The sequence below is a fragment of the Myxococcus sp. AM010 genome (assembly GCF_013372585.1).
In the GTDB taxonomy this organism is placed as follows: Bacteria; Myxococcota; Myxococcia; order Myxococcales; family Myxococcaceae; genus Myxococcus; species Myxococcus vastator.
Map to the genome: position 1 here is coordinate 1 of NZ_JABXEO010000062.1, position 54082 is coordinate 54082.

At 70.2% G+C, this 54082-nt stretch carries 50 protein-coding genes; 26 read left to right on the plus strand and 24 right to left on the minus strand.

All coding sequences use genetic code 11. The annotated features are described in order from the left end of the window. Positions 1 to 279 precede the first annotated feature (279 nt). From HV826_RS25100 to pdxA, 4 genes are all read left to right on the plus strand, one after another. Entirely contained in the window at positions 280 to 1299 is a 1020-nt protein-coding gene (locus HV826_RS25100) for an alpha/beta fold hydrolase (protein ID WP_176419550.1), read from the plus strand. Positions 1300 to 1405: 106 nt separating this feature from the next. Next, positions 1406 to 2404: a peptidyl-prolyl cis-trans isomerase gene (locus HV826_RS25105; protein WP_176419512.1), complete on the plus strand. Its 999-nt coding sequence runs from the start codon at positions 1406 to 1408 to the stop codon at positions 2402 to 2404. A gap of 64 nt (positions 2405 to 2468) precedes the next feature. Further along, complete coding sequence (locus HV826_RS25110) at positions 2469 to 3437, plus strand: peptidylprolyl isomerase (protein ID WP_176419513.1); 969 nt, start codon at positions 2469 to 2471, stop codon at positions 3435 to 3437. Positions 3438 to 3442: 5 nt separating this feature from the next. Beyond that, on the plus strand, positions 3443 to 4483 hold the full coding sequence (pdxA, locus tag HV826_RS25115) for a 4-hydroxythreonine-4-phosphate dehydrogenase PdxA (protein ID WP_176419514.1): 1041 nt from the start codon (positions 3443 to 3445) through the stop codon (positions 4481 to 4483). Here pdxA and HV826_RS25120 read toward each other — a convergent pair. Next, positions 4404 to 4721: a (2Fe-2S) ferredoxin domain-containing protein gene (locus HV826_RS25120; protein WP_176419515.1), complete on the minus strand. Its 318-nt coding sequence runs from the start codon at positions 4719 to 4721 to the stop codon at positions 4404 to 4406. The genes pdxA and HV826_RS25120 overlap by 80 nt on opposite strands. 39 nt (positions 4722 to 4760) lie before the next feature. Beyond that, positions 4761 to 6341 (minus strand): AgmX/PglI C-terminal domain-containing protein, encoded by a 1581-nt coding sequence (locus HV826_RS25125; protein WP_176419516.1) that lies wholly within the window; start codon positions 6339 to 6341, stop codon positions 4761 to 4763. Positions 6342 to 6663: 322 nt separating this feature from the next. Here HV826_RS25125 and HV826_RS25130 point away from each other — a divergent pair, with 322 nt between their 5' ends. Both HV826_RS25130 and HV826_RS25135 read left to right on the plus strand, forming a co-directional pair. Beyond that, positions 6664 to 7095 (plus strand): nuclear transport factor 2 family protein, encoded by a 432-nt coding sequence (locus HV826_RS25130; protein WP_176419517.1) that lies wholly within the window; start codon positions 6664 to 6666, stop codon positions 7093 to 7095. 138 nt (positions 7096 to 7233) lie between these two features. Continuing rightward, positions 7234 to 7815 (plus strand): carboxypeptidase-like regulatory domain-containing protein, encoded by a 582-nt coding sequence (locus HV826_RS25135; RefSeq protein WP_255217397.1) that lies wholly within the window; start codon positions 7234 to 7236, stop codon positions 7813 to 7815. On the opposite strand, the gene HV826_RS25140 is transcribed toward HV826_RS25135, so the two are convergent. The 9 genes from HV826_RS25140 to HV826_RS25180 form a co-directional block, all read right to left on the minus strand. Beyond that, positions 7778 to 9181 (minus strand): aminopeptidase P family protein, encoded by a 1404-nt coding sequence (locus HV826_RS25140; protein ID WP_176419518.1) that lies wholly within the window; start codon positions 9179 to 9181, stop codon positions 7778 to 7780. The genes HV826_RS25135 and HV826_RS25140 overlap by 38 nt on opposite strands. 15 nt (positions 9182 to 9196) lie before the next feature. Next, entirely contained in the window at positions 9197 to 9577 is a 381-nt protein-coding gene (locus HV826_RS25145; protein ID WP_013936365.1) for a response regulator, read from the minus strand. After that, positions 9577 to 10305 carry a sensor histidine kinase gene (locus tag HV826_RS25150; RefSeq protein WP_176419519.1) on the minus strand — a complete coding sequence of 243 codons (729 nt, stop codon included), beginning with the start codon at positions 10303 to 10305 and terminating at the stop codon, positions 9577 to 9579. The genes HV826_RS25145 and HV826_RS25150 overlap by 1 nt, the downstream gene beginning before the upstream one ends. 3 nt (positions 10306 to 10308) lie before the next feature. Further along, positions 10309 to 11076, minus strand: a complete 768-nt coding sequence (locus HV826_RS25155) for a response regulator (protein WP_163777161.1) — start codon at positions 11074 to 11076, stop codon at positions 10309 to 10311. Beyond that, positions 11073 to 12473: a sensor histidine kinase gene (locus tag HV826_RS25160; protein ID WP_176419520.1), complete on the minus strand. Its 1401-nt coding sequence runs from the start codon at positions 12471 to 12473 to the stop codon at positions 11073 to 11075. Before HV826_RS25160 ends, HV826_RS25155 begins: the two co-directional genes overlap by 4 nt. Continuing rightward, complete coding sequence (locus HV826_RS25165) at positions 12470 to 13084, minus strand: RedB protein (RefSeq protein ID WP_176419521.1); 615 nt, start codon at positions 13082 to 13084, stop codon at positions 12470 to 12472. Before HV826_RS25165 ends, HV826_RS25160 begins: the two co-directional genes overlap by 4 nt. A gap of 295 nt (positions 13085 to 13379) precedes the next feature. Then, entirely contained in the window at positions 13380 to 13715 is a 336-nt protein-coding gene (gene hpf, locus HV826_RS25170) for a ribosome hibernation-promoting factor, HPF/YfiA family (protein ID WP_140797039.1), read from the minus strand. A gap of 218 nt (positions 13716 to 13933) precedes the next feature. Continuing rightward, entirely contained in the window at positions 13934 to 14944 is a 1011-nt protein-coding gene (locus HV826_RS25175) for a zinc-dependent alcohol dehydrogenase family protein (protein ID WP_176419522.1), read from the minus strand. Positions 14945 to 15006: 62 nt separating this feature from the next. Continuing rightward, entirely contained in the window at positions 15007 to 16275 is a 1269-nt protein-coding gene (locus tag HV826_RS25180) for a hypothetical protein (RefSeq protein ID WP_176419523.1), read from the minus strand. 171 nt (positions 16276 to 16446) lie between these two features. Between HV826_RS25180 and HV826_RS25185 the strand changes: the two genes are divergently transcribed. Continuing rightward, a complete protein-coding gene (locus HV826_RS25185; protein ID WP_255217398.1) occupies positions 16447 to 16707 on the plus strand; it encodes a hypothetical protein in 261 nt (86 codons plus the stop codon). A 7-nt stretch (positions 16708 to 16714) separates the two neighbouring features. Here HV826_RS25185 and HV826_RS25190 read toward each other — a convergent pair whose 3' ends face one another. Further along, positions 16715 to 17209, minus strand: coding sequence for a hypothetical protein (locus tag HV826_RS25190; RefSeq protein ID WP_176419524.1), 495 nt, complete (start codon positions 17207 to 17209; stop codon positions 16715 to 16717). 124 nt (positions 17210 to 17333) lie between these two features. Between HV826_RS25190 and HV826_RS25195 the strand changes: the two genes are divergently transcribed. The 6 genes from HV826_RS25195 (at position 17334) to HV826_RS25220 (ending at position 23309) form a co-directional block, all read left to right on the plus strand. Further along, positions 17334 to 17861: a pyridoxamine 5'-phosphate oxidase family protein gene (locus tag HV826_RS25195; protein WP_176419525.1), complete on the plus strand. Its 528-nt coding sequence runs from the start codon at positions 17334 to 17336 to the stop codon at positions 17859 to 17861. A 400-nt stretch (positions 17862 to 18261) separates the two neighbouring features. Next, on the plus strand, positions 18262 to 19596 hold the full coding sequence (locus tag HV826_RS25200; protein ID WP_163777149.1) for an inositol-3-phosphate synthase: 1335 nt from the start codon (positions 18262 to 18264) through the stop codon (positions 19594 to 19596). Next, positions 19574 to 20500 carry a phosphatase PAP2 family protein gene (locus tag HV826_RS25205; RefSeq protein ID WP_176419526.1) on the plus strand — a complete coding sequence of 309 codons (927 nt, stop codon included), beginning with the start codon at positions 19574 to 19576 and terminating at the stop codon, positions 20498 to 20500. Before HV826_RS25200 ends, HV826_RS25205 begins: the two co-directional genes overlap by 23 nt. Continuing rightward, positions 20493 to 21743 carry a GtrA family protein gene (locus HV826_RS25210; RefSeq protein ID WP_176419527.1) on the plus strand — a complete coding sequence of 417 codons (1251 nt, stop codon included), beginning with the start codon at positions 20493 to 20495 and terminating at the stop codon, positions 21741 to 21743. Before HV826_RS25205 ends, HV826_RS25210 begins: the two co-directional genes overlap by 8 nt. Further along, the gene (locus HV826_RS25215) at positions 21733 to 22731 is read left to right on the plus strand and encodes a hypothetical protein (protein WP_176419528.1); all 999 of its coding nucleotides are present in this window, start codon (positions 21733 to 21735) and stop codon (positions 22729 to 22731) included. Before HV826_RS25210 ends, HV826_RS25215 begins: the two co-directional genes overlap by 11 nt. Further along, entirely contained in the window at positions 22728 to 23309 is a 582-nt protein-coding gene (locus HV826_RS25220; RefSeq protein WP_176419529.1) for a dual specificity protein phosphatase, read from the plus strand. The genes HV826_RS25215 and HV826_RS25220 overlap by 4 nt, the downstream gene beginning before the upstream one ends. Before the next feature lie 12 nt (positions 23310 to 23321). On the opposite strand, the gene HV826_RS25225 is transcribed toward HV826_RS25220, so the two are convergent. From HV826_RS25225 to HV826_RS25240, 4 genes are all read right to left on the minus strand, one after another. Continuing rightward, positions 23322 to 23726, minus strand: coding sequence for a hypothetical protein (locus tag HV826_RS25225; protein WP_176419530.1), 405 nt, complete (start codon positions 23724 to 23726; stop codon positions 23322 to 23324). A 163-nt stretch (positions 23727 to 23889) separates the two neighbouring features. Further along, positions 23890 to 25293, minus strand: a complete 1404-nt coding sequence (locus HV826_RS25230; RefSeq protein WP_176419531.1) for a DUF4340 domain-containing protein — start codon at positions 25291 to 25293, stop codon at positions 23890 to 23892. Positions 25294 to 25383: 90 nt separating this feature from the next. After that, positions 25384 to 26313, minus strand: coding sequence for an AraC family transcriptional regulator (locus HV826_RS25235; RefSeq protein ID WP_176419532.1), 930 nt, complete (start codon positions 26311 to 26313; stop codon positions 25384 to 25386). After that, positions 26294 to 27346, minus strand: coding sequence for an NAD(P)/FAD-dependent oxidoreductase (locus HV826_RS25240; RefSeq protein ID WP_176419533.1), 1053 nt, complete (start codon positions 27344 to 27346; stop codon positions 26294 to 26296). The genes HV826_RS25235 and HV826_RS25240 overlap by 20 nt, the downstream gene beginning before the upstream one ends. 202 nt (positions 27347 to 27548) lie before the next feature. Here HV826_RS25240 and HV826_RS25245 point away from each other — a divergent pair, with 202 nt between their 5' ends. Then, a complete protein-coding gene (locus HV826_RS25245) occupies positions 27549 to 28451 on the plus strand; it encodes a hypothetical protein (protein WP_176419534.1) in 903 nt (300 codons plus the stop codon). 4 nt (positions 28452 to 28455) lie between these two features. Here the strand turns inward: HV826_RS25245 and HV826_RS25250 are convergent, their stop codons facing one another. Further along, positions 28456 to 28728 (minus strand): hypothetical protein, encoded by a 273-nt coding sequence (locus HV826_RS25250; protein WP_163777127.1) that lies wholly within the window; start codon positions 28726 to 28728, stop codon positions 28456 to 28458. Between the two features lie 89 nt (positions 28729 to 28817). Beyond that, on the minus strand, positions 28818 to 31298 hold the full coding sequence (locus HV826_RS25255; protein ID WP_176419535.1) for an RND family transporter: 2481 nt from the start codon (positions 31296 to 31298) through the stop codon (positions 28818 to 28820). 399 nt (positions 31299 to 31697) lie between these two features. On the opposite strand from HV826_RS25255, the gene HV826_RS25260 reads away from it, so the two are divergent. From HV826_RS25260 to HV826_RS25275, 4 genes are all read left to right on the plus strand, one after another. Continuing rightward, a complete protein-coding gene (locus HV826_RS25260) occupies positions 31698 to 34229 on the plus strand; it encodes an RND family transporter (protein ID WP_255217402.1) in 2532 nt (843 codons plus the stop codon). A 30-nt stretch (positions 34230 to 34259) separates the two neighbouring features. Then, on the plus strand, positions 34260 to 34778 hold the full coding sequence (locus HV826_RS25265) for an Erp protein (RefSeq protein ID WP_176419536.1): 519 nt from the start codon (positions 34260 to 34262) through the stop codon (positions 34776 to 34778). A gap of 128 nt (positions 34779 to 34906) precedes the next feature. Beyond that, complete coding sequence (locus tag HV826_RS25270) at positions 34907 to 35608, plus strand: MOSC domain-containing protein (protein ID WP_368670982.1); 702 nt, start codon at positions 34907 to 34909, stop codon at positions 35606 to 35608. Positions 35609 to 35763: 155 nt separating this feature from the next. Beyond that, complete coding sequence (locus tag HV826_RS25275) at positions 35764 to 36288, plus strand: hypothetical protein (RefSeq protein ID WP_217918769.1); 525 nt, start codon at positions 35764 to 35766, stop codon at positions 36286 to 36288. Positions 36289 to 36437: 149 nt separating this feature from the next. Here the strand turns inward: HV826_RS25275 and HV826_RS25280 are convergent, their stop codons facing one another. After that, positions 36438 to 36656, minus strand: a complete 219-nt coding sequence (locus tag HV826_RS25280; RefSeq protein ID WP_255217399.1) for a hypothetical protein — start codon at positions 36654 to 36656, stop codon at positions 36438 to 36440. A gap of 258 nt (positions 36657 to 36914) precedes the next feature. Between HV826_RS25280 and HV826_RS25285 the strand changes: the two genes are divergently transcribed. Both HV826_RS25285 and glgX read left to right on the plus strand, forming a co-directional pair. Next, positions 36915 to 38186 (plus strand): hypothetical protein, encoded by a 1272-nt coding sequence (locus tag HV826_RS25285; protein ID WP_176419539.1) that lies wholly within the window; start codon positions 36915 to 36917, stop codon positions 38184 to 38186. A 66-nt stretch (positions 38187 to 38252) separates the two neighbouring features. Then, entirely contained in the window at positions 38253 to 40379 is a 2127-nt protein-coding gene (gene glgX, locus HV826_RS25290; protein WP_176419540.1) for a glycogen debranching protein GlgX, read from the plus strand. Between the two features lie 85 nt (positions 40380 to 40464). On the opposite strand, the gene HV826_RS25295 is transcribed toward glgX, so the two are convergent. Together HV826_RS25295 and HV826_RS25300 are read right to left on the minus strand one after the other, a co-directional pair. Continuing rightward, entirely contained in the window at positions 40465 to 41334 is an 870-nt protein-coding gene (locus HV826_RS25295) for a nucleotidyl transferase AbiEii/AbiGii toxin family protein (protein WP_176419541.1), read from the minus strand. Further along, positions 41324 to 42133, minus strand: coding sequence for a helix-turn-helix domain-containing protein (locus HV826_RS25300; RefSeq protein WP_176419542.1), 810 nt, complete (start codon positions 42131 to 42133; stop codon positions 41324 to 41326). Before HV826_RS25300 ends, HV826_RS25295 begins: the two co-directional genes overlap by 11 nt. Before the next feature lie 695 nt (positions 42134 to 42828). Between HV826_RS25300 and HV826_RS25305 the strand changes: the two genes are divergently transcribed. From HV826_RS25305 to HV826_RS25330, 6 genes are all read left to right on the plus strand, one after another. Further along, on the plus strand, positions 42829 to 43479 hold the full coding sequence (locus tag HV826_RS25305) for a class I SAM-dependent methyltransferase (protein WP_176419543.1): 651 nt from the start codon (positions 42829 to 42831) through the stop codon (positions 43477 to 43479). Positions 43480 to 43584: 105 nt separating this feature from the next. After that, positions 43585 to 44112, plus strand: coding sequence for a hypothetical protein (locus tag HV826_RS25310; protein ID WP_176419544.1), 528 nt, complete (start codon positions 43585 to 43587; stop codon positions 44110 to 44112). A 103-nt stretch (positions 44113 to 44215) separates the two neighbouring features. After that, entirely contained in the window at positions 44216 to 44998 is a 783-nt protein-coding gene (gene bla / locus HV826_RS25315) for a subclass B1 metallo-beta-lactamase (RefSeq protein WP_176419545.1), read from the plus strand. A gap of 241 nt (positions 44999 to 45239) precedes the next feature. Continuing rightward, entirely contained in the window at positions 45240 to 46208 is a 969-nt protein-coding gene (locus tag HV826_RS25320) for a hypothetical protein (RefSeq protein WP_255217400.1), read from the plus strand. A 978-nt stretch (positions 46209 to 47186) separates the two neighbouring features. Further along, a complete protein-coding gene (locus HV826_RS25325) occupies positions 47187 to 48311 on the plus strand; it encodes a slipin family protein (RefSeq protein ID WP_176419546.1) in 1125 nt (374 codons plus the stop codon). Between the two features lie 55 nt (positions 48312 to 48366). Continuing rightward, the gene (locus HV826_RS25330) at positions 48367 to 50175 is read left to right on the plus strand and encodes an acyl-CoA dehydrogenase (protein WP_176419547.1); all 1809 of its coding nucleotides are present in this window, start codon (positions 48367 to 48369) and stop codon (positions 50173 to 50175) included. A 66-nt stretch (positions 50176 to 50241) separates the two neighbouring features. Here HV826_RS25330 and HV826_RS25335 read toward each other — a convergent pair whose 3' ends face one another. From HV826_RS25335 to HV826_RS25345, 3 genes are all read right to left on the minus strand, one after another. After that, positions 50242 to 51342, minus strand: coding sequence for a hypothetical protein (locus HV826_RS25335; RefSeq protein ID WP_176419548.1), 1101 nt, complete (start codon positions 51340 to 51342; stop codon positions 50242 to 50244). A 99-nt stretch (positions 51343 to 51441) separates the two neighbouring features. Beyond that, complete coding sequence (locus tag HV826_RS36730) at positions 51442 to 53280, minus strand: hypothetical protein (protein ID WP_217917388.1); 1839 nt, start codon at positions 53278 to 53280, stop codon at positions 51442 to 51444. Positions 53281 to 53292: 12 nt separating this feature from the next. Then, on the minus strand, positions 53293 to 53937 hold the full coding sequence (locus HV826_RS25345) for a dual specificity protein phosphatase family protein (RefSeq protein ID WP_176419549.1): 645 nt from the start codon (positions 53935 to 53937) through the stop codon (positions 53293 to 53295). Between the last annotated feature and the right edge of the window lie 145 nt (positions 53938 to 54082).

Here is a 54082-nt window from a genome sequence, read left to right on the forward strand (position 1 = left end):
CCCCTCCCCCACCACGCCCAACAGCCGCACCTGGTGCCGCTCCATCTTCCGAAGGGCCGCCAGAAGGGTATCCGTGGGAAAAACGGTGGCGATAAGGGAGGACCACATTTCCTTCCAAGCTTGCTTCCGCCGCATTTCCACGTCCTCCGAGTCGTTGCCTACATCTCCCTGCAACAGTCCTGCCGGGCAGGGGCCTGCTCACCAATGAACACGGCATGGCCCCGTGGTCCGGCTTAGACTGGTGACGTGACTCGTCGACAGGTGGCACGGCTGGGCCGGATGGCGGACCTCTTTTCGCGGACGATGGCGCGCGGGAAGGAGGGGTTGCTGACGCTCAGCTTCCGCCCGGATGAGCTGTACCGGGTGCCCACGGACGACGGGGCCTCCATTGCCCTGGGCCGCTACCACGCCCGAGGCGAGAAGCGCTTCGCCCAGCCCGTCATCCTCTGCCACGGGCTGGGGGCCAACCGCTTCCACATGGACTTCGACGAGCAGTACAGCCTGGCCCGCTACCTGGCCCGCGCTGGCTTTGAAACATGGGTGCTGGAGCTGCGGGGCCGGGGGCTGGCGGGCGACTGCCCGGATTTCAACTTCGACGACCAGGCCGAGCACGACGTGCGCACGGCGGTGCGAACCGTCTTGTCCACAGGTGCGAAGGAAGTGCTCTGGGTTGGTCATTCCAAGGGCGGGCTGATGCTCTACGCCCACCTGGCGAAGACGCCGCAGGCGCCCGTGCGGGCGGCCGTGGCCCTGGGCAGCCCCTTCACCTTCGCGGTGCAGCCGGGCCTGCGCACCTTCATCCAGAAGGTGGAGCCGGTGCTGAAGCTGCGGGTCATCCCCACCAGCCGCGTCACCAGCATCGCCCTGTTCGGCGCGCCGCCGGGGCCCATGAGCCGCTACATGATGCTGGCGGAGAACATGGAGCCGGAGGTGGTGCGGCGCGCGCTGGCCAACGTGCCCGCCGACATCGCCGGCGGCGTGGGGCGCCAGTTCGCGCGGTGGATCACCACCAACCGCTTCACGTCCTACAACGGCGAGCTCGACTACCGCGAGTCCCTGTCCCGGGTGACCATCCCCTTCCTGCTCCTGGCGGGCAGCAAGGACCTGCTGGCCCCGCCCATGGCGGTGGCGCGGGCCAAGGAGTACCTGGGCGGCCCGGTGAAGGTCCTCGTGGCGGGCAAGGCCCACGGCTTCGGGGCGGACTACGGGCACGCGGACCTCGTGCTGGGCCGCCGGGCCCCGGACGAAATCTTCCCGCTGATAGAGGCGTTCCTCTCCGCACACGCGACGCGGCCGTAGGCCCGGTGAGGTTGTCCGGTCCTGCCCGGCGTGCTACCGGAACGGGCCTCGCGCCATGACTGACGGCTTGCCACCCTGGAGCCCTCCCCCTCACGAGGCCCCGCGCATGCGCTTTTCTCCCACCCGCGCCTTCCTGGTCCCACTCGCCATCGCGCTGGCGGCGGGGCTGGGCCTGCCCGCCTGCACCAAGCCCGTGAAGGAGACGCCGGAGGCCCTGGTGGTCGCCAGCGTCAACGGCGAGGTGCTCAGCCGGGCGGACTTCGAACAGGAGCTGTGGCGCGAGCTGGCGCTGTCGGACGTGTCCCAGCGCACCTCCGAGGACGTGGAGCCCTTCAAGCACGCGCTGCTCGACACGTACATCCACCGGATGATGCTCCTCCAGGAGGCGCGAAAGCACAACGTCACCGTCACCCCGGAAGAGGTGGACCGGGGGGTGCTGCGGCTGTCGGGGGATTATCCGGCGGGCAACTTCAACGAGGTCCTCGCCCAGGGGCAGCTGTCCATGGCGGAGCTGCGCTCGCGGGAAGCGAGCCGGCTGACCATCGAAAAGCTGTTCGCCAGCCACGTCTATTCGCGCGTGGCGGTGACGGAAGAGGAGCTGCGGGCCTGGTACGCCGCGCACGCGCAGGACTTCCACGAGCCCGAGCAGGTCCACGCCGCGCAAATCGTGGTGAAGGGCCTGGACGAGGCACGGCGGCTGCAATCCCAGCTCAAGTCCGGCAAGAAGTTCGCGGACCTGGCGCGCAGGTATTCGCTCAGCGCGGACGCCAAGCTGGGGGGCGACCTGGGGTTCTTCCCCCGGGGGCAGATGCCGCCCGCCTTCGACGAGGTGGTATTCAAGCTGGGGGTGGGGCAGGTTTCGGACGTGGTGTCCACCGAGTACGGCTTCCACCTGTTCCGCGTGCTGGAGCGCAAGCCGGCGCGCAAGCGGGAGTTCGCGGAGGTGCGTGCGCTGGTGGAGGGCAAGCTGCTGGAGCAGAAGCGGTCGCAGGCGCAGGAGACGTTCGAGAAGGAGCTGCGGCAGAAGGCGCAGGTCCAGGTGAACGAGGCCACGTTGCAGGCCATCCGCGGGCGAGCGGCGCCCCAGCAGGCGACGGCGGAGTGACGACGGAATCGAAGACCGGGGCGGCGGTTGGACGCGCCCGGGGTGGTACGGAAGGATGGCAGGAATGAAGAAGCTGGTGGCGGCAATCGCGGCGGTGGCGCTCCTGGGGAGCGGCGGGGCGGCGCACGCGGAGCTGGTGGACAAGGTGGCCGCGGTGGTGAACCGCGACATCATCGCGCTGTCCGAGGTGCAGCAGCGCGCGGCGCCGGAGATGGCCCGCGTCAACGACCCGGACCCGCGCAAGCGCGGCGAGCAGCGGCTGGCGCTGATGAAGACGGCCCTGGACACCCTCATCGGCGAGAAGCTGATGGAGTCCGAAATCGCGCAGCTGGGCATCACCGCCACCGAGGCGGAGGTGGATGAGCTGGTGGCGGACGTGCGCCAGCAGAACAACATCACCGACCCCGCGCAGTTCGAGCAGCTCCTGCTGGGGGAAGGCCTCACCATGGCCACCTACCGGGACATGATGCGCAAGCGCATCCTGAGAGACCGCCTGCTGCGCATGAAGGTGGGCCCCCAGGTGAAGATCACCGAGGAGGACCTCAAGGCCGCCTACACGCAGTACACGCGCCTGGAGAGCGGTGACTCGGAGGTCCACGCGCGCCACATCCTGGTGCAGGTGGACGCCAAGGCCACGGCGGAGCAGGTGGAAGCCGCCAGGCAGCGGGCGGAGGCCATCGCCACGGAGGCGCGCCGGCCGGGCATGGACTTCGCTTCGCTGGCCCGCGCCCGCAGCGAAGGCCCCAGCGCCGCGGACGGGGGAGATTTGGGCTGGTTCAAGCGCGGCGTCATGGTCGCGGCCTTCGAGAAGGCCGCGTTCGGCCTCCCCGAGGGCGGTGTCAGCGCGCCGGTGCGCACCAACTTCGGCTGGCACGTGCTGAAGGTGGAGGAGCGCCGCTCGGTGGCCGCCGCGTCGTACGAGGAGATGCGCTCCAAGCTGGAGGGCAAGCTGCTCCAGGAGAAGACGGAGAAGTTCCTCGACCAGTACGTGCAGGAACTGCGGCAGAAGGCCAGCATCGACGTGAAGATGTAGCCGCCATGGGACTTCCGCTCGTCGGCATCTCCCTGGGGGACGTGTCGGGCATCGGGCCGGAGGTGACGGCCGCGGCCCTGACGAAGCCCGCCGTGCGCAAGGTGCTCGTCCCCGTCATCTTCGGGGACGGGCCCACGCTGGCGCGCTTCCCCGCCTTGCGCCGCTACGCCCGCGTGGAGCCCGGGGCCCTGGGCCGCGTGGAGGGCCCCACCGTGGTGGAGGTGACGCGGCTCCCGGAGAAGGACCGCGCGCCCGGAAGGCCCTCGCGCGAGGGCGGCCGTGCGCAGTACGCCTTCGTGACGGCGGCCATCGACGCGATGCGGGCGGGACACGTGGACGCGCTGTGCACCGCGCCCGTGTCGAAGGAGCAGATTTCCCGCGCGGGCATCCCCTTCATGGGCCACACCGAGGTGCTGGCGGCGGCCTTCGGCGTGGAGGTGATGATGCTGATGGACGGGCCTCGCGTGCGCGTGGCGCTGGCCACCAACCACGTCCCCCTGGCGGACCTGCCGCGCCTGCTCACCGTGGACGGACTGACGGCGCAGCTCAAGCTGCTGTCGCGCAGCCTGGAGCCGGTGGTGGGCCACAAGCCGCGCATCGCCGTGCTGGGGCTCAACCCGCACGCGGGCGAAGGGGGGCTCCTGGGACGCGAAGAGGTGGAGGTGATTGGCCCCGCCATCCGCAAGGCCCGCGCGGCCCGGGTGGACGCGCATGGGCCCCTCCCCGCGGACGGCCTCTTCGCGAAGCCCGACGCGGTGGGCGCGCGCTACGACGCGGTGCTGGCCATGTACCACGACCAGGGGCTCATCCCGGCCAAGGCGCTGGACTTCGAGCGCACCGTGAATGTGACGCTGGGCCTGCCCGTGCCGCGCACGTCTCCAGACCACGGCACGGCGTACGCCATCGCTGGCAAGGGAGAGGCGAGCTGCGTGCCCATGGTGGAAGCGCTGCTCAAGGCCGCTCAACTCACGGGGGCCCGTCTTTCGCACCGGACAACGCGGCGACGTGCTCGGCCAGGTCCGCTCCGTCCTTCGCGGGGTCGATGAGCTGGACGTGCGCCCCGGAGCCACTGTCCGGGAGCACCATCACAGACACGAGGCCTTCGGGGCACTCCCCCAGACACCCTGACTCCATCACCCGCGTCCGCTCCGCGAGCCCCCGACACGCCAGGGCCGCCTGCAGCCGGCCCGGCAGGTCCACGCCACCGGCGCTGACCTCCAGCCGCATGAGGCAGCAGTGGCAGACGTGCAACTCCGTGGGCTCCGGGGGTTCGAGCGCTGACATTCCAGGAGGGAGCATAGGAGCCAGCGAGCCGACCCCGCCTCAGAAAATGAAGGGGAAGCGGATGGGCTCCCGCATCCGCACCTGATGCACCGGGAAGGTCCAGCGGCGCACCACGTCCTCGATGCAGCGCGCCAGCGGCGTGGCGCGCAGCGCGGCGGTGTCCATGGACACGTTGAGCGTCTCGCCGCTGGGGAGCACCGACCACTGCACCATGAAGCGGCCACCGGCCTCCATCGGCGTGCCCCGCGCGTGTGAGCGCAGGCATGCGGTGATGGCGGGCTGGTTCGTCAGCACCACCTGCTTCACGTCCTCCGGCGTGAGGTGCGCCTTCACGTCCACCGCGGGCGGCACGTAGACGGTGCGCGCGGACGCCTCCGCCTTCGCGCCCTCCGCGTCCGCGTCTTCGGTGAAGCCCAGCTCGCGCGCGAAGTCCTCGTCGAGGTCCGCGTACGGCCCCTTCTCCGACGTGTCCTCCTCCTCCACGGCCTCCACGGCGACGTCGCCCGGGGAAGTCGCGATGCTGTCATGAGACGCCGCGCCCTCCGCCTCCGGGTCTCCGAAGTCGAGCTCGACGGGCGCGGGAGGCAGGGCCGATGCCGCGTCCGTCTTCGCGGGGGCCTTGCGCTGGATGGGCGCGGGGCGCACCACCGCGAGCGACTCCGCCACGGGCGTGCCCGGGGTTCGCGTCGGCTCCGAGGCAGGCGCGGAGGCGCGCAGTCCCTTCGCCGCGTCCTGAAGAAGCGCCGAGCCCATGCCCGGCTGCGTGCTGGAGAGCGCCACGGACGACGCGGCACCAGAGATGCGCGAAGAGGGCGCGAGCGCCGGCTCCGACGATGAACCGCTCACGGCGGCCTCCGAGGACGTGCTTGCTCCGCTGGCGTGCCCCGACGGGACGGCGGTGCGCATCGCGGCGCCAGCGCCCGCCGAGGGCAGGCCCGCCTGGGCGTCGCCGCTCGCGCCGAGGACAGCGCCGTGCGCCGTGCGCCGGAGGGCATCATCGACGCTCACCTGCGTCCCCGTGGAATCGCCGCGCACGGAGAGGCCCGCGACCAGCAGCAGGCCCGCCGTCAGCGCGCCCACGGCCGCCGCGCCCATCAACGCCCCGGGACGAAGGCCCAGGACACGGCCTGTCCTGGTCGCGCGCGCACGACGCCGCCGCGCGGCTTCCAGGTGCGCATGCGTCGGCGCATCACCCCACATGGGCGCATCCGGCGCACGCGCCAGCACATGCTCCGCACGCGGCGGCAACAAAGCGCCCAGGGACGTCACCAGCTTCGCGCCAGGCGAAGTGCGCATCCACTCGGGAATCTCCACCGGGGGCTCGGGCAACACGTCCAACGCGTGCGAGGTGGACGGCGGCAGGCGGGCCAGCCACTCCGTCTCCTCCTCCGCGAGCGCGAGCAGCGCGCGCATGCTCGCGGAGACCTCCGCCACGGGTGCGGTGGCTTCCACGGCCGCGTCGTCTTCACACGCCTCGAGAAGCTCACGGTCGAGATACGCGTCGAGGTCTCCCTCCAGCACCTCGCTCACGCGCACCGTGCCGCGCGGCTCCAACGCACCTGGAGTGCCTTTGCCCTGGGTACGGAACTGCCCTTCAGTTCCGGAAAGAAGCTCGTCCACACGCCCTCCCTCGCCCGCGCTGCACTCACCGGCCCTGACTTCGACAGGGCGTGCAACGTAGGAACCCGTCCTCGTCGCGCCACCCCCACTGTTCGTCCTAGAACGCTGTGCCCCCTGGAGGCACCGCGCCTGTCCACTGCTTCACCGGATCAACCCACGGCGGATGGCGCGCACGCGGACCCGCAACTTCGCGCTCCGGAAATTCATTCCGCACGCGTGCATGCGCGTTGTACTCACGCCCCCCATGTATCGAGCGCTCCTCGCATCCACCCTGCTGGCCGTCTGTGCGTGCGGCCATGTTTCCACCCGGAGTCAGTCACCCATGAGCACACCTTCCGCCGACGACACACGCACGCTCACGGAGCTCGCAGGCCGCGTCATGCGCGCCATCCAGACGAAGGACCTGGAGACCATCAAATCGCTCACGGCCGAGGACTTCATCTACCGGGGCGCGGACGGCACGGAGGCGAACCGGGACGCGTTCGTCGCGAGCATCGCGGAGATTCCTGGCGAGCTGACCTCCGTCGAGGCCGACGGCATGCGCACGTATGTCTATGGCGACACGGCGGTGATGGCGGGCCTCCAGCGCTCCGGCCTGAAGATGACGGATGGCGCCGAGGTCACCGACGCCGTGTACTTCACCGACGTGTGGCAGCGCCGCGACGGGCAGTGGAAGATGGTGTTCGCGTTCAGCAGCCCGGCCGCGCCCACCGAGGCTCCGCAGGCGCCCGAAGCCGCACCGCCGCAGCAGTAGCCGCTGCCCTGACGTCCCACCGGGACGTTCCACACCCCACACCTCCGATGCGCGGCGTCAGGCGCCGCGCACTCCACGCCGCGGCGCCGCCTGTGCAACGCGCGCGGCTTGATACCCTCCGAGCAGCGGGAGGCCGTCATGATGCAGCGCTTGCACGGTGAGCGCCGGTGGAGGCTGCCGGCCCAGGGGGAAGACTGGCTCGTCGTACCGTCCGTCGACCTGGAGCGGCTGAAACACCCGCACGCGCCCGTCCCCGACGTCTTCGTCAGCGCCGCCTTGAAGCGCTGGCTGGCCACCCCCGCCGCGCACACGCTGTATGCGATGTACGAAGCGCTCGGAGGCAGCCGCCCGCTGGGGCTGTCCGGCCTGGAGCGCGGCCGGTACGAGCAGCGGCTCCAGCAGCGGCTCACCGAAGCCTTCACGCATCACGAGCTGGTGGCCCTCCCCATGGCGCGCCCGGTGCTCCTGCCCACGCCCTGGCCAGAGCCGCCGCCGCGGACGTTTGAGGAAGCCCCCGTCGAGGAACAGACGTGGCTGGCCATCGAGCTGAAGGACGAGGAGGGCAGCCCCATCCCCCACGCGCGCTACTTGGTGACGCTCCCGGATGGGAGCACGCGCGAAGGCACCCTCAACAAGAATGGCTACGCGCGCGTGGACGGCGTGAACCCCGGCCAGTGCCAGGTCACCTTCCCGGAGCTGGACGGGCAGAGCTGGTCATGACGGCCTCGATGTCGGAGGCCTCCTTGGGGATGGCGGCGGTGAGCACCTCGTTGCCACCCGGCGTGACGAGCACGTCGTCCTCGATGCGAATGCCGCGCACGTCCGCGTAGCGCGCCAGCACGTCGCGCCGCAGCCTGTCCCCCGCGCGCGCCATGAGCCGCGCGTCCGACAGGATGGCGGGCACCTGGTACAGGCCGGGCTCAATCGTCACCGCCATGCCGGGCTCCAGGTCCCGGTCCAACCGCAGCGAGCGGTGGCCGAACTCCGGCGAGCGCGCGCGGCCCGGCGCATACCCCGCCCGGTCCCCCAAATCCTCCATGTCATGCACGTCCAGGCCCAGCAGGTGGCCCACGCCGTGCGGGAAGAAGAGCGCGGTGACGCCGTCCACCACCAGCTCCTCCGCATCTCCCCGGAGGATGCCCAGCGCCACCAGGCCCCGCGCCAGCTCCCGGTGCGCGGCCAGGTGCACGTCGCGGTAGCGCGTCCCCGGACGGACGGCGTCGATGCTGGCCTGCTGCATGCGCAGCACGACGTCGTACAGCTCGCGCTGCGTGGTGCTGAAGCGCCCCGTCACCGGCCACGTGCGCGTCACGTCACAGGCGAAGCCGGCGGGGCTCTCTCCGCCCACGTCCGCCAGCAGCAGGTCTCCCTCGCGCAGCGTGTGGTCATAGCGCAGGTTGTGCAGCACCTCGCCGTGCACGGTGACGATGGGCTGATACGCCGGCCGCACGTCGCGCGAGACGAACTCCGCCTCCATCGCGGCGCGCACCGCGGCCTCCAGGATGCCAGGCCGCGTGGCGCGCATGCCCGCCACGTGGGCCGGCGCCGTGACTTCCGCGGCCTGACGCAGCTGCGCCCGCGCGGCGTCGTCATGGCGGAGCCGCAGCGCAATCATCGCGTCCGCCAGCGGCACGTCCACCGCCGCCAGGTGGCCGGGGCGCACCTCGCGGCCCAGCAGCGCGGCCACGTCCAGGCACGTCTCCCAATCTGGAGTGGGCAGCGTCGCCACGTCGCGGCCCTTCAGCGCCGCGGGCAGCTCGGCGCGCGAGCGCACGGTGCAGCCCGTGCGCTCCGCGATTTCAGCGAAGCCGGGCACCGCGCCGTCCCACAGCGCGTCGTCGGGACCGGGCTCGGGCAGGTACAGCGTCCAGCCCTGGCCGTCATGGAAGCCCACGCCGTCTGGCGTCGCGAGCCCGAAGAGGTAGAGGAAGTGGCTCGACGCGCGAAAGGGGAACTGGTCGGCGGCGTAGTTGCGCGGGCGGGGGCGGCTCGACGCCAGCAGCGCGGGCGCGCTCCCCAGGACCTTCGCCAGCTGCTCCCGCCGTCGGGTGAGAGCGGAGCGCTCGGAAACGGAAGGGAGCAGCATTCTGGAACCTCGCGTTCAGGCCCCCAGCGGGCGCTGGGGCAACAGCTTGAAGAGAAAGGCCAGCAGGTCATCGAAGTGGCCGCCCTTGCGGAAGACGGCGTCCACCGGCATGTCGATTTTCCCGTCATGACCGGTGACGAAGACGACCTTGGTCTTCGGCATGTGGTGGCGCACCAGCGGAATCAGCCCCGTCCCAAAGCCGTCACCCAGGCTCTGGTCCAACAGCACGGCGTCATACGCACGAGGCCGGTTCAATAATCCCGCGGCCTCCGAATAGGAGCCGGCGGTGACGACCGCGAAGCCCGCATCCTCCAGCAGCGCGGACAGCGTCATCCGGTTGGAAGGGTCGTCCTCCACGAGCAGCAGGCAACGCCCGAACGTCCAGTTCGTCTCCATCACTTGCTCCCCCGAGTCACGTCACTCCGGTCATGCGCCCCGGCCTCCGCGCCCGTGAATTGGATCTCCACGTAGGTGCCCCCGGAGGGGCCCGCGCCCAGGTCCAGCTGCCAGCCATGTCGCACCGCCGTCCGGTGGACGATGCTCAGCCCCAGGCCGGCGTGGTGGGACCGCGTGGTGAAGAAGGGCTCCAGCGCGCGGGAGTACGCCTCCGGCGCCAGGCCCTCTCCCGTGTCCTCCACGCGCAGGCACACGCCGCTCTCGGTGTCGCGCGTGCGCACCGTGAGCGTGCCACCGCGCGGCATGGCCTCCAGCGCGTTGTCCACGAGGCAGCGCACCAGCAGCGCCAGGTCCTCCGCCTCCAGCGGGACGCCCCTCTGCTCCTTCAGGTCGCGCACCACCTCCACGGACGGCGGCACCTGGGCCTCGGCGAGCGCGTGCTCCACGCCGACGCGGGCGCTGCACCGGGGGCGCGTGCCGCCAGTGGGCGGCGGCGCGCGCTTGGAGAGCACGTCCTCGGCGGACGTCAGCTCCTTTTCGATGAGCTGGAAGAAGGTCTCCACGCGCGGGTCCGCGCTCCAGAGGTCCGTCTTCTTCACCTGCCGCATCAAGTAGAACGAGGCGTTGCGGATGCTGGCCAGCTTGTTGCGCAGGTCGTGCCGCAGGGTGGAGGCCACCACGTCCGCCACCGCCGCTCGCTCACGCGCCTGGAGGTCTCTGCCTGCCATGGGTCAAATCCTCGCGCCTTGCGGCCCTTGCTGAGGCCGGCCTCGCACCCGTGCAATCGCCTGGACCAGCTCGCGCAACGGTACCGGCTTGGTCATGCACACCACCGCGCCCTGCGCCGCCACCCTGCGCAGCATCTCCGGCACCACGTGGCCGGACACGGCGATGATGGCGACGGACAGGTTCGCCGCGCGCACCTTGGACACCAGCTCCGGCCCGCTCATCTCCGGCATCACCAGGTCCAGCACGCAGACGTCGTACTCCCCCGAACGCAGCGAGGACAGCGCCTCCTCTCCGCTGTACACGGCGCGCGCGCGCAGCCCCACCGTGCTCAGGGCGCGCACCATGCCGCGCGCCACCTGTTCGGTGTCGTCTACCACCAGGACCTGGGGCGCCGCCGCCGCGCGCAGCACCGTGTCCAGCGCGTGCGCCACGTCGAAGGGCTTGGGCAGCACGGTGAAGGCGCCCTCGGCGAGCGCGTCATCCACCAGCTCCTCCGCCGTGAAGGCCGTCATCAGCACCACCGGCATGTCGGGGCGCTCCTGCTTGATGCGGCGCAAGAGCTCCACACCGTGCAGGCCGGGCATGCGGATGTCCGTGAGCACCACGTCCACGGACTGCTTCTCCAGGAGGCGCAAGGCCTCCTCACCATTGGCCGCCTCGAGGACCGTGTGGCCCTCCAGCTCCAGGTTCGCGGCCAAGGTGATGCGAAGCGACTCCTCGTCGTCGACCAGCAGGATGCGCGCGGGGGCCACTGCGACGTCCTCCATCATGCGGCCTGGGCCGCCGCTGCCGCGGGGAGCTCAATCAGGAACTCACTACCCCGCTCCGCTTCGCTGCGCACAGAGATTGTGCCGCCATGACGTTGCACCATGTTGGCGACAATGGCCAGCCCCAAGCCGGTGCCACGCGTCTTCGTGGTGAAGAGCGGCTCGAAAATCTTGGGCAGCACCTCCGGAGGAATCCCCGCGCCGTCATCCACGACCCGGACACGCCAGGGGCTCGCGTCTCCACCTTCCGCCACGACTGAAACCTCTCCCGTGCGCCCCACGGGCATGGCCTCCACCGCGTTCTGCACCAGGTTCACCAGGACCTGGCGGAACTGCTCCTTGTCCAGGTGTGGCACCGGCAACGACTCCGGCACGTCATTGACGATTCGCACCCCTTCCCGCTGCGGCACCACGCCAATGGCCTCGTCCACCAACGGACGCAGCGGACACGGCTGGAGCGCGGGCGGACGCTCGCGGGCGAAGTCGAGCAGGTCGGAGATGATTTTCGCGCAGGCGTTCAGCTCGCGCTCCATCAGCCCCAGGAACTGGGGCACCCGTGGGTCATTCGCGGCCCCCGCCGGGTCCTTCGTGAGCTTCCGGGAGAGATAGGCGTGGGAGTTGCGCACGGCGGCCAGCGGGTTTCGCAGCTCGTGCCCCACGCTGGCGGCCAGCTGTCCCACCGCGGCCAGCTTCTCCACGCGGATGAGGTGCTCCTGGAAGCCGCTGAGCTCGCGCAGGGCGCGGTCCAGCTCGCGCGCCTTCGCGTACTCACGCTCGCGGGCCAGCTCCAGCTCCGCCCGGCGCACCGCCACCTCGCGCAGCTCGCGCAACATGCCCCGGCACGAATACACCAGCACCACGTCGATGAAGGCCACCCAGAAGGCGTGCTCCACGAAGCGCCACAGCTCCGGCGGAAAACCGCCGTAGAGCGAGTGCGACCACAGGGTGCCGCGCAGCACGTGGTCCACGACGGTGGTGATGCTCGCGGTGAGCAGCACCCACGGGTCGCGGTACAGCGCCAGGAAGGCCAGCGAGCCGAAGATGTGGAAGTGCGTCTCCACCCGGCCGTCCGTCAGATAGATGAGCAGCGAGGACCAGAGCGCCTGGCACACGGCCACCACGTGACGGGTGGGCGTGGAGCCCGGGCGCCAGCGCGCCATCAGCATCGGGAAGGCGCTGAGCAGCGTGCCCACCAGCACGGCCGCCTGGAGCTGCGCACCGCTGCCCCGCGGACCGAACAGGGCGATGACGATGCCCACCACCCACTGGCCCAGCATCAGCCCCGCGAAGAGCCGATCCGTGCGGACCTGCACCGCGGACAGGTGTTCGCGAAACAGCCGCGCGGCGCGCTCCTTGAGCGCCAGGGGCGGGCTGGACGTCTCATCCCGCGCCGGGTTCATGGCGCGCTCCCGCGGGGGTCTTCCAGCTCACAGCCGTAGACGGCGTGTCCGGACAGCGCCTCCGGCGGCGCGTCCCCCAGCAGGGCCTCCACCGCGGCGCGCCCGGCGTTGTCGCCCGCGTGGCCCCGGGCCGGCGTGATGCCGCCGCTGAAGCGCAGCGTCCCGCCCGCGTCGTAGAAGAGCACCTGACCGGAGGTGACGGCGCCGAAGCGCTCCGCCTGGACGCCGCCCTCGTCGCGCAGCGCGGTGACGCCCGGAATCGCCGCCGCGGAGCGCCACAGCTCGCCCTGCTCCCAATCCTTGCCGGTGCCCTCGGGCTTGAGGAAGAGCACGAAGGCGTCCAGCCGCCCCCGCGCCTTCGCCATCACCCACGAGAGCTCGCCCAGGCTCGCGCGCGTACAGGGGCAGAGCGGGTGCGCCAGCATCACCAGCGTGGGGCGGCCCTCCACGCGTGGCACGGTGGAATCCCCGGGCCAGCGCGCGGGCGCCGCCAGGGACTCGCCGGGCGTGAGGGAGTAGCGAGCCATGGCCAGCGAGCCCGCCACGACGCCGCCGAGCCAGATGACGCCGGACACCACCCACCACCCACGCTTGCCCACGGGGCCCCTCATCGCTCAGCCCCCGGACTCGCCCGCGACCCACGCAGGCGCCCCGCGCACGGAGCCGTGGCGAACTTGGCAAGTGAGGCTGTCGAGTGGACGGCGGCGGTGGTGACGAGGTGGGGAGCCTCGGCGTCGACCCGCAGCACCTGGAGGCGCTGGGCTTTCATGGCGTGACAAGCCCCACGATAGCGCTCAGCACCCCAGGCCTGTCATGGGTTTGAATGGCAAATGTTCGGAAGGTGCGTCGCGCGACCGCCCAGCTGGATGTCTGTAATGGGAATGAAGCGCCGCGCGAGGCACACCGTCACCGGTGGTGCGTGTGGAGCGCGTCCGCGTAGTGTTGGAGCTGGCGCCTGGCGGCGTCGAACGCGTCCGTCACCGCTTGATAGGCATCCTCGTGCCCGGTGCGCGCCTGGGGGTCCCGGGTGGCGACGATGTTCCTTCCCGGCACACTCACATCCACACGCACGTGGAAATGCCGGCCGTGCTGCTTGTGCCGGTGCGGCTCCTCCACCACCACGTGGCACCCCACGATGCCGTCGTAGAACTGCTCCAGCTTGCCGGCGTGGTCGCGGATGTACTCGCTCAGGGCCTCGCTCGTCTCCATGCCCCGATAGGTGATTTGCAGCGCTCGGTTCATCGTCCGCCTCGCGTGGTGGTGCCCCCAAGAAGGGGGCATCGGGTTGCCTTCCCGTCCGATGCATTTGGGCGGCCAGCGCGCCAGGTCCGCGAAATTCCATCAGCGCCACGAAAGCCACACGCTGCGTTTGCGGCGAAATGGGACACCGCCGCAGTCCCTGCGTGGCGATTTGCCCCAGCGCCCCTGGGAGGCGGGCGTGGGCCGGCCCGGGGCCACGCTCAACCCCGGGCCGCCACCTGGAGCACCGCCGCGCCTTGTACCTGGCCCCGCCGCAGCGCGGTGAGGGCCTCGTTGGCGGCGGACAGTGGGAAGGTCTGCACCAGTGTGCGCACCGGCACCGTGGGCGCGAGCGCGAGGAAGTCCAGCGCATCCGCCCGGGTGAGGTTCGCCACCGAACGCACCACGCGCTCCTCCCACAGCAGCGCGTAGGGGAACGAGGGGATGTCGCTCATGTGGATGCCACCGCACACCACCACACCGGCCTTGTCCACCGCCCGGAGCGCGGCGGGCACCAGGGCGCCCACGGGCGCGAAGAGGATGGCCGCGTCCAGCCGCTCTGGAGGCACGGTGTCCGAATCCCCCGCCCACTCCGCGCCCAGCTCCCGCGCGAACCGCTGGCCCTCCACGTCCCCCGGCCGGGTGAAGGCGAAGACGCGCCGGCCTTGATGGCGCATGACCTGGATGAGCAGGTGCGCCGCCGCGCCGAAGCCGTAGAGGCCCAGCAGGCGCCGCTCCCTCCCCGCCATGCGGAGGCTGCGAAAGCCGATGAGGCCCGCGCACATCAACGGCGCGGCGTGGACGTCGGTGTACTCGGACGGCAGGGGGAAGCAGAAGCGCTGGTGGGCCACCGTGAACTCCGCGTAGCCCCCATCCAGCTGGTACCCGGTGAAGCGGGCCTGCTCGCAGAGGTTCTCCTGTCCGGCGAGACAGAAGCGGCAGCGGCCACAGCTCCAGCCGAGCCAGGGGACGCCCACTCGCGTGCCCACGGGAATGGCCGTCGCCCGCTCGCCCGCCGCCTCCACCGTGGCCACGATTTCATGGCCGGGGATTAGCGGCAGCCTGGGCTTCGGTAGCTCACCGTCCACGACGTGCAGGTCGGTGCGGCAGACCGCGCAGGCGCGCACGCGGAGCAGCAGCTCCTCCGGGCCGGGACGGGGAATGGGCAGCCGCGTCTCACGCAGGGGCTGCCCTACCTCGCGCAGCACCATCGCGCGCATGCTCCCTTCCATGCTTCACCTCCTGGCGCGTGCGCTCCAAAGCAGAGCGCCCGGGGTGAAGATGGAGGGGCTCCTCAAATCTGGACACCCGCGAGCAGGCCCGGCCACATGCGCACGGTGGTGCGGCCCTCGTCCGCGACGTGGCGCCACTGCGGCCCGATGCCCAGCTCATTCCAGCGGTCGCTGTCATCCCAGGTGACGAGCGTGTTGGCGCTGACGCCACCGAACACCGCGAAGTGCCGCGCCACCTGCCAGCCCGCCATCAGCCGCAGCTGCCCCAGGACATGGTCCGTGTCGTCGAAGAGCCGCTTCGTGTGGACGGTGCTGCCCACCACGTCGATGTCGACGAAGAAGCGGCCCGCGGGGATGTGGCCGCCCAGGCCCGCGCCCATGACATAGCGACGACGGTCCTCGTTGAGGGAGGGGCTGTAGCCCACCGTGAACAGCGAGTAGATGTGACGGCCGCCCAGCTTCACGCCGACGTTGGTGAGCGCCACGTCGCTGGCCCAGGCCTGCACATGGGCCTGGCCGCCGCCGACGAAGCTGAGGATGCCCACCGCCTCGCCGTCCAGCTCGCGGGCCACGTTGAGGATGCCCACCTGCGCGCCCGTCACGTTGCTGGCGATGTTGATGATGCCCACCTGCGCGCCGTCCACCTCGCCGCCCACGTTGATGATGGAGAGCTGGGCGCCGGAGAGGCTCCGCGCGTAGCTGACACCCGAGGACATCTGGAGCCCCGTCATCTGCCCCGCCACGTTGAGGCCCGCGGAGGCCTGGAGGCCGTGGACCCGCCCCGCCGCGATGTTGGCGCCCACGCCCAGCTGCGCCCCCAACAGGCCCTTCCCCGCGATGTTGACGCCCACGCCCAGCTGCGCGCCATTCACCGCGCCCGACGTGATGTTGCCGCCCACCGCGAGCTGCGCACCTTCCGCATCCCCGCGCACCACGTTGACGCCCACCGTGGACTGGAGGCCCAGCAGGTCCGCGCCGGCCACGTTGGCGCCCACGGAGAGCTGCGCGCCCGTCACCGGCCCCCGGGCCAGGTTGGCGCCCACCGCGAGCTGCGCGCCGCTCAGTCCACCTTCCCCGACCCAGTTGCCAGCAATCGACATCGCCAGGCCGTCCACCCGCTTCGCGTGCGTCGCCACCAGGCCGATGGACACGTTGTTGACCACGTTGCCGGTGTGGAAGCCCGACGTGCTCAGGCCGGGCACCAGGGTGAGGCTGAACGGGATGTGCACCTCGTTCGCGTCCGTCTCCGTCGTCTCCTCGGCCGAGGCCGAAGCCGAGAACGCCACCACCGCCGCCATCATCCCCGCGCACACCGAGACCTTGCGATTCATCGCCTGGACCTTCCCTGGACTGTTTTGAATGCGGCCCGGCCCGCGTCGCGCGAGCACCCGGGCCAGGAGGAATCATCGGGAGGCGTCACCGCCCCGCTCGCGCAAGGGAACACCGGCACCGCGCGGAACTGTCACCCGTCCGCTTCAGCGCAGCCGCTAACATCGCGCGCCATGTCCTCCCGTGCCCCGTCCCGCCGCGACGTGCTCACCGCGACCCTGGGTGGCCTGCTCCTGCCCGGCTGGGCCGCGGACATCGACTGCACCAGCTGGGCCCAGGTGTTCCTCAAGTTCATCCTGGGACACCCGGCGGTGCACTGCCCGCTGCCCGCCACCCGCAAGCCCTCGCACGCCGCCGACAACGTGCGCGCGGGCTTCGGCCGGATGCCCGACGAGAAGCTCCGCGCCCGCATCGTGAAGGCGCTGGAGGGCTGAGCGGCGGCTACAGCTCCGGGTCCGGCGTGTACTGGAGCTCACCCGTGGGCTCCAGCACCAGGCCCGTGCCGGGCTCGTCCGCGTCGTCGTCGCGGCCCACCTCCAGCACGGACTCCTTCGCGTCCCACTGGCCCAGGTAGTACTCGCCACCCGCGGCCATGCAGGCGCGGCCCTCCGACACCACCGTCTCCACCACTTCCTTGAGGTCGCTGGTGGCGCGCAGCAGCGTCCACGACTTGCCGTCCTCCTTGAAGCCCTCCACCAGGTCCTTGAGCTCGGCGTCGCGAGGCGCGCCGTCGGGCAGCGTCTGACGCTCCCACGTGCGCGGCTCGCGCCGCGGCTGACGGGCCTTCCACGCGCGCGCCAGCGCCAGCAGCTTCTCCTCCGCCGCCTCCTGGAGCGCGTGCATCTCCTCGGGCAGGTCAATCTCCTCCAGCGCCAGCACCGCCGTCTCCAGCTGCAGCGCCTTGAGGCTCCACTCGTTCCACTCCGTCTTCAGCATCCGAACCCTCGCTTTCCTGCTCGGCCACCTACCACACGCCCGCCTGCCCTGGCGGCGGCCAACCTACCGCCATGTGCCCGCCGACCTCCGCGCTGCCTACCTTGTGCTCCCAAGGGAGGCAGCGATGGCCAGGAAGAAGAAGGACACCCAAGACGTCACCGAGCACTTCGATGACCTCATCAAGGGCATCAAGGTCGCGATGATGACCACCGTGGAAGCGGACGGCAGCCTGCGCAGCCGCCCCATGTGGACCCACGCGCGGGACTTCGACGGAGCGCTCTGGTTCTTCACCCGCGAGCATTCACCCAAGGTGGACGAGGTGACGCACGACCACCACGTCAACCTCGCGTACTCGGACCCGACCCGGGACCGCTACGTCTCCGTGAGCGGCCGTTGCCGACTGGTGCTCGACAAGGAGAAGGCCCGCGAGCTGTGGAACCCCACCCTCAAGGCCTGGTTCCCCAACGGCTTGGACGACCCCGAGCTCGCCCTGCTCTGCGTCCGCGTGGAGAAGGCCGAGTACTGGGACACGCCCAACAGTCGCATGGTCCAGCTCGCTGGCATGGTGAAGGCCGCCTTCACCGGCCAGCCCTACGCACCGGGCGACCACCAGAAGCTCGACCTGGACGACAACGCCCCGCTGCCCCACTGAGCCGGACCGGGTCCACCGGAATGGGCCTATATAAAAGGAGGGACGGCGCCTCGCGACGGCTCCGCCCCCTCCCGTCCCACTCACACCTTCTTCAGCCTCTACACAGGGTGGGTCGCCATGAACCCATGGCGGACCTGTCCGAGGAGTGTGCCGTGGATGTCGTCCTTCTGACGACCTGGTGTTTCTCTGACAGCGTCGATCTCCTCGCCTTGTACCTCCGGCTGGGCTGATCCATGAGTGCGACGCCTTCGGGTGGTAAGAGCCGCCACGCTCATGACGTTGAAGTGACGAACGCTTTAGAGTATCAACCATCCGCTTTCGAGATTTTCCGCATGCACGACCGGTATCGTACCGACCCGCATACGGCCGACTCGAATACGTCTAACGAAGGAACATCACGATGGAAAACAAGAGGTCGGTCGCGAAGCCGGACGGCAAACTCGCGGTCTTGATTCCGGGTCTGGGCGCTGTGTCCACCACGCTGATGGCGGGTGTCGAGCTGGCGCGGCAGGGCAAGGGTCACCCCATTGGGTCGCTCACGCAGATGGGCACCGCCCGCCTGGGGAAGCGCACCGACGGGCGCACCGTGAAGCTCAACGAGCTGGTTCCCCTGGCGGAGCTGAAGGACATCGCCTTCGGCGCCTGGGACATCATCCGTGAGGACGCGTACGAAGTGGCCGTGCGCTCGGGCGTGCTCAGCGACAAGCACCTGGAGGAGGTGAAGCCGTTCCTCCAGGGCATCAAGCCGAAGCAGGGCGTGCACGACGCGGAGTTCGTCCGCCGCATCGAAGCCAACCACATCAAGGCCACCAAGACGCACCGCGAGAGCATCGAAGCGCTGCGCCAGGACATCCGCGACTTCAAGAAGGAGCTCAACGCGACGCGCGCCGTGATGGTGGTGTGCAGCAGCGTGGAGACCTTCCGTCCGCTGCCCGAGTCCTTCAAGACGCTGGCCGCCTTCGAGAAGGCGCTGGACGAGAACAGCCCGGACATCAACCCCACCGCGCTCTACACCTACGCGGCCATCAAGGAGGGCGTGCCCTTCGCGAACGCCACGCCCAACGCCAGCGTGGACACGCCGGCGCTCCAGGAGCTGGCCAAACAGGAGGCGGTGGCCGTCGCCGGCCGTGACCTCAAGAGCGGCCAGACGATGATGAAGACGGTCATCGCGCCCGCGCTCAAGGCCCGCATGCTGGGTCTGGACGGCTGGTTCTCCACCAACATCCTGGGCAACCGTGACGGCGAGGTGCTGGACGACCCCGCGGCCTTCAAGGCCAAGGAAGTCACCAAGTCGAGCGTGCTGGACACCATCCTGCAGCCCGACCTGTACCCGGAGCTGTACAAGAAGTACGCGCACAAGGTGTCCATCCACTACTACCCGCCCCGCGGCGACGCGAAGGAGGGTTGGGACAACATCGACATCACCGGATGGCTCGGCTATCCGATGCAGATCAAGGTCAACTTCCTCTGCCGCGACTCCATCCTGGCGGCCCCGCTGGTGCTGGACATCGCGCTGTTCCTGGACCTGGCCAAGCGGCTGGAGTGGCGCGGCATCCAGGAGTGGATGTCCTTCTACTTCAAGAGCCCCATGGCGCAGCCGGGCCTGCCGGTGGAGCACGACCTCTTCATCCAGCTCACCAAGCTGAAGAACACGCTGCGCGTCGTCGCGGGCGAGGACCCCATCACCCACCTCGGGCTCGACTACTACGGAGATGACCTCCCGCTCTCCAAATAGGGTCACCGCGCTCACGTGGCTCTGCACCATCCTGGGGTTGAGCCACTTGACGCTGGTGTACGCCACCGGCCGGCTGCGGTGGGACCACGTCGCGGCGGACGCGCTGATTCTGGGGGTGGCCTGGGCGGGCCCCCGCCTTCAGCGCTTCCTCCGCGGTGGGCTCGCGCTGTGGCTGACCGGGATGCTGCTGGACAGCCAGGGCCTCTGGCTGTTCCTGCGGGGCCCCATCCACACGGGCGACCTGTGGGAGCTGGAGCGCCAGTGGTTCCCGGCGCCCGGCGGCACCCACTGGCCCGAATGGTGGGCCACGCGCTTCACCCCGGCCTTGGACCTGCTGTGCGGCTTCGCCTACGCGGCGTACCTGTACGAGGTCTTCATCCTGGCCCTCTTCTTCTTCGTGAAGAAGGACTCGCTCTTCGAACGGCTGTGCTGGGGCTTCCTGGCGGCGAACGCGATTGGCGTCGTCATCTACGTGCTCTACCCCGCGGCGCCGCCCTGGTACGTGCTCCAGTACGGCCCGGGACCGGCAGACCTGGCCGCGCCCCCCAACCCCGCGGGCACGGCCCGCTTCGACGCGCTGCTGGGGATTCATTATTTCGCGGGCTTCTACTCGCGCAGCACCAACGTGTTCGGGGCCATGCCTTCCTTGCACGCGGCGTACCCGTTCCTGGTGATGATGTTCGTGTGGTCGCGCGGCTGGGCCTGGCGCATCGCCACCGGGCTGTTCGCGTTGCTCGTCGCCTTCTCCGCCGTATACCTGACGCACCACTACATCCTGGACGTGCTCGCGGGCCTGGGTGTGGCGGCGGTTGCATTTCTGGCGGTCGAAAGCGTCTACGCCCGCGTGACGGCCTCCGCACCCTGGGCCGTGTCGTTGACTACAAGAGGAGACACCCGTGCTTGAGAACCTGATGGCGTGGTTGACCGGAAACCTGTCTCCGTCCGCCCGCATCTGGACGGCGCTGGCTCCGGCCATCGTCGCGTGCACCTACTTCCTGGGCGGGCTGCTCGTCTTCTGTATCCGCTGCGCCTTCAAGGGCATCCCCCGCGACGAGGAGACGCTCAAGCGCGGCAGCACCGGGCTGGTGGGCTTCTTCCTGCGGCACTACTTCTTCTGGATCATCCAGCCGCTGTGGGCGGTGATTCTGCGCTCGGGCCTGCCGGCCAACGCGCTGTCCATGCTGTCGGGCCTCTTGGGCGTGTCGTCCGGCGTGGCGGTGGCGGCGGGCCGCTTCGCGCTGGGCGGCTGGCTCTTCCTGTTCGCGGGCATCCTGGACGTCATGGACGGGCGCATCGCCCGCACGCGCAAGGAGGCCAACCCCGCGGGCGCGGCGCTGGACTCGGTGCTGGACCGGTACGTGGACTCGGCGATGCTCATGGGCCTGGCCTGGTACTACCGGGACACCTGGGTGTTGCTGCCCGCGCTGATGGCGCTGCTCGGCTCCTCGCTGGTGCCCTACGTGCGCGCCAAGGGTGAGGGCCTGGGCGTCAGCGTGCGCGACGGCGCCATGCAGCGGCTGGAGCGGGTGCTCTTCATGGGCGCGGGCACGGCGCTGTCGCCCATCCTGGAGGCCGTCTTCTGGCCCGAGGAGAAGCACCCCATGCACTGGCTGGCGGTGGTGGGGCTGGTGTTCGTCGCCGTCATGAGCAACGTCACGGCGCTCTCCCGCTTCCGCAACCTGGTGAAGGCGCTGGCGCCCCAGCGTCAGGAGGCGCGCTCTGGCAAGGCCATCATCGGCCTCAACGCCCTGGCGGGCGCGCTGGCCACGGCGGTGGACTTCGCGCTGGTGCTGGCGTTGGTGGAGTGGGTGGGCATGCTGCCCGCCTGGGCCACGGTGCTGGGCTGCGGTCTGGGCGCGGTGGTGAACTACTCCATCAACCGGGTGCTCACCTTCAAGAGCACCGGCGCGGTGGGGCGGCAGCTGGCGCGCTACTCCGTGGTGAGCGGCACCAGCGCGCTGCTCAACGCGGGCGGCGTGGCGCTGCTGACGCTGCACCCGCAGCTGGCCTATGCGCTGGGGTGGTGGCTGGTGCGCGGCGTGGTGTACTTCGCGTGGAACCTGCCGCTGCAGCGTGACTACGTCTTCAACAATGAGGCGGCGGCTGCCGAGGACCCGCTCATGGAGCAGCGTCCCCATGCGGCCTGAAGGGCGCTTCCAGGTGCTGAAGGGCCTGGCGGTGGCCACCGCGCTCGTGCTGCCCTCGGTGGCGGCGGCGGGCGCAGTGCTGGAGCCGAAGGTGTCCCCCAGTGACAACTACGGGGAGAACTTCACCTTCATCGGCGACCTGGACGGCGGCACCTTCATCTTCGTGCAGTTGACGGTGACGAACATCGGTCCCGGCTCGCGCATCGGCCTGTGCCGGACCACGGTGCTCACGCCAGGACAGAAGGCCTGGTCCGCCCAGACGAAGGTCAAGGCGCGCGACTGGAGCCATGACGCCAAGACGTCGACGCTGAAGATGGGGCCGTGCTCGGCCCGCTCGGCGGAGGGGACCACGCGCGTGGAGGTCCCGCTGGAGGGCGGGCGGGTGCTGCTGGAGTACGCCGCGCCCATGACGCCCCAGGGCCAGGAAGGCACGGAGGTGGAGGTGGGCAAGAACCGCTACCACCACGAGGTGACGCTGGCCTTCAGCGCGCTGAAGGCGACGGTGCGGCGGCCCAAGGGCGAGGACGTCGTCTACACGGGTGGCGGGTACGCGGACCACACGCGCTCCACCATCGCGCCGGCGAAGCTGGCGAAGCGGTGGGTGCGCTTCCGGGCGCTGCGCGGCGGCGAGAAGCTGGTGCTGCTGGCGCGTGAGGGCCAGGACGGTGAATACGGCCCCGTGTACGCGTGGGAGGAAGGCGCCAAGGCCCGCTCGCTGGAGCACTTCACGCTGGCGCGGGAAGGCGTGAAGGAGCGCAGCTCGTGGAAGGTGGAGCTGTTCGCGGATGGCGCCTCCGCCATGGTGCTGCGCTCCACGTCGCTGCTGCAGCGCAGCGCGCCGGTGGAGGACCTGGGCGCGGTGCTGGGCGGGCTGGTGCGCACGGTGGTGGGCTCGCCGGTGACGTACCTGCACCGGGCGGTGCTGGAGCGCGAGGGCAAGGCGCCGGTGACGGGGCTGATGGAAGTGACGCTCGAGGGCGACCTGTGAGCCTCGCGCTGCTGCGGGAGGTGCACCACGTGCCGGGTGTGCGCGGCTGGGTGCGCAAGCAGGTGCTGCGCTCGGTGGCGCGCTGCGTGGAGTGGACCACGAAGCTGCCGGGGCGCGGGCTGAACGTGTCGCGGGTGAATGACTGGCTGTACGTGGGTGGCGCGGTGCCTCGCTCGCGGTACGCGGAGCTGAAGGCGCGCGGCATCACCGCGGTGATTGACGTGCGGGGTGAGCGCTGTGACGACGCGGAGGCGTTGAAGGCGCTGGGCATCGAGCTGCTGAACCTGCCGGTGACGGACCGCTATCCGCCGTCGGTGGAGCAGGTGATGCGGGGCGTGGAGTGGGCCCTGCCCCGGCTGGAGCAGGGCGGCACGCTGTACACCCACTGTGAGCACGGCGTGGGCCGGGGCCCGCTGGTGGGGCTGGCGGTGATGGTGGCGCGTGGCTGGGAGGCCCCGGCCGCGTACCGCGAGCTGCGGCAGGCGCGGTGGCAGTCCACGCTGAATGACCGGCAGCTGAACGGGCTCGCGGACTTCGTCGCCGCGTGGCAGGCGCGGGCGGCCGAGCGGGCGGCATAGGCCGCGCCCGGCTCAGTCCCGCGTCAAGATGACGCCGTCATCACTGATGGCATAGCTCGCGCCGGGGTCCATGACTTCCGGCTGCAAGCCACAGCGTTCCTGCTCCCTGGGCGTGAAGTGGACGAAGGTCATCTTCTCGCCCCGCTGGAGCCAGGCGTCATATGTCTCGATGCGATGGAGACACTGCGTCATGGCATCCGCGTTCCTGGGGGGCCTCGTTCCGGGGGGCAGGAAGTCCTCCATCGCGAGTTGGAGCGCCTTCAACTGAGTGCCATCCACGGTGGATGAGGCTTCCTTCGTCCACTCCGGGAACTGGATGCCGGCGGAGACCTCGGGCGGCGCGACTGGCGTCCTGGACCGCAGGTGCAGGCATCCACTCATAAGGCTCATGAGGATGAAGAAGCCGACTGGTTTCATCTGCGTCGTCCTCAAGTTCGACCGCGGTCGCTGCCAGCCCAAGTTCCGGCCTACTCACCACGGATATCATCCGTCACGGAAGGCTCTTCCTCAGAGCCTCCATCAATAGGGAGATTGCCACACATTGAGCGCGCAGCGCCTCGAAGGCAGCCCGCAGTGGGGCCTACGGCCCACTGAAGAGCGCGAGGCCCCGCGACACCCAGGCGCGCACCCTGTCCTCCACGGCATAGGTGAAGCCGTCACGCGAGCCTCGGGCGTACACCTCCTGGGAGCCCTCCGGCGCGTCCGGAACCTCGTTCCCGAGCCACAGCGTCTGCACGGCGCCGCCCTCCTCGCGCACCTCCACGGAGGCCACGGGCGGAGACAGGCCCGCCTGCGCGTCCTGCACCGCTCCATCGACGAGGCGAGAGGCCTCGAGCCGCTGGAGCCAGACGAGCCGCGCCTCCACCTGTGACGCGTCGAACCGGAAGGACTCCGGCGGCGACTGGGGCTCACGCAGCACCCAGCCCCGCGCGTCCTTCGCCACCACCACCGTCGTGTCACCGGTCTGGATGCGCACCTGGTTCACCTGCTCCAACGCGAACCGCAGCAGGAGCAGGTCACGGAAGTCCACCAGCCGCTTGCGCACCTGCGCCGCCGACACCGCGGACACCTCGTACACCCGCGCATCTCCCTCCAACTGGACGAAGACGGTGTCCTGGGCCTCCGCCGCGCGGCCCAGCCGCAGCACCACCGTCTTCCCATCCTTCAGGCGCGCCTCCACCGTGTCATGCGCCTGGGCGAGCGCGGCCTTCGCCGCCGCGGCGGCCTCCCCCGCGAGCACGTCCTGCGCCTCGACCTCCAACAAGTCCCGCACGACCTGGTCGGCCGCGCGCGCGCTGAACCGGAAGCCCTCCGGCACCTGCGTCCCCTCCGCGAGCCGCCAGCCGCCCGCCGCGCCACTCGACGTCACCGTCACCGGCGCGTCGTCCCCGACACGAAACACCAGCTGCGTGAAGTCCTCGGGCGCCCCCCGCACCAACCGCGCGTCACGCCAGTCCATGACGCGCCGGCGCCACAACCAGCCCAGCCGCGTGGGGTGCTCGAAGACGTCCGCGTTGGCCGCCTTGCGCACGTAGGTCCCACCGTTCGACGCCCCATCCTTCCCGAGCACCAGCTCCAGCGGAGGGCGGCCCTCCTGGAGGATGCGGACCTTCAGCCCGCGCGCGTCATCCAGCCAGAAGTCGTTCAGCCGGTCTGCGTTGCCGCCGACGAACTTCGCGCCCGCCGCCCGGGCCAGGGACTCCAGCGCGCCCTTCACCATCGCCTCGTCCGCCAGGTAGCGGCGCTCCGGCGAGCCCGGGTCCGCGACCGTCCACCCACCGCCGTCCCGCCGCAGCGTGGCGCGGCGGCCCCCCGAGAGCTCCAGGCCGGAGACACGCGCCGGGTCGAAGCCCGACAGGTCCAGCTGGCGTCCACCCTCACCACCGCTGGCGCCCGGCTGCCCCGGCGGCTGCTCGCCGGCGACGAACATGAACACGAGCAGCAGCACGGCTGCGCCAACGACGATGACCAGCGCCTTCTTCATGGCTCTCCCTCGGCTCCGGGCCCAGGGAGAACCCTTACTTCACCCCCGCACGTCCCGGCATCCCCCTCCGTGACTTTCGGCGGGGACAGCTCATGGGGCCCCTGCCGTCGCCTTGCGCCGCCACGCGGCCGGCGTCACCCCGTGGACGCGGCGGAACTGGCGGATGAAGTGCGTCACGTCCGCGTAGCCCACGCGCTCCGCGATGATGTCCACGCGTTCATCCGTGCCACGCAGGCGGCGGCGTGCCTCCGCCATCCGGCACTCCAGAATCCACTCGCCCACCGTGCGGCCCGTCTCCTGCCGCACCACGCCCGCGACGTGCGCGGAGGAGCGCCCCAGCGCCTTCGCCACCTGCGCGAGCGACAGCGGCTCCAGGCAGTGCGTCTCGATGTACGTGAGCGCCTTGCGGCTCAAGCCCAGGGAGGGCGGCTCGCTCGCGCCCGTCTGGGCCGTCATGCGCTCCAGCTCGATGAGGACCAGCCGCAGCAGGGAGCGCGCGGCCTCCTCGTGCCCGGGCTCGTCGCGCGCCACCTCCTCCGACAGCAGCCGCATCCACCGCGTCAGCCGCCGGCGCTGCGGCACCGAGGGCCGCAGCACGGGGTGACAGCCCTGGCGCACCCGCAGCAACGGCCCCAGGCGACTCGCGCCCCCACCGTCCTCGCCCAGGGCGTCCGGATGGAAGGCCACGCCCCACCCTTCCGCGTTCGAGGCGCCGGCCCCGTGCGCGTCCCCGGGCGGAATCAGGTGGACGTCTCCCGCCCTGACCACCAGGTCCCCCGCGTGCCGCATCTTCGACTCGCCTCGCGTCACCAACATCACGACAGCGTAGGCGTGCACGGAGGTGGCGCGCCCGGCCCGGTGATGGCCATGAAGGCGCCCCGCCCATATCGGCAGCCGCCCCTGTTCGAAGTCCAGGCGCGACGACGACGAATCGGGCCCACAGGACGGCGCTTGTGGCTCGGACGGCATCGCCCCTTCGTAGCGAGCGAAGCGCCCGGGCTCAACCCTGAGCAGGTCCATGCGCGGCGCCCGCCCGTTCCAGGTTCAGCGCATGATTCACCATGCCCGCCGCCATCATCCCCGCGGACGCGGCCGCGATGGCCGCCTGCATCCGGGTGCCGAGGTCCCCCGCCGCGTAGATGCCCGGCACCGACGTCTCGCCCGGTCCCTTCAGCTTCACGAAGCCGTCCTCGTCCAGCTCCAGCCCCAGCCGCAGCACGAGCGGCGACTGCCGCTGGGCGGGACGGTCGAAGAGAAACTCCCGAGGCACCCGGGCGCCGTCCTCCAGCTCCACCGCCTCCAGCTTCTCCCCAGCCGAGATGAGGCCACGAATGCGCCGCGTCTCCAGCCGGACCCCCGCCTTCTCCAGCAGCGCGCGCTTGTCGGCGGGCACCTCGAAGCCGTCCAGCGCGAACACCACCAGGTCGCGGGTCCACCCCGTCAACATCACCGCGAAGTCGAGCGTCATCTCGTTCGCGGCCAGCACACCCCAGGCCCGGTCCTGAATCTCCCAGCCATGGCAGTACGGGCACTGGAAGATGGCCTTGCCCCACAGGTCGCCGTAGCCGGGCAGCTCGCGCATCACGTCCACCATCCCCGTGGCCAGCAGCACCCGGCGCGCCTCCACCACGTCGCCCCCTTCGAGCGCCACGCGGAACACCGCCCCGGCGCGCTCGACGTCCAGCACCCGCGCCTCGCGCAGCGCCACGTCGTAGGGGCGCAGCTGCTCCCAGGCGACACGCCGGAACTCCCGGGGCGGGATGCCATCCCGCGTGAGGTAGGTGTGCACCTCCTCGGCCATCGCGTTCCGGGGCGTCCCCGCGTCGCATACCAGGACCTTCTTGCGGCCACGCCCCAGCGCCAGCGCCGCGCTCAAGCCACCCGGGCCACCACCTACCACCACCACGTCCACCACGTCCTTGCGCTCCATGTCGTCCGTCCTCGTCGCGTCCATCGCGTGTCTGCAGCCCAGGGGCAGCGCGGCACCGGCCAATCCCAGCCCGGCCAGCGCCAGGGCCTCACGGCGCGTCGTCCATGCCGCCCGCTTCGTCATGGAGAAGTGCTAACCGGCGGCTCCCGGACTCGGGAGGGCGCGGCTTCACGCCGAATCGGCGGATTCGCGCGTTCGCGGCGGCACACCCTCGAAGGGCGCCACGGTGGGCGGCCCGAGGCCAGGGTGTGGCTGGCCGGCCGCGGTCCGAGCCGCCAGGCCCTGGTACACGCATTGCTATCCCAGCCAGCATCAGGAGGATGTCATGCGCTACGCCATGGTGCTGGGAGTCACGTTGGCCTCGTTCGGGGCCGCCGCCGAGGAGCGGTGGACCGCGCCGTATCAGCTTGAAGCGGTCTCCGGCCGCACCACCCGCGTCATCCTGGGCGAGCAGGCGCCGGAGGACGTGGCCTCACGGCTCCAGGTCATGACGCTCGTCGGCACGCGGGGCCTGGCGGTGGCGCGCTTCCAGCGGACGGAGGCCGTGTGCACGGGCGAAGAGGACGCGGGCCTGCCGCCGGTCTGCCACACCGTGGGCGTCTACACACAGGCGGAAGGGACGCCGGACCTCGGTGAGCACCTCGTGGCCCTGGCGGGCACCGTCACCGGCACGGTGAGCCTGCCCGCGCCCAGGACGGCGCCGGAGCGCCCTGTCCCCGGGCAGTGGACCTCTGACACCTTCGAGCGTCCCGTGGACGAAGGCGCCGACCCCTTCACGCCCGAGGGCCTTCCCGTCCCTGGCTACCGGTGGAGGACCTCGCCCGAGGGGCACGTGACGCTGGAGTCCAGCCGCGACGGCCAGAGCGAGAACACACGCGTCCCGCTGGACACCTGCACCCAGGAGCGGCAGGGCCCCTTCACCCGGCTGGAGTGCTTCCCGGGCCCGACACCTTTCGCGCCAGCTGACTCCCCCGCCGCCTCATTGCTCTACGTGGACCGGCGGCCCCTCGTTGTCAGCTTCGCGGACTACGGCGAGGCCAGCACGGACCTCGTCGCCTCGCTGCGAGTCGGCGGCGACACGCAGTACCTGGTCCGCGTGGGGCTCAAGGGGCAGGCGGTCACCGGGCTGCTCTTCCGCGAAGGGAGCGCGTGGCGCCTCCTCCTGCGCCCCGCGGACTATCCCGTGCTCGGCTGCTGGCACGGCCCGCGCGCGGGCGGCCCACCGTGACGACCTACTGACGCCGCTCCGGCGTCATCGCCTCCGGCCGCCGGTAGTCGGTGGGCTCGAGCACGTTCTGGCTCCTGCACTGGCACGTCTGGCAGCCGCGCTCGCGGTCCATGGTGCAGTTCGTCCCGCCCAGACAGGTGAGCTCGCGTGACTCCGGGCAGCGGGTATCACCCGCCTTCTCCTCGCGCTCGCCCGAGTGACGACACCCCGCCAGGGTCGCGGCCCCGAGGAGTCCCATCAGCAGCCACCACCGACCCGCGCTCCGCATCCGGCTCATCACGCCACCTTGATGAAGGGTTGAGGGCCTACTCGGCCCGGCCCCCTGTCATATCGAGCGCGGGCGCACAGGGCCAACGGCGTCTGCCTTCACGCCTCCGGCGCGGGCTGCTCGGTCTGCTCATCCGGAGACGTGCTGTGCTTGCGGCGCCAGCGCTCCACCATCAGCAGCAGCGACGGGAAGCCCAGCAGCACGATGACCAGGTTGATGCCGAAGCCCAGGTTGGCCAGGTCCCCGATGGAGTTGAGGCCCGGGTGCTTCGCCAGGATGAGCGCGACGAAGCCGATGGCGCTCGTCAGCAGGCCGCCCGTAATCGCCCGGCCCGTCTCCGCGTACACGGAGACGAAGTCCGCGCCGCGCTCGCCCAGCCGCTGCACCAGGTGCACGCCCGCGTCCACCGTGGTGCCCACCAGCACCGGCAGCACCATGATGTTGAGGTAGTTGAACTGCAGCCCCAGCAGCGACATCAGCCCCACCAGGCCGATGACGGACAGCAGCGTGGGCAACATGCAGATGAGCGCGGTGCGCAGCTTGCCCAGCGTCAGCCACATGGCCACCAGCACGCTCAGCACCGCCGCCGCCAGGATGCGCGGTCCCTCGCGCGACACCATGTCCAGGATGTCCGCCAGGATGAGCGCCTCGCCCGCCGCCGACACCTGGCTGCCGTCCGGCATCTGCAGGCCACGCACTTCCTTGGCGAACTTCCGCGTGCCTTCGCCGTCCGACAGGCTGACGCCACCGGCGTACACCAGCACCACGCCGCCCGTGCTGCCATCCAGGCTCTCGAACTGGTGTCGCACGCTGGTGGGCAGGGCCTCCTGGGTGAAGGGCTTCGCCTTCGCCATGTTCAGCGCGCGCACCAGCGTGTTGCGCGTGTCCTCCGGCAGCCGCTCCGGGTCCAGCTTCTCCAGCTTCGTGGAGATGGCTTGCAGGATGGCCTGCTTCTCGTCCTGCCGCTTGGGGACCAGGTCATCCAGCGCGCCCACGAAGTCGATGGTGGAGTCCTTGCCCCGCGCCGCCTTGCGCGCCTCCAGCTGGCGCACCACCTCGCGCTCCATCTCCTGCGAGTCGGTGAGCACCACCACCGGCGTCTGCGAGTAGCCCAGGATGTCGTTCACCTTCTGGTCCAGCACCGCCGACGCCTGCTTGTAGTCCTCCAGCGTGCGCGAGTCGTAGTTGAACGAGATGCGGTGCGCCTGGGACACCAGCGCCAGCACGCCCACGCCCACCACGAGGCCCACGCCCCGGTAGGAGCGCGGCAGCCAGCGGGCCAGCAGGCTCAGCGGCCCGGCCGCCTCCGCTTGCTGCACCCGCGGCGCCCAGCCCAGGCGCGTGGCCAGCCCCAGCATCGCGGGCAGCAGCAGCACGTAGGAGAAGATGCTCACCAGCATGCCCACCGCGGCGATGATGCCGAACTCGCGGAACGCCCTGAACTCCGACATGGCCAGGCTGAGGAAGGTGAGCGCCGCCACCAGCGCCGCGATGAGCGCGGAGAAGCCGGTGTGCCGGAAGGACTCCTCCACCGCCTCCTCGGAGTTCATCCCCTCCGAGCGCAGCGTCGTGTAGCGCCCCAGCAGGTGGATGCCGTGCTCCACGCCCAGGCCGCCCAGCACCGCCGCCAGGAAGCCCGTCAGGAGGTTCACCTGCCCGTAGGCCAGCCCCACGAAGCCGTACGTCCACCCCAGGCCCGCCATCACCGGCGCCATGGTGAGGCCCACCGACAGCGCGCTGCGGAAGTGGAAGGCCAGGTACGCCAGCAGCAGCACCAGGGCCAACGTGGACGCGCTCGCCAGGTCCCCGACGATGACGCGCTGCTGATCAATCTTCTTCTTGAAGGTGCCCGTCACCGCCGTCTTGAAGCCGGGCCCGTACTTCGACAGGTCCTGCGTCGCCAGGAAGTCCTCCACCTGGCCCACGACCTTCTTCGAGTAGTTCAGGTCCGCGGCGCTGCCCCGGGGCTTCGCCATCAGCACCACCATGCGCTCGGTGGGGTTGATGTAATAGAGGTCGCCCTGGCCGGAGAGGCGCTGGTTGGCGCGGCCGGTGTACTTCTGCTCGATGTCAGCGAAGTCCACTGACGGCGGGTCCTCCTCCACCAGCGAGACGAAGAGCGGATTGGCCTGCTGCTTCTCCCAGAGGATGCGCGCGTCGATGCGCTCCTGGATGGTCTCCAGGTCCTCGACGTCCACGTAGTAGAGCGAGTGCTCGTCGAAGAAGGCCCGGGGCCGCTGGTGGGAGACGTAGCGAATCTCCGACAGCTCCCCGAGCTTCGGCGCCAGGTCGTCCGCGAAGCGCTTGAGCACCTCGGGGTCCGCCCCCATCCCCACCACCACCACGTTGCCCTGGCCACCGAAGCGCTTGCGCAGCTTTTCGATGTCCTGAACGCTGGGGAAGTTCTTCGGCAGCAGCCCCACGAAGTCCGCGTTGAGCGTCAGCGTTTTGGCGAAGTACGCGCCGAGCACGGTGAGCACCAGGGCCAGGAGCAGCGCCTGGAAGGGCTTCCGGTGGTTCCGCACCGCCAGGCGGCCCATGGCGCCCTCGAACCGCTCCGACCAACGCTTCTCACTCATGCTTTCGACACCTGCATCTGTTGACTGGCCGAATCGCCGGACACCTTGGGCACGCGCTAACGGGAGAGTCAACGCGTTTATGCCGTGAGGCGGAAAGTAAGGCTACGAATCACTTGTCTCATGTAGCGCGCCCTTCGAGCGAATGCTCGCCTGCTTGTGCTCCCTGACATGCCGTCGCCCGGGGGGATGCGACGGGTTGAATGGACGCCATGCGCGCTGTTGGCTGTCCCTCCCTGGTGGGCAGACAAGCAGACGTGGGCGCCTGCATCGCACCCCCGCCATGGTCACGTTCCCCGGCGACACGGGCTCGCGCGTGCGAGCACACGAGGGAGGGGAAGCCGCTCCGCCCTCCGCGCGACCGGGAGGGCCGGGGCCGCGGGTGGTGGCCGCGGGCCGATGATGGGACCGCATCCGAACGACACGACGCCTCCGGGCGAGCCGCGGTGGATGGGGCGCGTGGAGCGCGCGCTGGGCGCGATGGCCGCGCACAACCACCGGCGTCCGGTGGTGGCGCTGCTGCTGGCGCTGGTGCTGGCCGCCGTGGGTGGCTTCTTCGCGCGCGGCCTGCACCTCAACGCCAACCTGGTGGACCTGCTGCCGTCCTCCTTCGAGAGCGTGCAAGATTTGCGGGAGCTGGAGCGCCGCTTCGGCGCGCTCGGCTGGGTGGCGGTGGTGGGCGAGGGCGCGGACCCCGAGTCCCTGAAGCGCTTCGCGAATGACCTGGCCCCCAAGCTGGAGGCCCTGCCCGGCATCCGCTTCGTCGAGTCGCAGCGCCCCGGCGCCTTCTTCCGCGACCGGGCCCTGTACTTCCTGTCGGAAGAGGACCTGCGGGAGGTGCACCGCCGCCTGGAGGCGCGGCTCCAATGGGAACAGCAGCAGGCCAACCCGCTCTACGTGCCGCTGGTGGAGGAGGAGCCGCCGTCCCTGGACTTCTCCGACCTGGAGGCGAAGTACGCGGGAGGCGCCGGCCAGCGGCTGTCCACCCACGAGGGTGACTACTACCTGGATGAGCAGCAGCGCCGCGTCGTGCTCCTGGCCAAGCCGGACACCACGTCCGCGGACCTGGGCTTCTCGCGCAGGGTGACGGACGAGGTGCGCGGGCTGCTCGCCGCGCAGGACCTGTCGAAGTACGGGGCCGGCTTCAAGGTGGGCATCACCGGCACCTTCCAGAAGAAGCTGGACCAGCAGCAGCAGATTGCGCGCGACATCGGCGTGGCCTCGGCGGTGGCCACCACGCTGATGCTGCTCTACCTCCTCTTCCACTTCCGCAGCGCGCTGGCGGTGGGGCTGGTGCTGACGCCCGTGGGCGCGGGCCTGGCGTGGACGTACGGCCTGGTGGCGCTCGTCTACGGCGAGGTCAACCTCCTGACGGGCTTCTTGGGCGCCATCCTCGGCGGCCTGGGCCTGGAGCACGGCATCCACCTGCTGGGGCGCTACCTGCACCTGCGCGGCGAAGGCCACACCTCCGAGTCCTCCACGCGCGCGTCCTTCACCCACACCGGCGGCGCGGCGCTCGTCTCCGCGTTGGTGGCGGCGCTCACCTTCTTCGTGCTGGGCACCTCGCGCTTCCGCGCGTTCCGCGAGTTCGGCGTCATCGCGGGCGTGGGCATGGTGGTGCTCATCGCCGCTTACGTGTTGGTGCTGCCCGCGCTGCTGGGCCTGGCCTCGCGCTGGGGGTGGACGCCTCGGCGCGCCTCCGTCACCACCACGCGCTCTCCCATGGGCCAGCTGCTGCTGCGCCGCCGGCACGTCGTCACCGCCGTGTCCGCCGTGCTGCTGCTGGGGCTGCTGAGCCAGACGGGGCGCGTGCGCTTCGACTTCGACTTCGGCTCGCTGGAGGACCAGGACCTGCCGTCCTTCACGCTGGACCGCGAGGTCAACCGGCTCATCGGCTATTCGCAGAGCCCGGTGGTGGTGCTCACCCAATCGCCCGAGGAGGAACAGGCGATGGTGGAGCGGCTCCACGCGCGGCAACGCGAGCGGGGCAAGGACTCCACCATCGACTTCGTGGCCTCGCTGTCCTCGCTGGTGCCCGAGGACCAGCCGCGCAAGCAGCGCGTCCTCCAGGACATCTCGCGGCTGCTGGAGCACGTCCCGGACGACCGGCTGGAGGCCCGGCAACGGGCGCAGGTGGCGTCGCTGCGCAGGCAGGCGGCCTCACCGCCCTTCACCCGTGACGACCTGCCGCCGAGCGTCCAGCAACAATTCCTGGGCCGGCAGGGCACGCCGGGGAGCTTCGTCATGGTCTACCCTGCCGTGGACCAGTCGGACGGCACGGCGGTGCGCACGCTGGCGCGGGAGGTTCGCGGCGCGGGGACACCGGATGGCTCGCGCGTCTCCGCGGCCGGCGAGTCCATGGTGCTGGCGGACATCCTGGACATGGTGACGCACGAGGCGCCGCGCATCCTCGGAGGCACCACGCTGGCGGTGCTGCTGGCCATGTGGCTGACGCTGGGCGGCCTGCGCATCGCGCTGCTGTGCATGGCGCCCACCGTGGTGTCATTGGTGGCGCTGCTGGGGCTGATGCCGCTGCTGGGGCTGGAGTTCAACTACCTCAACATCCTCGTCATCCCGATTCTCATCGGAACGACGGTGGACGCGGGGGTGCACCTGCTGACGCGACTGTCGTCACCGGGCCATGACTTCGTGTCGGTGTATTCGGAGACGGGGAAGGCCATCTGCGGCGGCTTGCTGACCAGCGCGATGGGCTTCGGCGCGCTCTTCCTCGCTGACCACCCGGGCCTCAACTCCATTGGCGCACTTGCCAATCTGGGCTTCGCCACCAACCTCCTCATCATGCTGGTGGCATTCCCGGCCCTGCTGCTGGTGCTGTCGGAGCGCAGGCTGAAGCGCCATCCCGCCCGAAAGGAAGCACAGAAATCGGAGCCGCCGCGTCACTCGGGGCGCGGCGAGCCCACGCACGCAAGCTGAAACACACACACCCACGAAGGAGGGAGCAACATGGCGAAGCAGATGAAGCGGGGTTGGATGTGGGCCGGAGCACTGGCGGGCACCCTGGCGCTGGGAACCGCGTGTAGCGCGACGGAGGCGCCGGTGCAGGTGGCGCAGGTGGACCCGTCCACCGGACAGACGGTGACGCCGGGCACCGCGCCGGGCAACACCTCGCCGAGCACCGGCGGCGCCAGCACCACACCGCAGACGGGCTCCACGAACACGAACCCCAACACGTTGCCACCGGCGACGAACCCCAACACCCTGCCGCCGGGCACGTCCACGACGACGCCGGGCACGGGCGGCTCCGGCACCACGACGCCCTATGACACGGGCTCGCAGGGCAGCACGTCCACCGTCCCGGGCACCGCGCCCTACGCCACGGACGCGGGCACGGGCGGCTCCGGCATGGGCACGCTCCCGAGCCCCAGCGTCACGACGCCCGGCCTGGACACCACGCCGCCCGGGACGTCCAACACCGTCCCCGCGCCCTCGGGCGCCCTGAACGACGCGGGCACCAGCTACTAGCCTCCGCCCTGGCGTCCTGATGCCGCGCCCCATTCGGCACCGCGAACGTCGCGGTGCCGCCCATGGGGCGTTGCCATGCTGGACAGGTGCGTCCGCGCCTGCTTTGTCCCGCGGGCATGGAGACCCTCGTGACGCGCCTGCTGTCGCTGCGAGTGGGCCTGCCCCGGGAGCTGGGCGTGGCCGGTGCCACCTCGCCGCTGGAGCGGCCCTGGACCAGCGCCATCTTCAAGGAGCCGGTGACAGGCCCGGTGTGGCTGTCGCGCATGGGGCTCGCCGGAGATGGCCAGGCGGACCGCAAGGTCCATGGCGGTCCGGAGAAGGCGGTCCTCGCCTACCCCGTCACGCACTACGACTTCTGGCGCGAACGCCTGGCGCGAGACGACGTCGGCCCTGGTGCCTTCGGTGAGAACTGGGTGTTCTCCCAGGGCACGGAGGCGGACGTCTGCATCGGAGACGTGCTGCGCGTGGGCGGCGCACGCGTGCAGGTGTCCCAGCCTCGCCAGCCCTGCTGGAAGCCCGCGCGCCGCTGGGGACAGCGCGACCTGTCGCTGCTGCTCCAGCAGACCGGCCGCACCGGCTGGTACTACCGCGTGCTGGAGGAAGGGCCCGTCCAGGAAGGCGACGCGGTGGCGCTGCTCGAGCGGCCCTTCCCCGCCTTCACCGTCGCCTTCGCCCACCACGCCATGCACGGCCACGCGCCGGAGGACGCCGCGCTGCTGGCGGAGTGTCCCCTGCTGACGCCGAACTGGCGTGACTCGCTCCGCAGGCGCGCGCAGGGCAACCGGGGAGACGACCGCCCGCGGCTGGTGGGCCCCAACAGCGCCGACTGAAGGACACTGCGCGCGTGGCAAGCCGTCCCCGCGTTTCATTCCCACCGCCGCCTGGAGAGCAGGCGGCCATGGGAGGGGCCTCTAGCAGACCGCTCATCGGCTGCTCACGTTCCCGGCCAGCAGCAGCCAGACACAAACCGACCGGAGAACGAACCATGACGAAGCTCCTCAAGACGAAGGCCGTCCTTGCCTCTCTCGCCGCCGGTGCCCTCGCCTTCGGCACCGCCTGTAAGTCCGACTCGGGCGCGACCCGAGAAACGACGGACACCACGGACACCAGCGGCATGGGCACGATGAGTGACCCGAACACCGGCACCAGTACGGACACCAGCATGGACACCACGACACCGCCTGGTACGGGCGGCACGGGCATGGATGACCCAGCCCTGTCGCCGGAGTCGGAGACCGTGGACCCGAACAGCATGGACCCCAACGCGGACCCGACGCTGAACCCGGGCACCGGCACGGAAGTGGACCCGAACCTGGACCCGGACATGAGCAGCGAGCCGGGCACTGGCGGCGCGGGTGACGTCGAGCCGCTCGACACCTCGGACCCCGCGGACCTGGAGGCCGATGACGACTCCACGCTGGAGCCGGGCACCGGCGGCAGCGGCATGATGGATCCGGACACCCGGATGACGCCGCCCACGCCGCTCCCGGAGACGGATTCGACGCGCTAAGCCGGCCCGCACTTCACGGCGGCAAGACAATGCCCGCGGCGACCGTGCCGCGGGCATCGCCCTTTGTGGCGCGAGACACGACCGCGAAAACGACGATGCCCGCGGCGACTGTGCCGCGGGCATCGCCCTGTGGGTCATCAGCGACGGACTCAGCTCACGCTGAAGCCCGGATTCGGCTGCGGTGACTTCACCGGCTCGATGATGCGTTGGCTGCCACCCGTCCCCGGCGTGCCAGCGGGACCACCCTCCGGCTGCAGCGCGGGCGGACTGCCGCGCGGCGAGCGCTGCTCGTCCTCGGTGTCTGCATTCCGGTCAGGCGCGGTGGGTACGGCTTCAGGTGGAATGTGCAACACGTCCTTCTTGCTCATGGCGGCCTCCTTTCCTCCAACCTGGGGGCACCCTCCCCAAAAGGCACCTGGCAGCTGGCCCCCTGCCTGAACGGATGCTTGGGACTTCGGATGGGCTGCCCGCACACGGCCCGCCGTATGGATGCACCCACGCCTGCCGTGCGTGACCACGTTGAGGACGAGCGGGCAGCCACTGCCCGTCGGTGGCACCTCCGAGGAGAGCCACGCTGAAATAGTGAACAGAACCTGAACCACGGTTCAGAAGCGGGGTGGGATGAGATGAGCGTGAAGTTGGCATTGGCCGGAAGGCGACGGGGAAGCGAACACCTGTTCTCCCCTCCCGAGGGCCCCATCCCCTGGCTCCAGCGGATGTCGTCGTGGTTCCACGAGCACCACGGCGAGCTGCTCGAAAGCGCCTTCCTGGGCACCGGCCCCCTGGGCGCCCCCGCGCTCCGGCTGCGGCTGCACCCAGCGGCGGGCGAAGTCTTGTTGGTGGCCACCTCGGGCGCCCACGTCTCCGTGTCCGCGGAGACCTCCGCAGTGGGCCCCGGCTACCACCGCATCCTTTGTGACACGCTGAGGGCCATGGGTGACGCGCTCGGCATCGCCTGGGCGGAGGGACGCGCGTCCTCGAAGGGAGGGGACCCCACCGGCTACTTCCACACCGGAGACGCCGGGCCCGTGGACGTGCACATGCTGGCGTCGCTCCAGGAGGCCGTGGGGCGGGTGCTGCGCATGCGAAGTTACGGCGAGTCGGGCTTCGCGCTGTCCATGCGCTTCGGCCACACCTTCGAATATCCCGGCGCGCTGCTGACGCCGCTGGGGCCACGCGACGCGCGCTGGCTGGTGGACGTGTACGAGGACCCGCGCCGCGGCATCGACGTGTTCCCCTGGTGGACGCCGGGCATCGACGCGCGCATGCGGCTCAACCGCGCGCGGTGCCGCCTGTGGACGGACGTGGTCTGGCGCCCACCGCTGCTGGACGACGAGCGCCACCTGATGCGCGACGTGGCCCGCCTGCTGGAGCAGGCCTGGCGCGAGGACCCATCCCTGCCCTACCCCTGGCGGGAGTGGCAGGAGGTGCTCGGCTTCCTGGGCGTGGGCGGCACCCTGGCCGAGGAAGTCCACCGGCGCGCCTCGCAGGCCCCCGGCGGCCCGCCCCTGGGCTACCGGCGCGGCGAGGTCCAGGTGGCGCTGCCAGCGGGCTGGGAGATTCGCATTCCGGGGTCGCTCGCGGAGGCGCACCTGCAGGATGGAACGTGGGTGGCGCGGGACCACCGGCGCAGCGTGCGCTTCGTCCCCTTGGAGGACGGCGGCGCCGACGGCCTCATGCCCTCCTTCATGGAGCGCCGCGCGATGGACCTGGAGCACCGCGGCGTGCGAGTCAGCGGACGGGCCTCGCTCCGCGTGGAGCCGGGCGAGTGCCGGCTGACCGCCCTGTGCAGTTCGGGCAAGCGCCGCGCCCTGTGCGTGGTGAGCTTCGATGACCCGGACGAGCAGGACTGGGCGCTGGGAACCTGGCGCTCACTGGACCACGCTGCCGCCGCGTGACGCTTGCCAGCCCAGAGGGGCCATCCCACATTGGGCGGGCCTTTCCATCAGAATCGAGAGCCTGCAATGAGTAGGGAAGTCTGGCCGGGCAAGCCCTGGCCGCGTGGCGCCACCTTCGATGGTTCAGGGGTCAACTTCGCCGTCTACTCCCAGGTCGCGACCCGCGTGGAGGTCTGCCTGTTCGACCCTACGGACCCGACGCGCGAAATCGAGCGGTTCGACCTGTCGGAGTCCACGGACTTCGTGCACCACGGCTACGTGCCGGGCCTGGAGCCGGGCACGCTCTACGGGCTGCGCGTTCATGGCCCGTATGAGCCCACGAAGGGCCACCGCTGCAATCCGCACAAGCTGCTGGTGGACCCCTACGCCAAGGCGCTCTACGGGGACGTGGACTGGCGCCAGCCGGTGTTCGGCTATCCGCTGGGGCACGAGCAGCAGGACCTGGCGCGCGACGAACGCGACAGCGCGGCGGGGGTCCCCAAGTCCGTGGTGGTGAGCGACTTCTTCGACTGGGGCAATGACCGGCGCCCGGACATCAGCTGGCGCAAGACGGTGCTGTACGAGGCCCACGTGCGCGGCCTCACCATGCGCCACCCCGGCGTGCCCGAACACCTGCGCGGCACCTACGCGGGCCTGGCCTGCCCGCCCGTCATCGAGCACCTGCAGAAGCTGGGCGTCACGTCGGTGGAGCTGCTGCCGGTGCATGCCTTCGCGGACGACTCGTTCCTCGACGACAAGAAGCTGTCCAACTTCTGGGGCTACAACACGCTGGGGTACTTCGCGCCGGAGCAGTACTACGCCAGCCGCAAGACGCCCGGCGCCGCCGTCGCCGAGTTCAAGGCGATGGTGAGGGACCTGCACGCCGCGGGCATCGAGGTCATCCTCGACGTCGTCTACAACCACACCTGCGAGGGCAACCACCTGGGGCCCACGCTGTCGCTCAAGGGCATCGACAACGCGAGCTACTACTGGCTGATGCCGGACGGGCGGCACTACCTGGACTTCACCGGGTGCGGCAACAGCGTCAACGCGTCCAACCCGCAGGCGGCGCGGCTCATCATCGACAGCCTCCGCTACTGGGTGACGGAGATGCATGTGGACGGGTTCCGCTTCGACCTCGCCACGGTGCTGGGCCGCGCGGGTGAAGGCGCGTTCGACCGCAACGCGGCGCTGTTCCAGATTCTCCACCAGGACCCGGTGCTCGGCCGCGTGAAGCTCATCGCCGAGCCCTGGGACGTGGGCCTCGGCGGCTACCAGGTGGGCGGCTTCCCTCCGCCCTGGCGCGAGTGGAACGGCAAGTACCGGGACGCGCTGCGCCGCTACTGGAAGGGTGACGAGAACCTCGCCAGTGAGATGGGCTACCGGCTCACTGGCAACGCGGACCTGTACGCGGAGGCGCGCCGGCGGCCCCAGGCGAGCATCAACTTCGTCACCGCGCATGACGGCTTCACGCTGCACGACCTGGTGACGTACAGCCACAAGCACAACGAGGCCAACGGCGAGCACAACCGCGACGGCGCGGACGACAACCAGTCGTGGAACTGCGGCGTGGAGGGTGAGACGGACAACGCGGACGTCGTCGCCCTGCGCGAGCGGCAGAAGCGCAACCTGCTGGCCTCGCTCTTCCTGTCCACCGGCATCCCGATGATTGTCGCGGGTGATGAGATGGGCCGCACGCAGGGCGGTAACAACAACGCCTACTGCCAGGACAATGAGCTGTCGTGGGTGGACTGGAACCTGGATGAGCGGCGTCAGAAGCTGCTGGAGTTCACCCGCAAGCTCGTCCACTTCCGCCACCGCCAGCCGGTGCTCCAGCGCCGCCGCTTCTTCAAGGGCCAGCACCTGTGGGACTCCGAGCACAAGGACCTGACGTGGTTCCGGCCGGATGGCTCGGAGATGAAGGCGGAGGACTGGGAGAAGCACTTCGTGCGCTCGCTGGCGTTCCTCCTGGGCGGCGACGCCATCCCCACGCCGGACGAGCGAGGGCAGCGCATCATCGGTGACGCGCTGCTGGTGCTGCTCAACTCGCACCATGAGCCGGTGACATACAAGCTGCCGCCCGCCGCGCAGGGCCAGCGATGGGAGCTGGAGCTCTGCACCACCGACGACAACCGGGGACCGGAGCCGGTGAAGGGTGCGACGTTCGAGCTCATCGGCCGCTCGCTCGCGGTGTTCCGGCAGGTCACAGACTGAGGCAGGCGCTGCATGCCAACCCGATTCCGAAACATCACGTAAGTCGGCTCCCTCGGAGAGGTCATTGCCCCTCCTCCGAGGGCAGTTATCCGACTTGCATGAAGGCGGTCAGCTCCTGGAGCAACTGCTGGATGGCGCCAACCGCGCGACGAGCGAGTTGGTCCATGTCCCTGCCTGACCCGTTGAAGAAGCGGGCGTACTTCTTCGCCCCCTCGGCCTCAATGTCCGCGAACTCCTGCCGCAGGGTGCGCAGTGAATCCTTGAAGAGTGGGTCGTTGAAGATGGAACTCTCGCGGATGACCGGCGCCAGGCCGGCCTGCCCGCCGGGCCAGCACTCCGCCAGCCAGACGATGTCGTACGCGTCCTTGGGTTTGTTGCGCCGCCGCAGTGCATCCGCTTTCGCGGCGAGATAGCCCGCCGGGCCGACCACCTTCAGGGGCTGGCGCGTCTTTCCGCCATCTCCAGGTAGATTGACTTCGACCTCGATGTCTCGCGCATCCAGGTCCACCAGGCCTCCCATGGCCAGAACCACGGCGGAGAGCTTTCCGCCCACCACACCGCCGGGACGATAGAGCCGTCCGATTTCACGCCCCTCCTTGGGCGGACAGAAGAACTCCACCGTCAGCGGCAGGCTGACGCCTCCTTTCCAACGCCAGCTCACCCCGCTCATCATCACGAAGCCCGCGACCTTGAGGCTTGTCTCCAGGCGCTCGTAGCTCCCGACATCCCCGTCGACGAGCGCCATGCGCAGGCAGAGGTCGAGGTCATTGGTTCCGACATGGGGCTCGAGTCCCGCTTCGGGCTGGGGCACGAGCAGGGAGGGAACGAGCCCACCCACCACCACAACGTGGGCTCCGGCGAAACTGAACGACCGCACCACCCGCACGGCCTCCGCCAGCAACCCCGAACGAATCGCCGGGTCGTATTCCCCGTAGCTGCCACCGTCAGTAGCCAAGGGCGACCTCGCGGAACTGCCTGGCAATGTCCTCGCCACGACGCGCCGAACGGGCATCGAGATAGACTCGGACCGCCGGAGCAACCTGAATGCCGTCCTTCTCCTTCGCGCCCCAGCACCCTACGCCGCCGGTGTCCTTCAACAGCGCGAGGTTCGCCCCCCGCTCGGTCACCTCCGCTCCCATCAGGGCGGCGGCCTGAGCCAGGCTGACCTCCGGCGAGATGCGAATGAGCGAGATGGGGACGGACGTCGGACCGACACCGTAGAGCCCTGCGGCGGCGGCACCCGTGAGGGCATGCCCGACCCCCGCCGTTGAGAGTTTTGTGCTTGTCTTGAGCCAGAGCTCCTCGGGACGGCGCGCATACAGCGCCACGTCGAGAGAGGGCTCCCGACGCGTGGCGGGAGGTTGCTGCTCAAGCCAGTCGAGCAACAAGGTCCGCTCTCTCACATCACGTCTCTTCTGGGGGCCCCGGCCCGATGAGCGCACCAGCCCTTGTTTCTCAAGCAGCGTGAGCACCCGGTGCGCTTGCCCCACGGAGGCATTCGCCTGCTTCGCAAGCTCCGAAACAGAAACGGCCGCTTCTTGCGCCAGGAGCACCTGGACGACCCGGACTCCGTGCACGCCGAGTTGGCCTGTCTCGGCCTTCTTGGAGGAGCGTTCCGCCCCCTCCAGATGGATGACCCCTCCTGGCGAGAGGAGATGGAGGTGACCCCTCGCGTCGAGATAAGAGAAGCCTTCACGCTCGAGGGCTTCTCGCAGGCCGCTGCTGAGAAACGCGGCGACAACGACCGTCACCATTCGTACGGAATCGTCAGGCCCCCAGGAAGTCGCATCTGCATGGAGCCAGTGCAGCAGGTGATCCGTGGGCATCCGGGTCGGGGCATCTACCAACCTGAGGTGGATCTCCCGTTCACCCAACTTCAAGCAGGCACGGCTGGCACTCCGCAACTTGAGCCAGGGCCGAGGAGCCACCCAGGGCACCAGCAATGCGGGTAGGCAGAGCTCAACGGCCATTTTCACTGATGTCCCTCCTTCACGCCATAATGAAAATTGATCTAGATTGAAAATAATAGAAGATCCACATGTAAGGAACTTAAATTTACTAAGTATTTTCAGATAGTTACATACGAATTTTCATTCAGGATCATTTTTCATTAATTCATGAATCATGCGCTTGAGTGAAATTGGGCGCCATAAGGGGACGTGGATCCCGTTGAGGGGAGGGAGGGGGGAAGAGGGGCCGCCCAGCCCCTTCTGCCCCTCCCCAACTCCACCTTGCCAGGGCACACGCTACCGTCCGTCTCCCACGGGCTTCTCGTGAACCCTACGAGGATGGGGAACTCCGGCCTCACGCGTCCGAGAGCGGGTTGCCCTGCGGGGCCGCATATGCCCCTCTAGGGTTCCCCACCGAGGCCTTCCTCGGCGGGTGCCACATGCCGGTGCCGGAATGAAGCAGGTCCGCCGCCAGGCTGCTCGCACGAGCCGGAGGAACCGTGTCGCGGGATGCACAGGAAGCGGGCGTGAAGCAGGTGTACGGGGAGATTGCCTCGGCCTACGAGGCGCTCTTCCCCGCCCTGCACCGGTACGAGGAGCGGGTGGAGCGCTTCCTCGCGGCGGTGGTGGCGCCCGGTGCCCGCGTGCTCGACGTGGGGTGCGGGCCGGGACTTCACACCCGGGGACTGGACGCCTCCATCGCCGTGGTCGGCACCGACCTCTCCGAGGACATGCTGGCGCTGGCCCGGACAGCGAGGCCCGGTGGCGCGTGGCATGCGCACAGCTACCACCAGCCGATTCCTTCCGAGTGGGGCCGCTTCACCGTCGCGCTCGCCATCGGCTGCCTGGACTTCTGCGATGACCTGCCGCGCGTGCTGAAGCACCTCGCGGAGGCCCTGGAGCCGGGCGGCAAGCTGCTCTTCACCGTGCTGGAGCGGCGACCGGGGTTGGAGGGGCACGAAGCGCTGGTGCAACCCATTCAGACGGCGGGGCCGGCGGTGACGCTGCACCTGTACTCGTTCGAGGAGACCGCTCGGGCCGTCACGGCGGCGGGGTTGCTCCCTCGCGCGTACGCGCACGCGCCCGGCTGGGTCCAGCTCACGGAGCAGCGGACCATGTGGTTCGGCTGGTGGGAGGTGGAGCGGCGCTGAGCGTGTGGCTTTGGGACCGCACTTTCGTTACCTGAGGGCCACGAACCGGCCATTCCAAGGTGTGCACGGGGCTTGCACTGGCACCCTCTCAGGAGGCATCGACACGTGATTCAGCTGCGTTGGACCTGCATCGGGGCGTTTCTGCTGGCAGTGGGTTGTGCGGAAGCACCCCTCCGTGGCGAGGCGACGCCGCAACGGGTCGCGGTGGCGCTCGTGGATGAGGGCTGCGACCCGGAGACGAACTTCCGGTGCCTGTGCAAGGGCACCGTCGGAGACGCAGCGCCCCACCTCGTGGAGATCGGCGTGGACCTGGACGCCCTGCAAGAGAACGGATGGCCTTGCGTGCCGGGTGACTTCGACCAGGACGGAGAGCAGGACTATGCCTTTCCGGGCGAGGGATACTCGTGCAACCGGTCCGTCCCCGTGCGGGTGCTCTTCACGCGGGGCGGGCACCCGCGGGAAGTCCAGACGCTGCCGCGCAAGTTGAGCTGCCTTCAGCGCTACGTCTCCAATGACGCGTCCCTGCCTCCGGGACAGGGACTGGTCGATTGGGGTGAGGGGAATGCCACCTGGATCTATCGGTTCGACGGCAAGGGCTGGCTCGCCACCTCCCATCTCTCCGAGGCGCACTGATTCGGTCCAACCGGGGCACACCGCGCCAGGTCCCAGGCCCGCCTCGGTGTGCCGCTCGAATCCCTCCACCCCGACGCGGCATCGCCGCCGAGGTCTCTTGACGATGACGCTTCTTCCCCCTCGCTGGCTTTGCGCCAGTGCCCTGCTCACGCTGAGCACCGCCTGCGCCCGAACCACGCCCGCCGCGGCGGTGGAGCGGAACCTCCCCGGGGAGGCGCAATCCCAGGGTCCGGACGAGTACGTGCTGGCGGATGACGTGAGCGTGCGGAAGCTCGCGCCTGGCGTGTGGTTGCACGTCACGGTGGTGACGTTGGAGCCATACGGCCGCGTCTCCACCAACGGGCTCATCATCGAGGACGGTGAGACGTCCGTGCTGGTCGACACGGGCTGGAATGCACGGCAGGGCGCGCTGCTGCTCGACTGGGCCCGGGACACGCTCCGGCGTCCGGTCCGCACGGCGGTGGTGACGCACTTCCATGAGGATCGCCTCGGCGGTGTTCCGGCGCTCGTCCCGCATGGCATCGCCGTCCATGGCTTGGAGGAGACGGCACGGATTGCCACGTCCCTGGGCCGGCCGGGCCCCACGGAGGCCTTCGCCGAGGCGCGCACGGTGGGCCCCCTGGAGCTCTTCTTTCCAGGGGCCGGCCACGCGAAGGACAACATCGTCGTGTGGCACAAGGACAGCGGTGTGCTGTTCGGCGGCTGCTTCGTGAAGGACGGCGCCGCGACGAACCTGGGCAACGTGGAGGACGCGGACGTGGTGGCCTGGCCCGCGAGCCTCTCGCGGACGCGACAGCGGTTTCCCGAAGCGCGAGTAGTGGTCCCGGGGCACGGAAAGCCTGGTGGGCCGGAGCTGCTGAGCCACACGGAAGCGCTGCTCCGCTGAAGCCGCGACGGAGGGCAGCCGGGCAGGCGCGAGCATCGTGACAGTGCCTCGCTCGCGCCGTCAGGAGCGTTGGCCAACACACCGTGGTGGGTCGTCCCGCGCTCGCCTGCCTGCCGATGAAGGTCCGTCCCCGGACGTTCCCACACGGCGCCAGGGTTCACGGACATGGGCGCGGCTCCGTGCCGTTCCTACCGTCCCGCGGAGAAGCGCGGGCCGGTGGGCGCAGGGGACGGAGGGAGACATGAGGCTTGTGGCTGCGGTGTCGCTCGCGATGGTGGCGAGCGCGTGTACGTCAGTGCGGATGGAGCAGCGGGATGGTTGCTGGGTGAAGCAGACCCGGGCCTTTCCCTCCACGCTCAAGGAGGAAGTGGGGCCCTGCGCTCGGCCCGTGCCCGTCTGGTCCGAGGACCGGCTCACGCGACTGGTGCAAGAGTGCGTGATGCACACGGACTATCGCTGGCAGAGCAGCGCGCTGGTGGCGTGGAACCGGAGCGAGCCCCTGCCGGAGCGGGAGTCCGAGGAGAAGGTCCTCACGGCCTGCATGGCCCGAGCGGAGACCATCCTGAACACGGAGAAGGGCGCGCTGGAGCAGCGACTGAGCGAGGTGGCGCGGGAGCGGGACACGCTGAAGGCGAGCATCGAGAAGGAGCGCAACCAGCACCAGGCCACCCTCACGGAGCAGCTCACGCGTCACGACGCCAGCATGGAGCGGGCGCGCGACCAGATGCACGAGAGCAACAACCTGCTCGCGGAGGCGCTGGGGGAAGCTGCGAAGAAGCCCGCGCCCTCGGCGGTGGCGACAGCCACCTCCACGTCCAGCAGCGAAGGACTGGCGAACACGCAGACCGACACCACGCAGCGCAGCGACGCGGCGCTCCGGGGTGACGTGTCGTCTTCGGCGCGGCGGAGCTCGTCGTCCCAGGGGACACGGACCGCGCCACCGCCGAGGGTGATGAAGCCCATCATCGACACGGACACGCCGCCCATGTGCGAGCTGTCTTCGGCGACGCTGGCGAAGGCGAATCCGTCGCGAGCGTCCTCGGGGAAGAAGCGGCCCGGCGTCCGGACCGCGGCCGAGTGCACGCAGAGGAAGCCTGAGCCTTCCTTCCTGCCCACCGAGCCGGAGGAGGCCATCCTGGCGACGCCCGCGCAGCAGACGGCGAAGGCGCCCATCCCGCTGGTGCCCCAGGACGCTGACGACGTGAAGTGAGTCGCGCGAAGAACGGCCGCCCCTTCACACGAAGTGGGCGGCCTCAGCTCACCGCGCCGATCGCCGAACAGTTTATCGGTCACCGCAACGTCGGCGTCGTCGGGGCTGGCCCGTTCAACGTACAACTCCGAGGTTTGATTGAGCCCCGCGATGTGCCCTAGCGGGCATCGGAACGCGTCATCCTCGTCGAGGTCGAACGGATTGTTTCCCGCAACCGTTCGTGCGAGACCCCCAGCCCGGGGTCGAGGTGCATGCGAGCATCGCGCTCGGCGATTCTGAATTCGATGGTCTCTCGCATGGTCAGGGCGTGATGCCAATCAACTGGGGGGATGGGATACTCGGAGTAGACCTCCAGGAGAATCTTTAGACGCGCTCCCCACTGTCAGGCCAGCCGCCGCGTCCCGTCGCTCAGCCCCGGCGGAATCCAGAGGTGTCACGGGGCTGTCCCCGGGCTCCCTGCTCTTGACGTGGGTGCGCTGCGCCCACGGTCCAGAGGGGGCGTCCCCGGGTCCATCGCTCGCAGTGGTTTCCTCGCGTCGGACCGCCCGGCCGGGCCTCCGTCAGGTCCAACAGGGAGCAGGCGCCAGCCGCGCCTGCTCCGAACTCGCTCACTGGTAGAGCACAGGTCCCAATCCTGCGGAGAAGGTTCGATTCCTTCGTTCAATCCAGAGGGTTCCGCCGCGAACTGACGTGAGCGCGGGTCCACCGCTTCCCACTCCTCCCACCGCAATGCCCGGCTTTCCGCCAGGGCGACAGGCCCCCTTCCGCGCCGTCAGCGGAGGCCCCTGCCGCCGTCCGCGGAAGCTGCCCGGCACGCGGCGCGAGTTGCCAGGAAGCGGCCAGGACAGGCAGTCCGCGCTCATCCGTCCGTGAACGGTGGGGCCCTCACTTTTCAGCAGTGCCCGGGACACGCGCGACAACGCGCACGGAAACGTCCCGGTTCTTCAAGCTCCCCCGGAGGGGGAAAGGAGGTGCGCGATGAGCATCATGCGTGTGGATGTCGGGCAGAACGAACGGGCCTTCGTGCTGGTGGACGAGAAGCCGAAGCGATACCTCGTCCCCGGCCGGTACTGGCTGGTCCACCCCTTCCAGAAGGTGCGGCTGGTGCGCGCGAACACCGAGCAGCCGCTCGCCCAGCTCGACCCGGCCCTCCTGGCCCTCGTGCCGGAGACGGACCTGCAGGTCGTGGAGCTGAGCGCCGACGAGCGCGCCATCCTCTTCCACAAGGGCCGCCCCGTGCGGTGGCTCGGCCGAGGCCTGCACCAGGTGTGGACGGTGGAGCGCCTTCCCAGCCGTCAACTGACGCCCGGCGCGCCCACCGTGCGCGTGGAGCGCGTGGACACCTCGGGTGTCGCCACGGCGCCGCTGCGTGACGACGTGCGCGCCCTGGTCCCCGCCAGCGACTACACGGAGGCCACCGCCACCGAAGGCACCGTCGTGCTCCGCTACGTGGAGGGCGTACTGGACGCCGAGCTTCCCCCGGGCCGCCACGCCGCGTGGACCGTCGCCCACAAGGTGCAACTGGCCGTCATCGACCTGCGCGAGCGCCTGCTCCACGTCACCGGTCAGGAGGTGATGACGAAGGACCGCGTCACGCTGCGCCTCAACCTGTCAGCGGCCTTCCGTGTCTCGGACGCGCGCCGGCTCGCCGTCGTGTCCCGCGCGCCGGATGACGTCCTCTACCTGGCCATGCAGCTGGCCGCGCGCGAGGCCGTGTCGGAGCGCACGCTGGACGAACTGCTCGCCTCGCGCGAAGCCGTGGCCGAAAGCCTCTTCACCCAGGTGAAGGACCGCGCGAACACGGTGGGCCTGGAGCTGCTGCGCTTCGGCATCAAGGACGTCGTCCTCCCGGGTGAGATGAAGGAGCTGCTCAACCGCGTCATCCAGGCGCAGAAGGAAGCGGAGGCCAACGTCATCCTGCGGCGCGAGGAGACGGCCGCCACCCGCTCCATGGCGCAGACCGCCAAGGTGCTGGCGGAGAACCCGCTGCTGGTGCGCCTCAAGGAGCTGGAGGCCTACAAGGACCTCGCGTCCAAGGTGGGCCAGGTGCACCTCGTCCTCGGCGAGGGCGCGGTGCCCACCCTGCAGCTCAAGAGTCACTGACTCGCGAATCAATCTCGGGTTAGCCTCGCGGCCCCACACCCGCGAGGAGCCCGAGATGTCGTCTTCGAACCACTACGTCCCCAACCTGCGCGATATCGAGTTCAACCTCTTCGAGTTCCTCGATATCGGCCGAGCCTCGCTGGGCCACGCACCGTTTGGCGACCTGGACGAGACGGCCGCGCGCCAGATGCTCCAGATGTTCGCCCAGCTCAGCGTCAACGAGCTGGCCCAGAGCTACGAGGAGCCGGAGCACAACCCGCCGAAGCTCGAGAATGGCGAGGTGACGCTGCCGCCGGGACTCAAGAAGGCGATGAATGCCTTCTTCGACGCGGGCATGCACCTGCTGGAGCAGCCGCCGCACCTGGGCGGCATGGGCGCGCCGCCCTCCCTGGGCTGGGCCGCGTTCGAGCTGCTGGTGGGCGCCAACTCCTCGCTGGCCTTCTACACGCTGGGCAACCTGCTGGCGCGCATCATCGACCGGCTGGGCACGGACGCGCAGAAGCAGCGCTTCCTGCCGCACATGCTGGACCGCCGCTGGGGCGGCTCCATGGTGCTCACCGAGCCCGACGCCGGCAGTGACGTGGGCGCCGCCCGCACCAAGGCCCGCCGCGTCTCCGACGACGTCTGGGAAATCGAAGGGGTGAAGCGCTTCATCACCAACGGTGACTCGGACATGTCCGAGAACATCATCCACATGGTGCTGGCGCGTCCGGAGGGCGCGGCGCCGGGCACCAAGGGCCTGTCGCTGTTCGTCGTTCCCAAGTACTGGGTGAACGAGGACGGCAGCCTGGGTGAAGCCAACGGCGTGGTGTGCACCAAGCTGGAGAAGAAGATGGGGCTGAAGGGCTCCGTCACCTGTGAGATGACCTTCGGCGACGGGAAGCCCTGCCGCGGCCTGCTGCTGGGCGAGGTCCACGACGGCATCCGGCAGATGTTCTACATCATCGAGCAGGCCCGCATGGCGGTGGGCGTGAAGTCCATGGCCACGCTGTCCGCCGGCTACGGCCGCGCGCTGGCCTTCTCCAAGGACCGCCTCCAGGGCGCGGACCTGATGCAGGCCCGGGACAAGACGGCGCCGCGCGTGCCCATCTTCCGCCACCCCGACGTGCGCCGCATGCTGATGGCGCAGAAGGCCCACGCGGAGGGCATGCGCGCGTTGTGTCTCTACACCGCGTTCATCCAGGACGGCGTGGAGCGCAAGGGCGGCCACCGCGCCACCGAGGCGGGCGAGCTGGACACGCTCAACGACATGCTGCTGCCGCTGGTGAAGGGCTACTGCTCGGAGAAGGCCTACGAGCTGCTGGCGCTGTCGCTCCAGGTCCACGGCGGCTCCGGCTACCTGCAGGACTACCCGGTGGAGCAGTACATCCGGGACCAGAAAATCGACACGCTCTACGAGGGCACCACGCACATCCAGGCGCTCGACCTGCTCATGCGCAAGGTGGCGCGTGACGGCGGCGCGACGCTCCAGGGCCTGCTGTCCCAGATTCGCGAGACGGCCGAGCGCACTGGCGAGGCGCTGGAGGCCGAGCGCGCCGCGCTGGGCCGCGCGCTGGGCGACCTGGAGACGATGCTGGGCACGCTGATGGGCAAGCTGGGCGAGTCCGTCTACCACGTGGGCCTGCAGGGCAACCGCGTGCTGGCCGCCGTCGCGGAGGTCGTCATCGGCTGGCTGCTGGTGCGCCACGCGGAGGTCGCGCAGGAGCGCATGAAGAGCAACCCCGGGGACCACGCCTTCTACGTGGGCAAGCTCGCCAGCGCCCGCTGGTTCTGCCACGAGGTGCTGCCCGGCGTCGCCCACGCCGCCCGCATGGTGGAGCACGGCAACCTGGACCTGATGGAGGTCCCGGAAGAGTCGTTCTGACGTGGAGGCACCGACGCGAGCCTGGCCACCGGTGCCAGGCCCGCCGTCGCGGCCGGGAGGCGCCCGCTACTTCGGCACCGGCAGCCCGCGCGCCGCCAAATCCCGCTCCACGTACAGCCGCAGGACGTGCATGAAGTCCTGCGCGTTCGTCACCACGCCGAAGGCCTGGTGCGTGCCGCGGTCCTTCAGCTTGCTCACCACGAACTCGGACGAGTCCACGCAGATGGTGGGCAGCTCCCGCAGCGAGCCGTCCTGCTCCGTGACGAACGCCGGCAGCATGTTGCCGGTGGCGATGGCGTGCAGCGCCGTGGCGATCATCACCGCCATGGTGGCCTTCACCGCGTGCTCGCGCATGGCCACCTGCGCCTCCAGGTTGTCCGTCACCACGTCCGGCAGCGGCCCGTCGTCACGGATGGAGCCCGTCAGCACGAAGGGCACGCCATGCACCACACACGCGTGCATGATGCCGTTGGTAATCACCCCAGCGTCCACCGCCTTGGCGATGGAGCCCGCCGCCCGCACCTTGTTGATGGCGCGCATGTGCAGCCCGTGGCCGCCCGAGGTGGCCTCGCCCGAGCCGCTCATCCCCAGCGTGGTGCCGAAGATGGAGGCTTCAATGTCGTGCACCGCCACCGCGTTGCCCGCCAGCAGCGCGCCCACGAAGCCATGGGCGACGAACCACGTCATGTCCGCGCGCGCCCGCGAATGCACCAGCGCCGGCCCCGTCACCCAGATGGGGTAGCCCCCGCGCTCGCGCTCGTCCACCAGCACCCGGGCCATGTGCGCGTAGTCGATGGGCTTCTCTCGGGACACCGCGCTCGTCATGAACTTGAACTCGCCCTCGCCTTCACCCGCGAGGTAGGCGGTGTTCACGTACACGCCTTCGCTGCCGTCCTCCGCGAAGCCCACCACCACGCGCTCGCCCGCACGCACGCGACGGCCTTCGCGAATCCACAGCTCGCCCTGCGCATCCAGCACCAGCGCCCCGTCCATGCGCGGCTCGCGAGGCATGCGCCACGCGCCGCCCACGCGCACGTAGGTGGGCAGGTTCGTCGTGGTGAAGAAGCCCTCCGGCAACACGCCGTCCGCGGGCGCCGGCTGGAAGCGCGCGTCCGGACAGTGGGAGAAGCGCGCGGCCGTGAAGTCAGGATGTGGAATGGAGCTCACCCCGGCACCATGCGCGGAGCCCTGGCCCGCTTCAAGCGCCTCGGCATCCGCGGGCCGCCAGATGTCGGGGGGCGACAGTAACGAGGGGATTGCCCGTCATTACATCTGCGCGCCCACACCCACTCCGCCCGTCCGTGGACGGCTGCTGGCCGGGGCCAGCTCACGACGCAGCAGCTCCGCGTAGCGAGCCGCGGCATGCCGCAGCCGGGCCGCCTCGTCCGGCGCGTGTGCGTCGTAGGACGCGGCGGCCAGCGCATGGTCCCCCAGTTGGAAGGCCAGGTAGGCCTGCCGGTGGAAGCGCAGCAACTCCAGGGGCGGGAGCCGGCCCTTGTGGCGCTCCACCACGGCGCAGAGCGCGGCCAGCTCCTCCGCGTCCAGCGACAGCTCCACCGCCGCGCCCGCCAAATCCCAGGACAGGTCCTGGCAGCCCACCAGGTCATGCGCCCGGTGGTGGTCCACCGCATCCGCCTTGAGCACGCGGCCACCGGGCAACACCAGCCACTCCCACGCATGCATCCGGTTGTCCGTCACCGTCCGGCGCACCATCCGCTCCAGCGCGCCCAGCCGGGGAATCCACACATGGAGCGCCTGCGCCACCTCGCGGCCCAGCGCGACCTCCGTGTTGTAGCGGGCCATCTCCCACAGCTCGCGCGAGGAGGCGCCGCACCCATCCTCCACCCGGCCGAAGTGACGCGAGCGGAAGCCCAGGTACGCCCCCACGCGCGCCACCAGCTCCCAGCGGTCTCCACCGCGCTCCACCGTGCTCAGGGGGCGCGCCTCCTCCAGCCACGGCTGCACCAGGAAGCCGTGCTTGAGCCCCGAGACAGGCACACCCAAGCCCGCGTCCGCCAACACCCGCGTCTGGAGATAGGCGCGCGCGCCATAGGCCCCCAGGCCCGCGAACTTCAGCAGCCACGGCCGGCCGCCCGCGCGCAGCAGGTACTTGCGGCGCTCACGCCAACGGTGCACCGGGGGCCACGCCGCCTTCGGCAGGTCGTGCAGCAGGTGCTTCCGCCAGCCACCCGCGCCCAGGTCCTCCAGCGGCGCGGTCGCCTTGCCCGTCACGTCCTCCACCCAGCTCGCAAGCGAATGGGAGGGCTCGGCCGGCGTCACCATCACCGACTCGAAGTCCACCACGCCACGCTGGGCGCGGCGCCACAGCTCCCGGTGCCTCGGCGTCGCGTGAGGTCCCACGTCACCGCCGTGGCCCGGCAGGAAGTACAGGGACGAGGGCGCCACGCCATGCGCCTCCAGGAACTCGGCCACCGCGCCGAACGACGAGCCGGACCGCCCCGGCCCCTCGTCCACCACCACGAAGCGGTAGCCCGCGCGTGCCTCGTCCACCCACTGCGCGGTCCGCTCGGGTGACAGCGACAACGTGCGCCGGTAGGGATGCCCGCGAGGCCGGACGAAGCACACCGCCTGGGTGCCCAGCGCCGCGGCCACCACGCCCGCCAGCCCCGTGCCGATGCCGCGAATGCCCACGACGCGCCAGGGACCGCCCTGCTTCGGCAGCGCCCGCGCCGACGCCAGGTAGCTCTCCGGGTAGAGGCCTTGAAGCGCATACCCCCGAGGCACCTTGCACCGCACCCGCGGCGGCAGCCCCAGTCCGCCCAGCGTCTCCAGCGCGCTGCCCACCTGAGACAGGTCCGCGCGGAAGCCGTCCGTCCAGGACGCCACCACCGCGTGGCCCAGCGCCAGCAGCGTGGACTCACAGGCCCGCGCCAGCACCGTGTCGCCGTCCTCACCCTGCTGGACCACCTGCTCCGCGTCCAGGACGCCCTGCGCCCACTCCCCCGCGCGGATGAGCAGCGACACCAGCGCCGTGTGACGCGTCAGGCCCGGAGGCAGCGCGTCCACCTCCCACCAGGCGCTGGCCAGCGCACGCGCCTCCGCGGTCGGGTCCACCTCTCGCGGATGTTCTCCGGACACCAGCATCACGGCGCTCCCTCAGTCCTCATTCCCACGGGAAGAGGGCGGCGGCTGGGTCAGGTGGCTGTGCGCAATCGCGGCCAGCGCTTCCAGCGTGGGCACAGCCCACGTCACCGCGTGACGCTTGCGCCAGGCGTCCGCCCACGCCATGAAGGTGCGCAGCTGCTCCGTGCTGGGCGACACCTGCCAGCGCCGCCGCTTCGCCAGGGACAGCGCCTCCAGCGGCGGGTGCCCCAGCGCCACCAGGACGCACAAGGCGAGCAGCGCGCTGCGCCCCACCCCGTGCTCACAGTGGATATAGACTTTGTGGCCCTGGGCCAGCTGGTCCGTCACCCACGCGACGCCGTCATCCAGCCGGTCGCCACGGATGGCCCGGAGGTCCTCGGTGGGCAGGTGCAACAAGGTGATGCCGTGCTCGCGCAGGACGTGCTCGTCGTCACAGGCCTCCACCCGCACGTCCACCACGCAGCGGATGCCCAGCGCCCCCGCGAGGTGCTCCGCCGTATCGATGGGGAAGTGGCCCCCCACCGCCAGCGAAGGCAGCACCCAGTCCAGGTTCAATCTCCGGGGCGGCGCGCTCATGCCGCCCAAGGTAGGGCCGCTCACCGACGCTGGCAGCCTCCGCGGACGCTCAAAGCCCTTTTGAAGTGTTTTCCGACCCATCTCCTGGAAAATCCGCTGGAATCACAGGGGGTTCCGAGGCACTGGCCTTGAAAATCAAGAGGCACGCAACTCCGGGTCTCAGGCTTCGAGAATAGGTGCAAGACGTACATGCGACGCCCCCGCGCCGCCCCACACCCCCCACGGA

Coding starts and splice junctions, on each gene's coding strand:
- HV826_RS25100 (WP_176419550.1), top strand. CDS start 280: ATGGCGGACCTCTTTTCGCGGACGATGGCGCGCGGGAAGGAGGGGTTG.
- HV826_RS25105 (WP_176419512.1), top strand. CDS start 1,406: ATGCGCTTTTCTCCCACCCGCGCCTTCCTGGTCCCACTCGCCATCGCG.
- HV826_RS25110 (WP_176419513.1), top strand. CDS start 2,469: ATGAAGAAGCTGGTGGCGGCAATCGCGGCGGTGGCGCTCCTGGGGAGC.
- pdxA (WP_176419514.1), top strand. CDS start 3,443: ATGGGACTTCCGCTCGTCGGCATCTCCCTGGGGGACGTGTCGGGCATC.
- HV826_RS25120 (WP_176419515.1), bottom strand. CDS start 4,721: ATGTCAGCGCTCGAACCCCCGGAGCCCACGGAGTTGCACGTCTGCCAC.
- HV826_RS25130 (WP_176419517.1), top strand. CDS start 6,664: ATGAGCACACCTTCCGCCGACGACACACGCACGCTCACGGAGCTCGCA.
- HV826_RS25135 (WP_255217397.1), top strand. CDS start 7,234: ATGATGCAGCGCTTGCACGGTGAGCGCCGGTGGAGGCTGCCGGCCCAG.
- HV826_RS25140 (WP_176419518.1), bottom strand. CDS start 9,181: ATGCTGCTCCCTTCCGTTTCCGAGCGCTCCGCTCTCACCCGACGGCGG.
- HV826_RS25145 (WP_013936365.1), bottom strand. CDS start 9,577: ATGGAGACGAACTGGACGTTCGGGCGTTGCCTGCTGCTCGTGGAGGAC.
- HV826_RS25150 (WP_176419519.1), bottom strand. CDS start 10,305: ATGGCAGGCAGAGACCTCCAGGCGCGTGAGCGAGCGGCGGTGGCGGAC.
- HV826_RS25155 (WP_163777161.1), bottom strand. CDS start 11,076: ATGATGGAGGACGTCGCAGTGGCCCCCGCGCGCATCCTGCTGGTCGAC.
- HV826_RS25160 (WP_176419520.1), bottom strand. CDS start 12,473: ATGAACCCGGCGCGGGATGAGACGTCCAGCCCGCCCCTGGCGCTCAAG.
- HV826_RS25165 (WP_176419521.1), bottom strand. CDS start 13,084: ATGAGGGGCCCCGTGGGCAAGCGTGGGTGGTGGGTGGTGTCCGGCGTC.
- hpf (WP_140797039.1), bottom strand. CDS start 13,715: ATGAACCGAGCGCTGCAAATCACCTATCGGGGCATGGAGACGAGCGAG.
- HV826_RS25175 (WP_176419522.1), bottom strand. CDS start 14,944: ATGGAAGGGAGCATGCGCGCGATGGTGCTGCGCGAGGTAGGGCAGCCC.
- HV826_RS25180 (WP_176419523.1), bottom strand. CDS start 16,275: ATGAATCGCAAGGTCTCGGTGTGCGCGGGGATGATGGCGGCGGTGGTG.
- HV826_RS25185 (WP_255217398.1), top strand. CDS start 16,447: ATGTCCTCCCGTGCCCCGTCCCGCCGCGACGTGCTCACCGCGACCCTG.
- HV826_RS25190 (WP_176419524.1), bottom strand. CDS start 17,209: ATGCTGAAGACGGAGTGGAACGAGTGGAGCCTCAAGGCGCTGCAGCTG.
- HV826_RS25195 (WP_176419525.1), top strand. CDS start 17,334: ATGGCCAGGAAGAAGAAGGACACCCAAGACGTCACCGAGCACTTCGAT.
- HV826_RS25200 (WP_163777149.1), top strand. CDS start 18,262: ATGGAAAACAAGAGGTCGGTCGCGAAGCCGGACGGCAAACTCGCGGTC.
- HV826_RS25205 (WP_176419526.1), top strand. CDS start 19,574: ATGACCTCCCGCTCTCCAAATAGGGTCACCGCGCTCACGTGGCTCTGC.
- HV826_RS25215 (WP_176419528.1), top strand. CDS start 21,733: ATGCGGCCTGAAGGGCGCTTCCAGGTGCTGAAGGGCCTGGCGGTGGCC.
- HV826_RS25225 (WP_176419530.1), bottom strand. CDS start 23,726: ATGAAACCAGTCGGCTTCTTCATCCTCATGAGCCTTATGAGTGGATGC.
- HV826_RS25230 (WP_176419531.1), bottom strand. CDS start 25,293: ATGAAGAAGGCGCTGGTCATCGTCGTTGGCGCAGCCGTGCTGCTGCTC.
- HV826_RS25235 (WP_176419532.1), bottom strand. CDS start 26,313: ATGGACCTGCTCAGGGTTGAGCCCGGGCGCTTCGCTCGCTACGAAGGG.
- HV826_RS25240 (WP_176419533.1), bottom strand. CDS start 27,346: ATGACGAAGCGGGCGGCATGGACGACGCGCCGTGAGGCCCTGGCGCTG.
- HV826_RS25245 (WP_176419534.1), top strand. CDS start 27,549: ATGCGCTACGCCATGGTGCTGGGAGTCACGTTGGCCTCGTTCGGGGCC.
- HV826_RS25250 (WP_163777127.1), bottom strand. CDS start 28,728: ATGAGCCGGATGCGGAGCGCGGGTCGGTGGTGGCTGCTGATGGGACTC.
- HV826_RS25255 (WP_176419535.1), bottom strand. CDS start 31,298: ATGAGTGAGAAGCGTTGGTCGGAGCGGTTCGAGGGCGCCATGGGCCGC.
- HV826_RS25260 (WP_255217402.1), top strand. CDS start 31,698: ATGGGACCGCATCCGAACGACACGACGCCTCCGGGCGAGCCGCGGTGG.
- HV826_RS25265 (WP_176419536.1), top strand. CDS start 34,260: ATGGCGAAGCAGATGAAGCGGGGTTGGATGTGGGCCGGAGCACTGGCG.
- HV826_RS25275 (WP_217918769.1), top strand. CDS start 35,764: ATGACGAAGCTCCTCAAGACGAAGGCCGTCCTTGCCTCTCTCGCCGCC.
- HV826_RS25280 (WP_255217399.1), bottom strand. CDS start 36,656: ATGAGCAAGAAGGACGTGTTGCACATTCCACCTGAAGCCGTACCCACC.
- HV826_RS25285 (WP_176419539.1), top strand. CDS start 36,915: ATGAGCGTGAAGTTGGCATTGGCCGGAAGGCGACGGGGAAGCGAACAC.
- glgX (WP_176419540.1), top strand. CDS start 38,253: ATGAGTAGGGAAGTCTGGCCGGGCAAGCCCTGGCCGCGTGGCGCCACC.
- HV826_RS25300 (WP_176419542.1), bottom strand. CDS start 42,133: ATGGTGACGGTCGTTGTCGCCGCGTTTCTCAGCAGCGGCCTGCGAGAA.
- bla (WP_176419545.1), top strand. CDS start 44,216: ATGACGCTTCTTCCCCCTCGCTGGCTTTGCGCCAGTGCCCTGCTCACG.
- HV826_RS25320 (WP_255217400.1), top strand. CDS start 45,240: ATGAGGCTTGTGGCTGCGGTGTCGCTCGCGATGGTGGCGAGCGCGTGT.
- HV826_RS25325 (WP_176419546.1), top strand. CDS start 47,187: ATGAGCATCATGCGTGTGGATGTCGGGCAGAACGAACGGGCCTTCGTG.
- HV826_RS25330 (WP_176419547.1), top strand. CDS start 48,367: ATGTCGTCTTCGAACCACTACGTCCCCAACCTGCGCGATATCGAGTTC.
- HV826_RS36730 (WP_217917388.1), bottom strand. CDS start 53,280: ATGCTGGTGTCCGGAGAACATCCGCGAGAGGTGGACCCGACCGCGGAG.
- HV826_RS25345 (WP_176419549.1), bottom strand. CDS start 53,937: ATGGGTCGGAAAACACTTCAAAAGGGCTTTGAGCGTCCGCGGAGGCTG.